This is a genomic window from Afipia sp. OHSU_II-C1 (assembly GCF_000497575.1).
Lineage (GTDB): Bacteria > Pseudomonadota > Alphaproteobacteria > Rhizobiales > Xanthobacteraceae > Afipia.
This window is the reverse complement of sequence record NZ_APJI01000016.1, coordinates 1-57,671: the sequence shown is the minus strand read 5'-3', so window position 1 is coordinate 57,671 and position 57,671 is coordinate 1. Positions and strand designations below refer to the sequence as shown.

Sequence of the window (57,671 nt, the reverse complement as noted above, 5' to 3'; positions counted from 1 at the left end):
GAGCCTGCTGACGCTGGCATCGGCGGCCCGCCTGCTGATTACCTGACGCAAACACCGTCTGCATCAGACGCAAACGCCGGTCCGCAGCCTTGCGAACCGGCGTTTTTATTGCGCACGTGACGATCAGCCCTGACATCCCCGGTCTTGCAGAGACCAGCCCCGGAAGGCACATTGCCGCCCAACGGCGCGCAGGCGCTGATCCTCAGACATCCTTCAAGGGGCGATACATGTCAGCATTCGAACACATCATCGTTGAGACCAGGGGCGCGGTCGGCGTCGTGCAGATCAACCGGCCCAAGATGCTCAATGCTCTCTCCTTTGGTGTCTTCAAGGAAATCGCGGTCGCGATCGATCAGCTCGAGACCAATAATGCTGTCGGCTGCATTGTCGTCACGGGTAACGAAAAGGCATTCGCCGCCGGCGCCGACATCAAGGAAATGCAGCCGAAGAAATTCATCGACATGTTCAGCGAAGACTTCATGGATATCGGCGGCGATCGCGTCGCAACCTGCAAGAAGCCGACCATCGCCGCCGTCAGCGGCTATGCGCTCGGCGGCGGCTGCGAACTCGCGATGATGTGCGACATCATCATCGCGTCCGACACCGCAAAATTCGGCCAACCAGAGATCACGCTCGGCACCATTCCGGGACTCGGCGGTACCCAGCGCCTCACCCGCGCGGTCGGCAAATCCAAGGCGATGGACCTGTGTCTGACCGGCCGGATGATGGACGCCGCCGAAGCCGAACGCTCAGGCCTCGTCAGCCGTATTTTCCCGGCCGACAAGCTGATGGAAGAAGTTCTCGCGATCGCGGAGAAGATCGCATCGATGTCGCAGCCTGCGGTCGCGATGGCCAAGAGCGCCGTCAACCGCGCACTGGAGACACCGCTCGCCGAAGGCATGAATGTCGAAGGCGATCTGTTCCACGCGACGTTTGCGCTTGAGGATCGTTCAGAAGGCATGGCCGCTTTCATCGAGAAGCGGAAGCCGAACTTCAAGCACCGCTAAGTCTGCCTGCTCCGCGCCAGCGCGGCGATCAGCAAGGCGCGATAGAGCCGGTCGGCAAAGGATGCCGGCCGGTCGAGTTGCATCCGCGCGAGACATGCCGCCAGTTCGGCGGAATGGTTGGCGCGGCGCCCTTCCCATGCCAGTCCGAGCAAAGCCAGCGGACTGGCGGTCGCCTCCTTCAGAACCTGAAGGGCCGGGATCAGTTTCTGCTCAATCTCCGTGAAGTCGCTGCCGAACGGGAATGCCGGCAGCAATCCGGCATCACGTGACGGCTTCAGGGCTGCGGCGACGCGGTCCGGGAAATTCTCGCGGTGGACGGCCGGAATCTCATATCCCTTCGGCAGTTTGCCCGCCTCTTTCGCCTGCCGCATCAGTTCGCCTTGAAACCGCGTATCCGTCACATTCAGCATCGCCGCGATCACATCGGCATCCGACTGGCCGCGAAGATCGGCAACGCCGTATTCGGTGACGATGACATCGCGCAGATGACGCGGGATCGTGGTGTGCCCGTAGGACCATCGAACATTGGACGCGGCCTTCTTGCCGGAGCCGCGTGTGGATTCCAGCGTCAATATCGAGCGCGCGCCTTCAAGGGCAAATGCCTGCGCCACGAAATTATACTGTCCGCCGACACCGCTCACGACCTGGCCATTGTCGAGACCGTCGGAGACCACCGCCCCCATCAGCGTCGCCATCATCGCGTTATTGACGAATCGCGCATCGACGCGCGCCCGCCGCTTGGCATCCTCGCCGCCATAAACCTGATTGGTGAACGAGACCGGCACCATCTGGATGCGCTCGATCTGGTCGAGCTTCATCTCGCGCAGGGCGCGGTAAAAGGATTTCGGCCCGAGGAAGAATGCGGCGTGCAGCAGCGCCCCATCGACCTCACGCTTCAGCACGCCGGCATCGATCAGTGCGAGAAACGCCTCAAAAAACATTTCACTGACGCCGTAAAGACCCGCCGTGAACGGCTTTGTCTCGCGCGGTGCCTGTCCCGGGGCCAGCCGCGCCATGATTTCGCGATAGGCCGTATTGTCGCTGTGGCGGACGATCAGGCTCTGCGCGAGCGCATCGCCCACCTGCCCGATCCCGATCTGCAAGGTCCCGCCATCGCGCACCAGTCCGGCTGAGTGCAGCCCGATGGCATACTTCGTATCCGAGACCGGCTCAGACGGCGGCGCGAACAGCGGGAAATCCGTTTCCGGGCTGTCCAGCACAGCGTGAAATTCATCGCCAGCCAGATCGCCCTGCCCCGGCATGAATGGCAGTTCGGAGTTCACCTGCCCCACAATCCTGAACGCGATCCCGCCCTCAGTGCGGGCCCGCATCAAATCGAGCGTGGTGTCGGTGTTGCCGCTAAGACTGTATCGGGTCTCGCCATCGACAACGCGCTTGGCCACCAGTTGCGCGATGACGTTGACGCCGCGCGTCAGCAGATAGGACGAGGCGTGGGTGTAGTTCGCCGAAATATAGTGCTGCTGCGCATAGGCATTGCCAAGCCATTTGCCCGCCAGAAAGAAGAATTCGACGACCTCAATGTTCGGCGGCAGCGTTTTGGCATGCAGGGCCTTGGTGTATTCCAGATCGGGGTACCCGCCGAACAAGCGGTCTATGACAGGTCCGATAAACCGCCGTTCGAGATCGGCTGATGGCCTCGGCTTTTCAAGTGTCAGCGCCGTGAAGATGGTCAGTTGGATCGACCGGTCGTTGAGCGCACGCCGGAACAGCGCATTGACGATGTGATTGGCCTTGCCGAGTCCCAGCGGCAGACCGACCAGGAGCTTCGTCCCAACCTCGCGGATGATATCGTCCGCGATCGCATCGGGGTCGGAGAAGATTCTTGGCATCGGATGTCTGCTGATCCACTGCGCCGGACGGGCTGTCCTGCTCGCACGAGGGGCGCGCGGTTGCTCGCACCCGATTGAAGCCATTCACCTGCAAATTTCGCCGTATGGCATTGATCGGTCAAGATAATACCGCCCGGACCGATAACAAACCGGTGTACATTGTCACAGTCGGCGATTTTCTGTGTCCAGAGGTTTGCCCGAGCCAACATCGGCCTCTAAACAGTGTACGAATGAAGCGTGCCGGATGGTGCAATCCCACCGCTACAATGAATCTCGGATTGTTACGGAAAACGATGGCTCGGCGTGCTTCAGGGTTTGGTGGCGTAGGCTGGCGCCTTGGTGTGTCGGGCGTCGCCATCGGTCTCGCGCTGTCCGCGGGGCTCGGAGCACAGGCGCGGGCCGAGACGCTCAACGAAGCGCTGGTCAAAGCCTATCAATCCAATCCGCAACTCAATGCCAGCCGCGCCCAGCAGCGCGCCACCGACGAAGGCGTGCCGCAGGCGCTGGCGGGCTATCGCCCGCAAATCGTCGCGAGTCTCAGCGCCGGGTTGCAGCCGGTTCGCAACCTGCTTCTGGACAACACCATCCAGACCGCAACGCTGAAGCCATGGACCATCGGCGTCACCGTCACGCAGAATCTATTTAACGGCTTCAAGACCGCAAACAGTGTCCGTGTCGCGGAGTTCCAGGTGCTGTCCGGCCGCGAGGCCTTGCGCAACACCGGTCAAGGCGTCCTGCTCGATGCCGTCACCGCCTACATGAACGTGATCTCCAACCAGGCGCTGGTCGAAACCCAGCGCGGCAACGTGGCATTCCTGCGCGAAACGCTCGGCATCACCAAGAAGCGCCTCGATGCCGGTGATGTCACGCCGACGGACACCGCCCAGGCGGAAGCGCGGCTGAGCCGTGGCCTCGCCGATCTCAACGCCGCCGAGGTCGCGCTGGAAACCAGCCGCGCCATTTACGCGCAGGTGATCGGAAACATGCCGGGCTTGCTCGCGCCCGCGCAGACGGTCGACAGGTTTGTTCCACAGAGCCGGCAGGATGCGATCGACAGCTCGATTCGCGAAAATCCCGCGGTCATCGCAGCGACCTACGACGTCGACGTTGCCACCACCACCATCAGCGTTGCCGAGAGCAGCCTGCTGCCGCAGGTTAACGTGCAGGGTAATGTCAACCGCAGCGCCGACAGCGACCCCAACCTTGGCACCAAGCGCGCGGATCAGGCGTCCGTGGTCGGCGCCCTCACCTTGCCGATTTATGACGGCGGCACCGCCGCCTCGCAAACCCGCCAGGCCAAGGAAACAGCGGTGCAAAGCCGGCTTGTGCTGGAACAGGTGCGAAATCAGGCCCGCACTGCGGCGATCAGCGCCTGGATCAGCAGCGAGGGCACCAAGGTCGCGCTCGCCGCTGCCGAAGCCGAGGTGAAGTCGGCGAACATCGCCTTGCAGGGCGTGCGGCGCGAGGCGCAGGCCGGTCAGCGCACCACCATCGATGTGCTCAACTCACAGCAGGACCTCACAGCGGCGCGGTCCCGCCAGATTTTGGCGCAACGCGACCGGGTGATTGCCTCCTATACGCTACTGAGTGCAATCGGCCGCCTCGATGTCAGAACGCTCGGCCTCAATACGCCGGACTACCTGCCCGAGGTTCACTATCATCAGGTCCGCGACGCCTGGCACGGCCTGCGCATTCCTTCGGGCCGCTAAAATCTCTTAGCGCACCCGGCGCGAGAACATCAAAATCAGAACCGGCAGCGTGATCAGGATGACCAGCGGAGCCACCGCCATGCCGGTCACGACCACCACCGCAAGCGGCTTCTGCACCTGAGAACCGATCCCCTCCGATATGGCGGCCGGCAGAAGACCTATACCGGCGACAACGCAGGTCATCAGCACCGGCCGCAACTGAAGCTCGCCGGTCCTGATAACGGCCCTGACGCGATTATATCCCTCGTCGATAAGCTGGTTGAACTGCGACAGGATGATGATGCCGTCCATCACCGCAATGCCCATCAACGCGATGAAGCCGATTGCCGCTGACACGCTGAACGGAATGCCGCTGAACAGCAGCCCGAGGACGCCACCGAAGATGGCCATCGGGATCACGCTCATGGCCAGCAGGGTGTCGGTCATCGATCCGAAATTGAACCACAGCAGAACGGCGATCAGCGCAAGACTGATTGGAACCACAATAGACAGACGCCGGATCGCGTCCTGAAGATTTCCGAACTCTCCGACCCATTCCATGTGCGAACCGGAAGGAAGCTGGACCTGCTCCGCAACCTTGTCCTGCGCTTCCTTGATGGCGCTGCCGAGATCGCGCTCGCGCACCGAGAACTTGATCGGCAGATAGCGTTCCTGCTGCTCGCGATAGATATATGCCGCGCCGGACACCAGTCTGATTGATGCCACTTCCGACAGGGGAACCTGCTGGATTCCATTCGGTCCCTGCGCGCCGATGCGCAGGTTATGGATCGCTTCGGCGCTCTTGCGGTACTCCGGCGCAAGGCGGACCACAATCGGGAAATGACGGTCGCTGCCGGGTTCGTACAGATCGCCCGCACTGTCACCGCCAATCGCGACACGGATGGTCGCGTTGATATCACCCGGCGAGAGGCCATAGCGGGCGGCCCGCGCGCGGTCGATGTCGATCTGGATGGTGGGCTGTCCCAGCGACGTAAAGACTGACAAGTCAGTGATGCCCTTGACCGTCGAAAGCACCGACTTGATCTTGTTGGCGGTCTTGGTCAATTCCTCAAGATCGCTGCCGTATAGCTTGATCGAGTTCTCTCCCTTCACGCCGGACACCGCCTCGGCGACGTTGTCCTGCAGATACTGCGAGAAGTTGAACTCGACGCCGGGAAATCTCTTCTGGAGTTGCGCCAGAAGCTCGCTGGTCAAATCATCCTTGTCGCGCGAGCCCGGCCATTCGCTGACCGGCTTCAGTGGCGCGAAAAATTCCGCATTGAACAGACCCGCCGCATCGGTGCCGTCGTCGGGCCGACCGTGTTGCGATACGACCGATTCCACCTCCGGCCGCGAGCGGATGAGCTTTCGCATCTCGTTGACGTAGGAGTTGCCCTCCTCGAGCGAAATGGTCGGCGGCAGCGTGGCGCGAATCCAGAGATTGCCCTCTTCCAGCTTCGGAAGAAATTCAAGTCCGAGCATCCGCACTGCAACGAATGTGAAGACAACGAGCACTCCCGCAGCCGCTATCATAATCCGCCGGCTGCTGATGGCCCAGTGCAGCATCGGCATGTACACGCGATGCAGCCACCGCATAATCCGCGTTTCGGTTTCCTGGATGTGTGCAGGAAGAATGATCGCGCTCAGCGCCGGTGTAATTGTGAAAGTTGCGAGCAATCCACCGGCCAGCGCGTACGCATAAGTCTTCGCCATCGGTCCGAAGATATGGCCTTCGACGCCGCTCAGCGTGAACAGCGGAATGAACGCTGCGATGATGATCGCGGCCGCAAAAAAGATCGACCGGGAGACGTCAGCCGCCGCGCTGAGAATGGCATGGGTTTTCATGCCCATAATGGTATCGGGCGAAATCGCCTGCTCTTCGGAGGCAGAAAGCTCGGTGGTTTGCGACAATCTCCGGAAAATCGCCTCGACCATAATGACCGTGCCGTCCACGATCAGACCGAAATCGATGGCGCCCACTGACAGGAGGTTGGCGGATTCACCGCGCAGCACCATGATGATGACTGCGAAAAACAGCGCGAACGGAATCGTGGCGCCCACGATCACCGCGCTGCGCAGATTGCCCAGGAACATCCACTGCAACAGCACGATCAGAATGATGCCGACCACCATGTTGTGGAGCACGGTGTGGGTCGTGGTGTCGATCAGATCCTTGCGATCGTAGATGCGTTCAATCCGCACCCCGGGCGGCAGGATATTCGAGTTGTTGATCGATTTGACGAGCTTTTCAACGCGCGCGATGGTCGGAGAGCTCTGCTCGCCCCGGCGCATCAGCACAATGCCCTGAACGATATCGTCGTCGGCGTTCATGCCGGCGACGCCAAGACGCGGCTTCTCGCCCACCGTAACGGTCGCAATGTCACGCACCAGCACGGGATTGCCACCGCTCTGCGAGATCATGGTGGTGGCCAGGTCATCGATGGAGCGGATCAGGCCCACGCCGCGAACAACGGCGGATTGCGTGCCGATGTTGACGGTGTTGCCGCCGACGTTGATGTTGGCGTTGCCAACGGCCTGCAGCACCTGCGGCAAGGTCAGGCCAAAGGCCGTCAGCTTGTTGAAATCAACCTGAAGCTCGTAGGTCTTGGTCTTGCCGCCCCAGCTTGTGACATCGATCACGCCGGGCACGCTCCGGAAGCGGCGCTGCAGCACCCAGTCCTGCAGTGTCTTGAGATCCAGAACGCTGTAGTTCGGCGGCCCGACCAGCCGGTAACGGAAGATTTCGCCGATGGGACTCAGCGGAGAAATCTGTGGCTGCACATTTCCCGGCAACGGACTGAGCTGCGACAGGCGATTGAGCACCTGCTGCAAGGCTTCGTCGTAAGTGTAATCGAACGAGAACTGCAGTTTGACGTCCGACAGACCGTAGAGCGAGATGGTGCGAAGCGTCCGCAGGTTCTTCAGGCCCGCGACCTGCGTCTCGATCGGGATGGTGATGTAACGCTCGATTTCCTCGGCCGACAGGCCGGGACTTTGCGTTACGATGTCGACCATCGGCGGCGTGGGATCGGGATAGGCTTCGATGTTCAGCTGCTGGAAGGCAATGACACCGCCGATCATCGTCATGATGAACAACGCCACCATGAGGTAGCGGCGGTTGACGGCGAGAGCGACAAGGCGATCCATCGAGACCGGTCTTTCAGCGGGAGCGTATGACGTCGGGGAAAGACACGGAGGGACTAGCTGCCTGATGCAGCGCGATCAATGAACAGACTGCCTCGGGTGACGATGTTCTCGCCCGGAGACAGATTGCTCTTCACCTCGACCAGATCGCCGTTGGTCATGCCGATCTTGATCTGGCGGAGCTCAATGGACCTGTCGTCGCGCACAACCCAGACCCTGACCTGATCGCCTTCGTAGATCAGCGCCTGCTTGGGCACGCCAACAGCCGGACGGTCGCCTGCGGAATAGATGGTCACGTTCGCGAACATCTCTGGCTTCAAGGCTTCGCCGGGATTGTCGATGGTGGCGCGGACCATCAGACGGCGGGACGTCGGATCGATGGCCGCCGAAACATAATTAATGCGCGCGCTGAAGCTGCGCCCCGGAAACGCGAGAACGCTGAACATGATTTCCTGGCCAACCTCGATGGCAGGCGCTTCGGTCTCGCGCACGAACGCGGTCAGCCAGACGGTCGACAGATCGCCGACGACGAACACCGGATCGCTCGCACCGGCGTTGACGTATTGTCCGGGGCCGACCTTGCGCTGCACGACCGTGCCGGCGATCGGCGAGAAGATTGTCGTTTCGCGATTGATGCGCCCCTTGTCCTGGAATGCAGCAATAGCCTCGTCGGTCAGGCCGAGCATGCGCAGCCGGCTGCGCGCGGCTTCCAGCGCCGTCTCGCTGGAACGCATGTCGTTCTGTGCGGATATCAGCGCCGCCTGCGATTGCTGATAGTCCTTCAGCGGCGCGGCCTTGCCTTCATAAAGATCGCGGGCGCGCTTGTCCTGGATTTGCGCCAGTTCGAGTTGCGACTTCGCCTTGTTGAACGCGGTCGCCGCCGTGATGAAATCGTTCTGCGCCTGAACGTTGTCGGCAGCCTCGATCACAAACAGCGACTGCCCCTGCGTAACCCTGTCGCCGGGGCGGGACAGAAGTTTGGTGACGCGGCCGGCGTAGGGCGAGAACACTGGGGTCGAACGATCTTCGTCGACCGCGATCTTGCCTTCTGTGACATGCTCCGCGCGGAATGCGCGTTCAACTACCGGCTGAACGGTCAGGCTGGCCCATTCTGCCGCTGTCGGCGTGTAGCGCAGCAGACCCTTTCGAGACTGGCTCGATACGTCGGAATGATTCTTGGGCGAAGCGCCAACAAACGTCAGGCCAAACGCTGCCAGACCAGCGATCGCAACGACGCCCGCGCCCACGGTCAGCCGCTGCCGGGGCATAGCCTGAATCCGGGCAATCAGCGCACTCAGTCTGGTTGTCTTTTCGACCATTCGAAATCCGTGGTTCTGCGGCGAGCCGACGCAGCCTGTCAGGCTAATAGTTCCACTTTCCTGCTCAGGACAATCAAAAATCGACAGGATGGACATTATTTTCGGTTAACGTCAGCCGCGTGATGGCCACACCGCTTCGTGGGAACCGAGCGGCATTGCAGGACGCTGCCAAAAGGCCGGAGTCGCGGACATGACGGCAGCGTGACGAACACCCCGCAGTGCACCAAATCCCGACGCGCCTTGCTCGATAAACGGCAGAATCGCATCTGCCGTCAGGTCTGCCGCCGTAAGACCATCATCCAGCCGGCCAAGGTTCCATAGCCAGCGCCCGGTTTGCGCCAGTGAAACCTTCACATGCCAGCTTCCGCCCTCCCGCGCCTGCCGCAGGCGCGCCATCATCGCACCGAACGCCATCAGGTACCCCGTCGTGTGGTCGAGGATCTGCATCGGCAGTTCCTTCGGCCCATCGGCACCGGCGGCCTTGCCTTCAGCATGGTTAAACCCGGTCGCGGTCTGGACCAGCGAGTCGAACCCGCGGCGGCTGGCCCAGGGGCCGGCGTGGCCATAGGCGCATAGCGACACGTAAACGATGCCCGGACTGATCTGCGCGGCATCTTCCGGGGAAAAGCCGAGCGCCGCGATCGATTGCGGCCGGTAACCCTGAGAGAAAATATCGGCCGACGCCAGCAGGCCGCGCAGAACGTCCTGCCCCTGGTGCGTCTTGAGGTCGGCAAAAGCCGATAATTTGCCACGTCCGGTATCGATGACCAGCCACGGGATGAATGGCAGGTTCGGCGAGGAAATCAGCATGACATCCGCCCCATGAGCAGCCCATGTGCGGCCCGCAACTGGACCCCGATGACGCGCGACAGATCGAGCACGCGCAGCCCTGCCAGCGGACGCTTGCCGGCAGGCCATGGACGCGGCGCGGCCTCGCCGATCTTCTCGATCTGAATTAGCGGCTGTTGCGCGATCGCCTGCGTCTGCGGATGCGCGGACCATTCATCGTGGGAGCGCATCATCGAGACGACGCAGCCGCCAGCATAGGCAGCGGTCTCAAACTCCTCACCCTTCCATTGCATCAAGGCGCGCTGCACATCGTCGCGCTCCGGCTTGCAGGCCAGCACCTCGCAGACGTTGTCACGGTGATGCGGAAAATTGGTGTGAAGACGAACGGTGCGTCCATCGCCTGTTTTGTAGACGCCTGCGATAGCGTCCCATGCAGGCGGCGGCGGCTTGTCGTCGACGCGCAGATAACGCTCGCTGCGGCACTCCACAGCTGCATGCATCATGTCGACTGAAATCCCTTGTGCCTCGCCACTGCGCGCTTTCCATATTTCCGCAGCGGCAAGCCCGGCAGCGGCAATCGTCACCTGCGATGCCGCGCCGACGCGGAATGACGACGGCAAGATGGGTTCGTTTCCCGTCAGGGTGACGGCGTCAAGCGCGGAGGGGTCGCCGCCCCCGAGAGCCCAGAGATCAGACAGGATATCATGGGGAGATTGCATCATCGCCTCCATCAGACCGGCACAGAGCATTGCGCCGAAAGCGCTGCGCATTCAAGAGTCTCACCACGGTCATTGCGAGGAGCGCAAGCGACGAACCAATCAATGAAAATCCCGCGAGCGCGGAAGAATGCGGACATTGCGCGGATGGCGCATTTTGTGAGCCGGGCTCCCCGAATGCGCCTTCTGTTCTTCTTCCAGCGGCTCGATAACATCCGCACCGGGAGGGATCGGATGCTTTCCGCCAAGCGCGTCGTTGGCGAGATTCATCAACTCATGAGAGCGATCGAACAGGCGTTCCGCCACCAGATGAACGACCTTGTCGGGGCTGCTCTGAATGGTCCCCTGTACTTCGATCAGCCGCGCACCCATCACTTCCTTGCGAAATAGCTCCATCACCTTCGGCCACACGACGATGTTGGCAATGCCTGTCTCGTCCTCCAGCGTCATGAACACCACACCCTTGGAGCTGCCGGGCCGCTGCCGGACCAGCACCACCCCAGCACAGCGCACCCGCTGCCTGTCATGGGCATGAGCGACCGTTTTGCACGCCACCACGCCCTCATCGGCAAACTTCGGCCGCAGGAATTCCATCGGATGCCCTTTCAGCGACAACCGGATGGTCTGATAGTCGGCCACCACCTGCTCGGGCAGCGGCATCTCGGGCAAAGGCTGCGCAGCTTCATCCGGCTGCTCGCGTGTTGCCGTACTCTCGAACAACGGCAGCGGGACATCGTCCGGCAATCGCCGCACTGTCCACAGTGCTTCACGGCGATCGAGACCGAGCGAGCGGAATGCGTCGGCGTCCGCCAGCAGGATCAGTGCACGCTTGGGCAATCGCGTCTCGCGGGCGAAATCTTCCAGTGAGGCAAACGGTTTGCGCATCCGCGCGGCGACGATGCGGTGATCCCAGTAATCCTGACGCGGCTTCCTGAGCGGCTTGCCGAACTTTTCCGCAAGCCTGTCATCGACATCGAAAATTTCGAAACCATCGATCTGGCGGAATCCGAGCCGCATCGCGTGATACTGACCGCTCCGTTCTTCCAGGGTGTTTTGGCCAAAGCTGAACGAGACGTCGATCTCGCGCACATCGACCCCATTTTTGCGAGCATCGCCGACGATCTGCGCCGGGGCATAAAACCCCATCGGCTGCGAATTCAGCAAACCGCAACAGAATGCATCCGGGTGATAGTGCTTGAGCCACGAGGAGACATAGACAAGCTGTGCAAAGCTGGCCGCATGGCTCTCGGGGAATCCGTAGCTGCCAAAACCCTTGATCTGCTCAAAACAATTTTCCGCGAACTGCCGGGGGTAGCCGCGGCTGATCAGGTTATTCACCATCTTGTCTTCGAACTTGTGAATGGTGCCGACATTCCGAAACGTCGCCATGGCGCGGCGTAATCCGTTGGCCTCGTCTGCCGTGAATTTCGCAGCTTCGATGGCGATCCGCATCGCCTGCTCCTGAAACAGCGGCACGCCAAGGGTCTTATGCAGGACGTTTTTCAATTCGTCCTTGTCGCCATGCTCAGGAGCAGGCGACGGATAGTTGACTTTTTCCTGCCCGTTTCTTCGCCGCAGATAAGGATGAACCATGTCGCCTTGGATCGGCCCTGGGCGTACAATGGCGACTTCGATCACGAGATCGTAGAAATTGCGCGGTTTCAGGCGCGGCAGCATGTTCATCTGCGCCCGGCTTTCGACCTGAAACACGCCGAGGGATTCGCCCCTGCACAACATGTCGAAGACTTCACTACTGTCCTTGTCTCCCGGTTTGACGTCGGCAAGTTCGTATCGCGTCCCCTTATGATCCGCGATCAGATCGAAACATTTACGGATGCAGGTGAGCATGCCGAGCGCCAGCACATCGACCTTCATCATTTTCAACGTGTCGATGTCGTCCTTGTCCCATTCGATGAAGGTCCGATCATCCATCGCAGCGTTGCCGATGGGCACATAGGTGTCGAGCCGATCCTGTGTCAGCACATAGCCGCCGACATGCTGCGAGAGATGGCGCGGAAACTCGATCAGTTCGGTGGCCAGTTCAACGGCACGCCGGATCATCGAATTGCCCGGATCGAACCCCGCCTGCCGGATCTGCATATCGCTGACGCCGTCGCCCCAGCTTCCCCACACCGTATCGGCCAGTGCAGCCGTGACGTCTTCCGTCAATCCCAGCGCCTTACCGACATCACGGATGGCGCTGCGCGGGCGATAGTGAATGACGGTGGCGACAATCGCCGCGCGATGACGGCCATAACGCCGATAAACATACTGCATCACCTCTTCACGCCGTGAATGTTCGAAATCGACGTCAATGTCCGGAGGCTCACGGCGTTCCTGAGAAAGAAACCGCTCGAACAACAGGTCGACATCGACCGGATTGACGGACGTGACGCCGAGCACAAAGCAGACCGCGGAATTGGCGGCAGAGCCCCTGCCCTGACACAAAATGTTTTGCGAGCGCGCATAGTGCACGATGTCGTGCACTGTCAGAAAATAATGCGCGTAGTCGAGCTTTTCGATCAGCCTGAGTTCTTTGTTCAGCGTGGCGCGCAACTTGTCATCGATCCCCTTTGGGAAATATTTTTCGACGCCTGCCCATGTCAGATCTTCGAGATGCTGCTGTGCGGTCTTACCCGGCGGGACAGGTTCATCCGGATACTGATATTTGAGCTCGTCGAGCGTGAATGTGATGCGGTCGGCGAAACGCATGGTTTCTGCAATCGCCTCCGGCAGATCGCGAAACATCCGCGCCATCTCGAAGCCCGGCTTCAGATGCCGCTCGGCATTGGCCTGAAGTTTTTTCCCGGCGGCATGGATCGTGGTTTTTTCCAGAATGCAGGTCAGAACGTCCTGCAGCGAACGTCGCGTGGGATGGTGGTAAAGTACCTCATTGGTCGCCAGCAGCGGCACGCGGGCGGTGAAAGCAACACGTTTCAGTTTCGCCAGACGCCGTGTGTCGTCGCCGCGATACAGCAGGCTTGCCGCGAGCCAGATGCCGTCGGCGCGGCTGTGTTTCAATTGATCGAGAATCTTCAGAGCCGTCGCAGCTTCAAAACGATGCGGCAGCGACAGAACGAGTAACTGCCCTTCTGCAAAATCCAGCAGATCATCGAAGGTGAGATGACACTCGCCCTTCTCTGCTCTGAGCTTGCCGCGCGTCAGCAACTGGCACAGCCGGCCGTAGGCGGCGCGGTCGCGCGGATAGACCAGAATATCCGGCGTCCCATCCGTGAAGACGAGGCGCGATCCGATCAGCAGCCTGGGCTTGAATTTGACATCGGGATTCTCGAGTTCCTTGTAAGCGCGCACCACGCCGGCCAATGTGTTGCGGTCAGCAATTCCAATGACCGGCAGAAGAAAACCGCTGGCCTGATGCACATATTCCTGCGGCTGCGAACCGCCGCGCAGGAACGAGAAATTCGTCGTGATTCCGATTTCCGCATAGTCGGTGGCTTTCATGCGAATAGCCCGTGCACGAACCATTTGGGAGGAACCGGTTCACCTTCTTCGGTGACAAGTTCGCTGCCGTACAGACCGTCGCGATAGATCCAGAAGCGCATTCCCTCCGCATCCTCGACGCGGAAGTAGTCGCGGGTCAGCGCCTCTTCCTCGTGCTTCCACCATTCCATTGCGATGCGCTCGGGTCCCTCTGCCCGCACCACGGCATGGGTCGCGCGCCGCCATGTAAACCGGGGCGGAGGTCCGTCAGGAATTGCGGCAGCAGTCACCTTGATTTCTTCCGGCCTCTCGAACAGCCGCAGCGGGCGCAGCGGCGGCTCGGCTTCGACACGCGCGGGCCAGTCTGCAATCGCAGCAGCCGCAAGATATTGCTGCGCAGGCGCGGCGATTGCTGCGCGCTCGGGAATGTGCGTGTCCTGCGGCAGATGCACCACGACACGCTTGCCGCCGATGCGTGCGGCAATGCGGTCGACCAGCGCCACCACCTCGTCATTGTCACGGGTTCGGGTATCGAAATCGCGCTGCTCCTGCACCACGATCTCGACGCGGCTGGCTGATAACCGGATCAGATCGAACCCGAAGCCGGGATCCAGCGGATCGGCCAGCGCATCGAGCCGCTCGCGAAACAGGCGATCGACCACGCTGACTTTGGTGACGGGCTGCCCGGTCTCCACCGTGATCGTGCGCACCGCGCCGTCGGTGCGAAAGAAACTCGCCTCCAGCCGCCGCGCACCCTTGCCCTGCTTGTCCATTGCGGCGACCAGCATTTGCGCCAGACCCGAAAGGATTGCCGCGATCACGTTTCCGGTCGCGACCGGTTCGGCGAAGCGCTTCTCCACCATGAAATCCGGCAGCGGCTTGCGGGGCGAAATCGGTGCATCGGCCTGCCCCAACGCCTGCTGCAACAAATTCACGAATGCCGCGCCGAAGCGTGCGGCAAGTTCATGCGGCGCGCGCGCCGCCACATCGCCGATCGTTTTCAGGCCGGCGCGGCGCAAGCCTCGCGTGATCGCATCGTCAGCGCCGAGCGCGAACACCGGGAGTGGATTGACAGCACGCGCCTCCTCTCCATCGGGAACGATACAGCTTCGCGCCGCCCGCGCCACGGTACGTGCACAAACGGGCGTGCCGGCAATCGCCGCGTTCACGATAAAGCCTTGCCGGGCCAGCGATGCGCAAACGCTGCGCAACATCGCGGCCTCGCCCCCGAACAGATGCGCGCAACCGCTGATATCGAGCAGCAACCCATGAGGCGGATCGAGCGCGACCAGCGGCGTGAAGCGGTCACACCAGTCGGCGATGGCTTCCAGCAGATTTGCATCCGCGGCCTCATCCGCGTCGAACACCTGCACATCGGGACAAACCGCGCGCGCATTCGCCAGCGGCAGTCCGGCTTCAAGGCCGGATGTCACGGCTGCGTCGTTCAGCGCCGTGATTTGCAGCGCGTTGTTCAGCCTGGAGACGACGACACACGGGCGCGCATCATCCGGCGCGGCGTCTTGCCCCGAAAGCTGGCGCTTCAATCGATCGGTCGGCAGGCGCGGCAGCCACAGGCTGAGAATGCGCCGCCGATTCACGGAAGAGGCCTTCATCGCATTTCCACTCCATGATCCATTGTCCGGTCTCGCCGTGACGATTGCGAACAAGCCGTGCATCCAGCGTCGGCGCGCCCCACGCTTCCGTCGCAGGTGATGACGGTGCAGCACGTACCACCCATCGCGTTTCCGCCGTGCTGGGGGACGGTGTGGCGGCCGTGCGCAGCACAAGGCACGTGACATTCGAGGCACGCGCGGCCAGCGTGAGCCTGCGGCTCGCGACCAGATCGAGCGCACGCACCTCGCCCCAGACATCCAGCACCACCGCGCCGAGCGCATCGCAGGCGAGCGCATCGCTCGCCGCGCGCAGTGCCGTCTCGGCATCTGCGGCCCGCACTGTCACCAGCAGACGCGGATCGAGCCCGAGTTCATTGAGGCCGCTCAGCGACAGCGCGCCGGATTCACGTTCCATGAAGTCCTGCCGGACCCACACCAGCGGCCGCCGCCCGGCCAGACGATGCGCAAGACCTGCGATAAAACCCGCCGCCGCCGCGCCATGGCGCCCACCCTCGGCGAACACCTCATGCAATGCGCCGCGCACCAGCCCGCCCTGCAACACGGCATCGGCGCCCGTATGGCCCATCGCCACGCGCACAAGCCCACCGGCCTCGCCCTCAAAGCGGCCGATGGTCCCCCGCAGGGACGCAAGCGTGTTCATGCGTGCGCCGGTCATGCGCCGCTCCTGGAATTTCTGGTCCGCAGTGACTGAACGAATGACGGACTTACTTGTTCATGATATGTTCTAATATAAAGCTAAGAGCGCATAGGGAGTCAACCGGACTTTGCAGACCATTTTTCCCAAGCAGAAACAATAAAGTACGGGAACATCCGAAAAGCCCGGTCATTGACCAGCCGAACAAGGGAGAAAATCATGTCTTCTGCGGCCGCACATTCAACCCAGCTTGCCGCCCTCCGTGCCGAAGCCGCCAGTTGCCGTGCCTGTCATCTCTGGAAGGATGCGACCCAGACCGTGTTCGGCGAAGGCCCGGCACATGCGCCAATCATGCTGGTCGGCGAGCAACCCGGCGACAAAGAAGACCTCGCTGGCAAGCCGTTCGTCGGCCCCGCCGGGCAGGTCCTCAACCGCGCACTGGAGGAAGCCGGACTCGACAGGGACAAGGTGTATGTCACCAACGCGGTGAAGCATTTCAAATTCGTACCGCGCGGAAAAATCCGCCTGCATCAGAAACCGAATACACCTGAAATCAAAGCCTGCCGGCCATGGTACGAGCGCGAACTCGCGTCGATTAAACCTGCCCTGGTGGTCGCGATGGGCGCAACGGCCGCGCAAAGCGTGTTCGGCAAAATGACGCCGATCGGCAAGAATCGCGGACGCCTGATTGATCTCAATGAAGCCGGAGCCGAGAGGAAGGTGCTGGTCACAGTTCACCCGTCCTATCTGCTGCGGCTGCCGGACGAAGACGCCAAAGCGCGCGAGTATGCCAACTTCGTGAAAGACCTGAAGCTTGCAGCCTCGTTCCTGCACAAGCTGAAGGCGGCGTAAACCCCTCTCCCCGCAAGCGGAGAGAGGGAAAAATAGATCACGCAGCAAGCGCTTCGGAATTCACAGCACCTTCAGCAAGTGCCGTGAGATCTTTGTCAGTCTTGCGTTCCTGCTGAAGCGTTTCATCGAGCAATTTTACAGCTTCGTTCATGCCAAGCTGGGCAGCCCAGGCTTTGAGCGTGCCGTAACGCGACATTTCATAATGTTCCACTGCCTGCGCGGCTGCCAGCAATCCGGCATCGAGCGCTTCGGTGCCTTTGTATTCGTCCATGATCTCCTTGCCCTCGTCGAGGATTCCCATGATCGCATCACAGGTTTTGGCCTTCGCGGGCTTGTCGATCAGCTTGAACACCTGCTCGAGGCGATCGACCTGGCCTTCGGTTTCCCCATGATGTTTCTTGAATGCGGCGCTCAGGTCTGCCGACTGAGCTGCTTTGGCCATCTTCGGCAATGCCTTTAAAATCTGCTTCTCCGCGAAGTAGATGTCCTTGAGCGTGTCATGAAACAGATCGTTGAGATCCTTATCGTTCGGCACGGCTCGCTTTGCGGCCATCCGCTTCGATGCGGATTGCTTCGCTGATTTCCTGACCGACTTTTTGGCTGACTTCTTCGCCGATTTCCTCGCTGCCATTGTCCCACTCCGCATGTTTGACGGGATCGTTCCCGCCTCTCAACGCGATGTGATGATCATGGTTCCGAACAGGATGCACCGTCCGGTAGCGACTCGTCGTCAGCCTGCGAGCTGGCTTTCGACCAGTTTGATCCAGTAGGACGAGCCATAGACGATGGCGTCGTCGTTAAAATTGTAGGCCGGATGATGCAGCCCCGCGCTGTCGCCGTTACCGATAAAGATAAAGGCGCCCGGACGCGCTTCCAGCATGTAGGCGAAGTCTTCCGCGCCCATCACCGGCGGTATCTCGGAACTGACATTGCCCTCGCCTGCGACGTCGGCCGCAACGCGGGCGGCAATACCCGTTTCGGCCGGATGATTGACCAGCACCGGATAACTGCGCTCGTAATCAAGCGTGATCTTCGCGCCCGAGAGCTGCGCAACCCCGTTCACGACCTCACGCACCCGCTGCTCGATCAGATCCCGCACCTCGGGCGTCAGCGTTCGTGCCGTGCCGAACAGTTCCGCGGTCTGCGGAATCACGTTGCGGGCGTTGCCCGCGTGGAACTCGCAAATCGAAATCACCGCAGCATCCAGCGGATCGACGCTCCGGGACACGATCGACTGCAAGGCGGTAATGAGCTGCGCGCCGACCAGCACCGAGTCGATGCTCTTGTGCGGGCGCGCGGCATGGCCGCCAAGGCCCTCGATATGAATGTTGATGTGATCGGTCGCCGCCATCGCAGGTCCAACGCGCGTGGCAAACGTGCCGATCGGCATGCCCGGCGAGTTATGCATGCCGTAGACCTGCTCGATCTTGAAACGGTCCATCAGGCCGTCCTTGATCATCGCCTCGGCGCCCGCCCCGCCTTCTTCGGCCGGCTGGAAAATCATCACGGCATCGCCGGCGAAATTCCGTGTCTCCGCAAGATAGCGCGCCGCGCCGAGCAGCATCGCGGTGTGACCGTCGTGACCGCAGGCGTGCATCTTCCCCGGCACGGTCGAGCGATAAGCCACGCCGGTTTCTTCCTCGATCGGCAGTGCATCCATGTCGGCCCGCAATCCGATCGCTTTCAGATCGCCGCCATTGACCGGCTTTCGCCCCTTGATGACGCCCACCACGCCGGTACGTCCAAGGCCGGTCGCGACCTCATCGCAACCAAATTCCCGCAACCGGTCGGCGACGAATGCCGCGGTGCGGTGCACATCGTACATCAATTCCGGATGTGCATGCAGATCGCGGCGCCATCCCATGATTTCGGGTTGCAGATCGGCGACGCGGTTCAGAATGGGCACGGCATAACCTCACAGGCTCAGGACAGAAAAAACTAGCATGAGCCCGCGGGGGACCCAACATCCGCGCAAACGGGGCTTGCGCGGAACCATACTGTACAGCGAACCCTGCCCGGGGCCATAAGAAGAAAAGCGTTCAATTTGACCAGAGAAAATGCAGGACAGGGAATGGCGAAACGTCTCGAGGGGGATTTCGACTATATCGTCGTCGGCGCCGGTACCGCCGGCTGCATCGTCGCCAACCGCCTCTCCGCCGATCCGCGCAAGCGCGTCCTGATTCTGGAGGCCGGCGGCAAGGACAACTGGATCTGGTTTCACATTCCGGTCGGCTACCTCTTTGCCATCGGCAATCCCCGCTCCGACTGGATGTTCAAGACCGAGCCGGAAGCCGGTCTCAATGGGCGTGCGCTGGCCTATCCGCGCGGCAAGGTGATCGGCGGATCGTCGGCCATCAACGCCATGATCTCCATGCGGGGACAAGCGGCGGATTACGATCACTGGCGGCAACTCGGACTGACCGGCTGGGGCTGGGACGATGTGCTTCCTGCGTTCAGGAAACTCGAAGATCATTTCCTCGGCGAAAGCGAACACCACGGCGTCGGCGGCGGCTGGCGAATCGAAGCGCCCCGGCTGTCATGGGCCGTGCTCGATGCGGTTGCTGAAGCCGCGCATGAGATGGGAATTCGCAAGACTCCGGATTTCAACACCGGCGACAACGAGGGCGTCGGATACTTCCACGTCAATCAGAAACGCGGCCGGCGCTGGTCCTCCGCGCGCGGGTTTCTGAAGCCCGCACTGTCGCGGCCAAACCTGCGGCTGGAGACCAATGTGCTGGTCGACAGGGTGATCGTCGAGAGCGGCCGCGCGGTCGGCGTGCGCTTCCGTCAGAACGGCGAAACCATCGAGGCCCGCACGCAGGGCGAAGTCATCCTGTGCTCGGGGTCCGTTGGATCGACTCAGGTCTTGCATCGCTCCGGCATCGGCCCGCAGGAATGGCTGTCGCCGCTCGGCATCGAGCCCGTGCTCGACCGGCAGGGCGTCGGCCGCAACCTGCAAGATCATTTGCAGCAGCGCGCGATCTACAAGGTCGAGGGCGTGCGTACACTGAACGAGACCTATTACAATCTGTTTCGGCGCGGCTGGATGGGCGTCGATTATCTGCTGCGGCGGCGCGGACCTTTGACCATGGCGCCGTCGCAACTCGGCATCTTCACGCGCTCGGACCCGCGGCAGGAACGCGCCAACATCCAGTTTCACGTCCAGCCGCTGTCGCTGGATAAATTCGGCGAACCGCTGCACCGCTTCCCGGCCATCACCATCGCCGCCTGCAATCTGCGCCCGACCTCACGCGGCACCATCCGCATCAAATCCGATGTTCCGGATCAGGCTCCGGCGATCGCGCCGAATTATCTGTCCACACCTGAAGACCGTCAGGTCGCCGCCGACGCCATCCGCGTCACGCGCAAGCTGATGAAGCAGCATGCGCTGAGCAACTATCATCCAAGCGAGTATCTGCCCGGCCCGTCAGTAGGCGATGACGATGCGTCACTGGCGAAAGCTGCGGGCGATATCGGCACCACGATCTTTCATCCTGTCGGCACCGCGAAGATGGGAAGCGCCAGCGATCCCCTCGCCGTGGTCGACGAACGCCTTCGCCTTCACGGCCTCAAGGGATTGCGTGTCGTCGATGCGTCGGTGATGCCGACGATCACATCGGGCAACACCAACACGCCGACTGCGATGATCGCGGAAAAGGGCGCGGCGATGATCGTCGCCGACGCCAAATAATCACGGCCTGATCGCCATCTTCGCGACGCCGGGCGTGCGCAGCGGCTCTGCCAGCCTTGCGAACTCGCAGAGCAGCGAGCGGGTCTTGCGCGGGTCGATGATCTCCTCGACCCAGAATTTTTCCGCTGATCGGAACGGTGACCGCAGCTTGTTCAGCCGGTCCTCGATCTCGGCCAGCTTTGCCTTGGGGTCTTCGGCGGCGTCGATGTCGGCCCGGTAAGCCGCCTCAATGCCACCCTCCAGCGGCAGCGAGCCCCAATAGGCCGACGGCCACGCATACCGCAACGAGAACCGGCCCGCCGGCTGATGAACGACACCCGCCACGCCGAACGAGTTGCGGACGATGATCGTGCACCACGGCACCGTGGTCTGATTGACGGCTGTCATCGCACGCACGCCGTGGCGGATTGTTGCGGCCTTCTCGGCTTCAAGTCCGATCATGAAGCCGGGGCAATCCATCAGATAAACCACCGGCAGGTGGAAGGTTTCCGCCAGATCGACGAAGCGCACCACCTTCTGGCACGCATCGGCGGTCCACGACCCGCCGTAAATATAAGGATCGCTCGCCAGCAGCAGCACGGCTCGGCCATCAAGGCGCGCGAAACCGGTGATCACCGAGCGTCCGAAATTCTGGCCCATCTCAAAGAACGATCCCTTGTCGACCACGGACTCGATGATCGGCCGCATCTTGTAGATCTGCTTGCGGCTGCGCGGCACCACGTTGAGCAGCGCCTCGTCACTACGCTCGGGATCGTCATCGCAGGGCGTCGTGGGCGGCAGATCGAATACCGATGACGGGAGGTATGACAGAAATTTCCGCGCGCACTCGAATGCCTCTTCTTCGGTATCGACCGCATGATCGACCGCGCCGGCCTTGGTCTGAATCTGCCAGCCGCCGAGCTCCTGCTTGTCGAGCGATTGTCCGAGACGCGCCACCACCGGCGGGCCGGCGACGAACATCGCAGATGATTTGGTCATGACGGAATAATGACTGGCTGCGAGACGCGCCGCGCCGAGCCCTGCGACCGAGCCGAGACCGAGACCGACCACAGGCACCCGCGCCATGTTCGCGGTCGTGTACCAGTACCAGGTCGTTCCGCCCACGCCGCCCGGCAGGTTCGCAGCGCCCTTGGTTTCAATCGTCTTGACCGAGCCGCCGCCGCCGGAGCCTTCGATGACGCGGATGATCGGCAAGCGAAAATCGTGCGCCATCTGCTCCGCCATGGTCGGCTTGGCAGAAATCGATGCGTCCGCGGAGCCGCCACGGACGGTGAAATCATCGCCTACGACGACGACAGGGCGATTCTCGATCTTGCCGCGGCCGAACACACAGTTGGCGGGAGTGAGCGTCTTCAGCTCATTCTTCTCGTCATACTCCGCGATGCCTGAAATCGCGCCCATCTCGTGAAAGCTCTTCGAATCGACAAGCTTGTCGATGCGCTCGCGCACGGTGAGTCGACCCTGATCGTGCTGCCTCTTGACCTTGTCGGCGCCGCCCATTTCTTTTGCAAAAGCTTCACGCCGCGCGAGTTCGTCAAGTTCAGGCTTCCAGTTCATCATCACTCCTTGCCGTACGCGGCGCGAACGCGCTCATTCTGTTATGCGGAATAAAGTTTCCTCTTGCGGAACACGCTACCTCGGGCAATCTTTCGTCACAATAAAGAAGCCGCGCTTGTAGAGCTTGCTTGCTCTGCTCAAAGCGGATGGGGGAGAAATCAGTGGCGCAGATCAAGATCATCACCGATGTTGCGGGACGCGTTTGCGCGGTTGCGGCCAGTGCCGGTGGCAGCATCGAAAACGGTGGCGATGTCGTGTTCGTCGAAGCAATGAAGATGGAAATTCCCGTCCCCTCCCCTGCCGCGGGGAAAATCACATCGATTCTCGTCGGTATCGACGACGTCGTGGCAGAGGGACAGACGATCGCTCTTCTTGAGACGTGAATCTCGCGAAGCGATCCGTTTCCGCGACAAACTGTCCAGTACACCTTAGTAGGCTTGCAGGCGTTGCACAGGCTCCTGCACGATGACATGATCCGGCAAAATCAAAAACGCGTTTCGCACAGCGAAAGCAATTGGGGAGGGTTATTCATGAAGCAGCATATCACTGCGGTTGCAGCGACGATTCTTGCGGGCTCGGCGATGTCGCCGGCGCTCGCGCAGGACATCAAGCTGCCGACTTCGATGGCGTTCACCGCCTATGACACCGGCACGTCCGGCTTCAACATCGCCGTCGGCGTCGGCAAGATGATGAAGGACAAGTACGGCTCCGACGTTCGCGTGCTTCCGGCCGGCAACGACGTGGCGCGGCTGGCCCCACTGCGCGCAAATCGCGCGGTTCTCGCCTGGATGGGCACGGGCAGCTATTTCGCCCAGGAAGGCGTGTTCGAGTTCGGCGTCAAGGAATGGGGGCCCCAGGCGCTGCAGATGACCCTCTCGACCGTCGACTGCAACGGGCTGTCGGTCGGCGTGGCGAAAGACGCCGGCGTCAAGGAGTGGAAGGATTTTCGCGGCAAGCGGCTCGGCTTCGTCGTGGGTTCACCTGCATTGAACCAGAATGCGCTGGCGATCATCGCTTACGCCGGCCTCACCCAGAAAGACGTCAAGATCGTCGAGTTCGCGAGCTACGGCGCGATGTGGAAGGGCGTTATCAATAACGACGCCGACGGCGCGTTCGGTTCGACGGTAACGGGCCCCGCCAAGGAGCTGGAAAGCTCGCCGCGCGGCATTGTCTGGCCGGAATTGCCGGCGGATGACAAAGCCGCCTGGGACCGCGTCAAGAAGGTTGGCGCATTCTTCAATCCCCACAACACGACCTGCGGCGCGGCGATCGACGCTTCCAAACCTCTGAAGCTCGCAACCTACCCCTACCCGATCGCAACGGCTTACGCGACGCAGCCTGCGGACCAGATCTACGGCCTCACCAAGGCAATGATCGTCAACTACGACATGTACAAGGACGCCGCCCCGGGCTCGTCCGGCCTTGACGTCAAGAAGCAGACCAAGCAGTGGGTCATCCCATATCATCCCGGCGCCGCGAAGGCACTGAAGGAAGCCGGGCAATGGACCGATGCCGACGAAAAATACAACAACGACCTGATCAAGCGGCAAGGCGTTCTGGAGGATGCATGGAAGGCGTACAACACCGCGAGCGCGCCAGCTGAACCGGCAGCCTTCCTCACCGGATGGATGGCAGCGCGCAAGGCAGCCCTTGCAAAGGCAAACATGCCAAACGGTTTCGAGGAATAGCCGTTTCGATTCCGCGGACGTCGTCAACATCCCACCTCGGTATCGCAAATGTCAGCTTCGTCCGATAACACCCAAGGCACGGCAGCCGCTTCCGGCGCGGCTGCCGCCGCCAGTACGGCCCCGAAGAAGGTTGTGTTCGACGACCCTCACGCCGGCGTAGGCGGCCTGCAGGAAGCCGAAGTCACGCGCGTGCGAACCCTTCGCGGTGGATGGCGCTGGACGCTGGTCATCGCAACCGCCGCGACCATCCTCCTTTGCATCAACCAGCAATTCACGTTGCGCTTCTTTATCGGCTACACCCAACTCAACACCGAATACTTCTACCTGCTGATAGCGCTGATGCTGCCGTTCACGTTCCTGATTTTCCCGGGAAGCGAGAAGGCTCCGCTCGATCGGATTCCCTGGTACGATGTTGCCCTGTTCATTGCGACGTTCGCTTCTGCGATCTGGCTGATGATGAACATCCGCAAGGCCGCGGCCCTCGGATGGGAGTTCGCAGGAGCACCGACACCGGTGATAGCGGGTGGCCTGGTCATGTGGGCGGTGCTGATGGAAGCGCTGCGCCGCACCGGCGGCTGGAGCTTGCTGCTCTGCGTCTTCCCCTTCACCGTTTATCCGCTGTTTGCGGAATGGTCATGGCTCGGTCCGTTTCGCGGCACCCAGTCCAACATCGAGCAGGCAACGGCCTATCACGTCCTCTCCGGCGAGAGTCTGCTGGGCATTCCGATTCAGGCCTTTGCCGACACGGTGATCGGCTTCCTGGTGTTCGGCACGGCGCTGATGATGACCGGCGCCGGCAAGTTCTTCATCAACATCGCTTTCGCGCTTTGCGGAACATTCCGCGGCGGTGCCGCCAAGGTCTGCATCTTCGCCAGCGGCCTGCTCGGCATGATGTCGGGCTCGATCATTTCAAACGTGCTCACAGCCGGCACCATGACCATTCCGGTCATGAAGAAGAGCGGCTTCCGCGCCTCATATGCCGCCGCCATTGAGGCCTGCGCTTCGACCGGTGCAGTGCTCGCGCCGCCGGTCATGGGGGCGACCGCGTTCGTCATCGCGCAATTCCTGAACGTCAGCTACGCGGAAGTCGCGCTCGCAGCGATTATCCCGGCGGCTCTCTATTATCTCGGACTTTTCATGCAGGTGGATTCCTACGCTGCGCGGCACAACCTCGCGGGCATTCCGCGCTCCGAGTTGCCGCGTGTGTGGGATACCGTGAAGGAAGGCTGGTACTATATTTTCGTCATCGCGCTGCTGATCGTGATGCTCCTGCATTTCAAGCGCGAGAGCCACGCACCCTTTTACGCGACTGCGCTGCTGCTGGTGCTGAATCAGCTGTTCTCCAAGGACACCCGCTGGACGCTTGCCACCATCAGCAAGTTCCTGGAAGTGAACGGGCGCACCTTCGTCGAACTGGTCGGCATCCTCGCGGGCTGCGGACTGTTGATCGGCGCGTTCTCCATGACGGGCGTTATCTCCAGTCTCGCCAACGATCTGCTCACCATCGCCGGAGACAACGCATTCCTGCTGCTGGTGATGTGCGCCTTTACCAGCCTGGTGCTGGGCCTCGGCCTGACCACAACGGCCTGCTACATCTTCCTCGCCATCCTCGTCGCGCCGGCACTGGAGAAAGTCGGCCTCAACAAGATGGCCGTTCATATGTTCATCTTCTATTGGGGCATGCTGTCATCCATCACGCCCCCGGTCGCGATCGCGTCCTTCGCAGCAGCCGGTATCGCCGGTTCGCCTGCGATGAAGACGGGCTGGGAATCGATGTGGGTCGGCAGCATCATCTACTTCATCCCGTTCTTCTTTGTACTCAACCCCGCGCTCGTGCTGCAGGGCGATGCGCCCTACCTCACAGCGCTTGGCCTGATGGCGCTTGCCGGAATCGGCACCCTGTTCATCTGCGGCGGCATCCAGGGCTACCAGGCTTTCGTCGGCGACTTGCGGCGAACGGGAGCATTGGAGTGGCCGCTTCGGGTGCTGCTGGTTCTCGGAGGATTTGTTCTCGCCACGCCGGGCGGCGGCATCATGCCGATCTCGCAATGGCAGATCACTACGATCGGACTTGTTATTCTGGTTCCAACGCTGATCATCGCCTCCACCCTGGTGCAACGGAACCCCGTTACACCGTCGCAATTGTCAGCGCGCTAGTTGTGAACCGCGATCAATTGTGGCGATAGTTGGCGTTTTATAGCTCGCACGATGCTGTGGCGCGAAAAAGCCGTGCATCCACGCCACACCCGGCGAAATACGATGCGTATGCCGCGGCTTGAAGGCTTGTATCTCGCATTCTGATGTGTTCGACCTATAGCCTGGTCAATCGAACGCTAGGGATAACGATGTTCAAAGTACTTTTCGCGACCACCCTGCTTGTCTCGGCAACCGTAGGCGCTTTTGCGCAGTCACCTGCTCCGCAGCGCAGCGGCACGCCGGAAGAACAGAAGTCGTGCGCTCCTGACGTGTCGCGTCACTGCCGTACGGTGATGAACGATGGCGATCTCGTGATCCTGGGCTGCCTTCAGGCGAACCGCGCGAAGATCAGCAAGAAGTGCGATGCCGTTCTGCGCAGTCACGGTCAGTAAACGACCGCACTTCCCGACATGATGAACAGACCCCGATCAGCCTGACGTTGTCAGGCTGATTTTCTTGCGGCGTTGTCCACCAGCGTCTTGCCGAGCGACCAGATCGCGCCCGGGACGCGGTGGCTGCTCTCGATCACAGTATCGAATGCGCCAGTGATCCAGTTGCAATCTTCCTGCGTGATCGTAAGGGCCGGCAGCAGCTTGATAGTATGGCTGGCGTGGCCGGACACCTGGCTGAGGATCTTGTGATCCTTGAACAGCGGGATCGTGATCAGTTGGCAGAACAAGCCCTTGCTCGCCGCTTCCAGCATGGTCCACGAAGCCTTGAGCGCCAGAGATTTCGGCGGGCCGAACTCGACACCGATCATCAGTCCCTTGCCGCGTACGTTCTTCAACAGCTCGTAGCGCGGGATCATCGCCGACAGGGTCGCGAGCAGCTCGGCGCCGCGCGCTGCTGCGTTCTCGATCACCTTTTCCTGCTTGAGCACTTCCAGCGTCGCGATACCCGCAGCCATGGCAAGATCGTTCTTGGAGAACGTCGATCCGTGCACGACGGCGCGGTCCATACGATCGAAGATCTTGTCGAAGATCGCCTTGCGCGTGAGCACGGCTCCGACCGGAACGTGACCGCCGGAGAGTGACTTCGACAGCAGTACCATGTCGGGTTCGACATTCCAGTGCTCGACCGCAAGAAAACGCCCGGTGCGGCCCATGCCGGTCTGGATCTCGTCGGCAACAAAAATCGTGCCGTAGCGTTTGCAGAGCGCCGCCGCGCCGGCGAGATAACCGTCGTCAGGCATGTTGACGCCCTTGCCCTGGATCGGCTCGACGATAAAGGCCGCGATCTGGCGGGACACCAGCGCCTTTTCAAGCGCGGCAAGATCGTTGAACGGAATCGAGAAGCAGTCCGGCAGCAACGGCCCGAACCCGTCACGGAAATTCTTGTCGCCGGTCAGCGACAGCGAGCCGTAGGACAGTCCATGATAGCCATGGTCGCAATAGACGATGCCGGTGCGACCGGTCGCGCCGCGCGCGAACTTGATCGCAGCTTCGACACATTCCGTCCCTGAATTCGCAAAAAACACCTTGTCCAGATATGGCACATGCGCGATCAGGCGCTCGGCCAGAATACCGGCGAGCGTGGACAGGTCGAGCTGCACGAGATTTGGAAGATCGCTGTCCAGGACGCTCTTGAGAGCTTCCTTGACGGTGGGATGATTGCGGCCAAGTGCGAAGACGCCAAACCCGCTCAACAGATCGAGATAGCGATCGCCGTCGCGGTCGAACAGATACTGGCCCTGCCCGCGCTGAAAACCGACGTCATAGCCAATCGTCTTGAGAACCCGGACGAGCTGCTCATTGAGATATCGCGTATGCAGAGCATTGCGCTGGAATTGGCGGTCCGCGAACATCTCTGAAATGTCTAGATTTGGCTGCATGATGTCATACATACTTCGTTTGTCAGGCTTCTAGTCAACTGAAATTAGTATGTGCGTCGTTTTGTCAATCTCTGGAACAATGAACGACGTTTGTGTTTAAATTGGTTGCAATGCACGCGAGGATTCATGAAGAAACTGGCCTTTAGTGGAATGTTCTTGCTCGCTGCCGCCGGCGCGGCTTCTGCCGCCGAACCGTTGGGCGAATGGCGAGACGAGGACGGCAAGGCGACGATCCGAATCGTCGATTGCAATTCGAGGCTGTGGGGCGTTGTCGCCTCCGAATCCATCCCTGGCGGCCTGGACAAGAATAATCCCGACAAGGCGAAACGGACGCGTCCCCTGCTGGGCATGCCGATTCTCCTGAACATGAAGAAAGTCGAAGACGAGAAGGATAAATGGGAAGGCAAGGTCTACGACGCCACCAGCGGCAAGACCTATGATTCCTCGATCCAGCTCAAATCTGCCAACGCACTGCGCATCGAAGGCTGCGTCGCCATGATCCTTTGCGGCGGGCAGACCTGGACCCGCGTCGCTGAAACCACGCCGGCAGCTCCCGGCGGCGCCAAGACCGGCGCGCCCGGCACCAGTGCCGCTGCGCCGAAGACCCCTCAGCCGTTCCCGACCCCGATCGGGACACCGAAACCGGCCGCTCCGAAGGGCGGCGCGGCAAAGGCGGGATCGGCCGAAACCGCAACCTCCGAGGTATGCCTCCTCCCCGAGATCGCGAACGCGCCTCGCTGACGAACCGGGCTGAGCCGCGCTATTTATCGCGCGGCTTGCCCATGAGCGCCGGCTGAAACAGCACAGCCGCCGCCAGCGTCGTTACCAATGACAGCGCCAGCAACTTGCCCATGCTCGACGTGCCGGGATGGCTCGACAGCCACAGGCTGCCGAACGCCGTCGCAGTCGTCATGGCGCTGAAGAAGATCGCCCGCGTCAGGCTCGACTGCAGCAGGTCGGTCTGCCCCGCCCGCCACGCTGTCACATAGTAGATCTTGAACGCCACGCCGATGCCAAGCAGCAGCGGCAGCGCAATGATGTTGGCGAAGTTCATCGGCAGTCCGATCAGCACGCAGATCTCGAGCGTCACCACACCTGCCAGAACCAGCGGCACCAGCGTCAACAGCACGTCACCGATCCGCTTGAGCACGATCCAGAGCAGGATTGCGATCGATAGCAATGCCCAAAAACCGGCGTGGATGAATGCCCGGACAATGGTGTCGCCGGACTTCAAAATCGAAATCGGGCCACCGATCGCGTCGGGCTGAACCTTCAGGACGGCACCCGCAAACGCGCGCAGCGTGTCGTTGTCGTTGGGGTCACCCTTGGGCTGTGCTTCGACGCGCGTCCGGCCATCAGCAGACGTCCAGTCTTCCAGGATGTCCGGCGGAAGGGTCTTCACGCTCACAGGCTGCGCCTTGAGCAGACCGCGCACCTGATCCAGCGCCACGTTCAACGGTGAGATAAAGGTCGCGGTCGCCTTCTCGCGCGTGGCTCTCTCAGCCTGCGCAAGCTTGTCCAGTGCATTTGCGAGCCGGCGTGCGGCCACCGCGCCCGGCCCCTTGTCGTCGCTCGCAGTCTTGCGCAGACTTTCCACCGAGCCCTTCAGAGCGGCGATGTTTTCTTCGTCGGACGGTGCCGTGCCGCGCGATGTCTCGTTCAGAATCGGGTTGAGCGATGCCGCGGCCTTGCGGATGATCGCGAGCTTGGCCGGCTGATCGTCCGGAATGAAGGTATCCAGCGAGACGGTCCGGGAGACTTCCGGAAGCTTGCTAAGCCGCTCCTGAATTTGCTTCGCCGCAGCCGTAGACGGAGCCATGACCTCGACGGCATTGGTGCCGGTATTGGGATCGCGGCGAAGATCCAGATACGTCGCAACCGACTCAACCTTCGCGCTGCGCAGGTTCATCGGATTGAAGTCGAATTGCAGGAAGTACAGCAACGGCAGACCCAGAACGGCGACGCCGAGCGTCGCTGCGACCACGCCGACGCGATGCTCCTCGAGGAAACGATCGACCGGCGCCAGAAACTTGAAGCCGAGCGGCTCAGCCTCGCCCGGAGGATTCAGAATCTTGAGCAACGCGGGCAGCACGGTGATGGCGGCGATGAACGCGATGATCATGCCAGCGCCGGCAATCTTCCCGAGCTCCGACACGCCTTTGTAGTCGGTCGGCAAGAACGAGAGAAACCCGGCTGCCGTCGCCACCGCCGCGAGCGTGAGCGGAACGGCGGAATACTCGGCGGCTTTCTCGAGCGCCGGATCGAGCTGATCGATTTCATGGCGTTCGGCGCGATAGCGCACGCTGTACTGAATGCCGAAGTCGACCCCCAGACCGACGAACAGCACGAAGAACGCGATCGAAATCAGGTTGAACGCACCGACCAGCATCAGCCCGACGGCTGTGGTGATCGACAGACCGATCACGAGCGTGATGAAAACCGCACCAATGATCTTGGATGACTTCAGCGCACACCAGAGGATGAAGAGCACGATCAGGACCGTACCCGTGTGGGTGACAAGCGCCCCCTCCTGCACCGTCGCGAACTCATCGTTTGCGATCGGAACCGGCCCCGTGAGACGGACCTTGGCGCTGTAATCCCCCGCGAGTTTGGCGTCTTCGGCCGCCTTGCGAATGGCATCGACCGCGGCGCCGCCCGGCTCCAGCGCCTTGAAGTCAAGCACAGGCCGTATCTGAAGCAGCGCACGGGTGTCGGCGGGCGTCAGCGGCTCGTTGCTGGAGAGTTCCTTCCAGGAGAAGGTCGCCGGCTTGTTCGCCACCACTTTCTCGACGGTATCGGCCACCAGGTTCAGCGGCCGGGCCATGGAATCGCGCGAATACTGTCCCCGCTGGGAACCGGCCAGACCGAACTCCAGAACGCCGGTCAACCCCCGCAGGCTTGGGTCATCCACCAGAATGTCGAAAAGCGGGGCTGCCGAGGCCAGCTGGCCGGTCTGCTTGGCCACCTCGGGGGTCGGCAGGAACAAAAGGCCGTTATTGTCGAAAAAGGCCCCGCCGCCCGGCCGCCTGATCGAAATGAACCTTTCGGTCTGTGGCCGCAACTTCTTCTCAAGGGCGTCGCCAGCCTGCCGGGCGAGTTCCGGCGTCGGCGCCTCCACAACGGCCAGAATCGAGTCGTTTCGGCCCGGAAAGGCCTTTTCGAAGTCGATTTCGCGCTTCCGCCAGTCCAGATTAGGGGAGATGAGCGTTGCAACATCGGTATTGATAGCGAAGTTCCGGTGGGAATAGACGCCTGCCGCGGCAGCCAGAGCCAAGCCAGCCACGAGGACCAGCCATGCATGGCGCGTGCAAAAACGAACAAGCGATACAATAGTCCTTGTCAGCACAGGTTTTCTTTCTATTTCTGGCGGCCAGCTTGGGGTAAAGGCAACTGCCGGGGAGGCAAGCCGTTAACTTACTGATGCCTCAAACGATGCCCTTAAGTCACACAATAGTGGCTTTTAACCAGCAGTTCCTCAGAAGTACTGCTGCATAGCTGCAATAATGCTACACTGCAAAATGTTCTTGTCTTGTTCCACAGTCGCATCGGAAGCCTTGGTATGACCTCTTCAACCCCATTGCTCGACGCAATCAAGTCGCCCGCTGACCTTCGGAAGATGAAGGAAAGCGACCTGCCTCAAGTTGCGGCAGAACTGCGCGCCGAAACGATCAGCGCGGTTGCGGTAACTGGTGGTCATCTCGGCTCCGGTCTTGGTGTCGTTGAACTGACGGTTGCAATACATCATGTTTTTAATACGCCCGCCGACCGCGTCATTTGGGACGTCGGTCATCAGGCGTACCCGCACAAGATTCTGACCGAGCGCCGCGACCGAATTCGCACCCTGCGTCAGGGTGGCGGTTTGTCCGGTTTCACCAAGCGCGCAGAGAGCGAGTACGACTGTTTCGGCGCTGCGCACTCGTCGACCTCCATTTCCGCAGGCCTCGGCATGGCCGTCGCGCGCGACCTCGCCGGCGGCAACAACAACGTCATCGCGGTCATCGGTGACGGCGCCATGTCGGCCGGTATGGCCTATGAAGCGATGAACAATGCAGGTGCGATGGACTCGCGCCTGATCGTCATTCTCAATGACAACGAAATGTCGATCGCGCCGCCAGTCGGCGCGATGTCGTCCTATCTGTCGCGCCTGACGTCCAGCAACACCTACCGCTCGCTGCGCGAAATCGGCAAGCAGGTCGCCAAGCGTCTTCCGAAGTTCATCGAAAAGGGCGCACAGCGCGCCGAGGAATACGCCCGCGGCATGCTGTCGGGTGGCACGCTGTTCGAGGAACTCGGCTTCTTCTATGTCGGCCCGATCGACGGCCACAACCTCGACCATCTCCTGCCCGTTCTCAAGAACGTACGGGATTCGAAGGTCGGCCCCACCCTGATCCATGTGGTGACCGAAAAGGGCAAGGGCTATGTCCCGGCCGAGTCCTCGGCCGACAAGTATCACGGCGTGGTCAAGTTCGATGTCGCCACCGGCAAGCAGGCGAAAGCCCAGGCCAACGCGCCCGCCTACACCAAGGTGTTCGGCCAGAGCCTGGTCCAGGAAGCCGAGAAAGACGACAAGATCGTTGCAATCACTGCCGCGATGCCGTCCGGCACCGGCGTCGATATTTTCGGCAAGGCGTTCCCCGAGCGGACGTTCGACGTGGGCATCGCCGAGCAGCATGGCGTGACCTTCGCCGCCGGACTTGCCTCCGAAGGCCTCAAGCCATTCGTCGCGATCTATTCCACGTTCCTGCAACGCGCCTACGACCAGGTGGTGCACGACGTAGCCATCCAGGGTCTGCCGGTCCGCTTCATCATCGATCGCGCCGGTCTGGTTGGCGCAGACGGACCGACCCATGCGGGTTCGTTCGACATCGCCTATCTCGGCTGTCTGCCCGGCATGGTGCTCATGGCCGCTGCCGACGAGGCTGAACTGGTTCACATGGTCGCGACGGCTGCCGCCATCGACGATCGTCCGTCCGCCATCCGCTTCCCGCGCGGCGACGGTGTCGGCGTCGACTTGCCGTCGGTTGGCGTTCCGCTTGAAATCGGCAAGGGCCGCATTGTTCGCGAAGGCTCGTCGGTCGCCCTGCTCTCGCTCGGCACCCGGCTTCAGGAATGCCTGAAGGCTGCAGACATTCTAAAATCCCACGGCTTGACTGCCACTGTGGCTGATGCACGCTTCGCCAAGCCGATCGATACGGACTTGGTCCTGCGTCTGGCGCGCGATCACGACGTGCTCGTCACCATCGAGGAAGGTTCGATCGGGGGCTTCGGGGCGCAGGTCTTGCATACCCTTGCAGAGAATGGCGCGCTCGATAAGGGACTGAAGGTTCGCTCCATGGTTCTGCCAGATACGTTTATCGATCAGGACAGCCCGGCCGCGATGTACGCAAAGGCCGGCCTCGACGCCAAGGGCATCGTGACGCGTGTCTTCGAGGCACTGGGCCGCGAAGGCGAGATCAGCGCGGTGCAGCTTGCTTAATCCCGTGCCCCCAAAAGCCGAGATGAAAATCCTGCTGGCTCAGCCACGCGGGTTTTGCGCTGGCGTTGTGCGCGCGATCGAGATCGTCGAACGCGCGCTCGAGAAGTATGGGCCGCCGGTCTATGTCCGTCACGAGATCGTGCACAACAAGTACGTTGTCGAAAGCCTGAAGGCGAAAGGCGCGGTTTTCGTCGAGGATCTGCACGAAGTGCCGGCCAATGCCATCACCGTGTTCAGCGCCCATGGCGTCGCCAAGAGCGTCGAGGAAGAGGCTGCGGCCCGCAGCCTCCCCGTCCTGAACGCGACCTGCCCTCTCGTGACCAAGGTCCACAATCAGGGCAAGCGCTACGTCTCCAAGGGACGCAAGCTGGTCCTGATCGGCCATGAAGGTCATCCCGAAGTCGTCGGCACCATGGGACAGGTCCCCGGCCCCGTCATCCTCGTGCAGAGCGTCGAGGACGTCGCCGCGCTCGATCTGCCGAGCGACGAGCCGATGGCCTACATCACCCAGACCACGCTGAGCGTGGACGACACCCGCGACATCATCGCCGCGCTTGAAGACCGTTTCAGCGACCTCGAAGGCCCCGACACCCGCGACATCTGTTACGCGACACAAAACCGCCAGTCTTCGGTGCGAGACCTCAGCAAGCTCGTCGACGTCATTCTGGTTGTCGGCGCTACCAACAGCTCCAACTCCAACCGCCTCCGCGAGATCGGGACCGAAGTCGGCGTCCCGAGCTACCTCATCGCCGACGGCAGCCAGCTCAATCCTGAATGGTTGAAGGACGCGAAGACCGTCGGCATCACCGCAGGCGCCTCGGCGCCGGAGGTGCTGGTGGACGATGTGATTGACGCCCTGCGGAGAATCGGACCGGTGACAGTGTCCGTGCTGCCGGGCCGGGAGGAAAATATCGAGTTCAGACTGCCGGCCGAGCTGACCCAACGTCAGCCGCGCCTCTCTCCCGTGATGCAAGAAAGATAAACATTCATGGCGATACCGTTTTTCAAAGAGATCAAGATCGGCTCGTATCTCGTCAAGCAGAAGCTGCTCGGCCGGAAGCGTTATCCTCTGGTGCTGATGCTGGAGCCGCTCTTCCGCTGCAACCTCGCCTGTGTCGGTTGCGGCAAGATCGACTATCCCGATGCGATCCTGAACCGCCGCATGTCGGCGCAAGAATGCTGGGACGCCGCCGACGAGTGCGGCGCGCCGATGGTCGCAATCCCGGGCGGCGAGCCGCTGATCCACAAAGAGATCGGCGAAATCGTGCGCGGCCTGGTCGCGCGCAAGAAGTTCGTCTCTCTCTGCACCAACGCGCTGCTGCTCGAGAAGAAGCTCGATCTGTTCGAGCCCTCGCCTTATCTGTTCTTCTCGGTCCATCTGGATGGCCTGAAGGATCACCACGACAAGGCTGTGTCGCAGAAGGGCGTGTTCGACCGCGCCGTGTCCGCGATCAAGGCTGCCAAGGCACGCGGTTTCACCGTCAACGTCAACGCGACCATCTTCGACGGCCATCCGGCCGAGGAGATCGCCAAGTTCCTCGACTTCACGACTGAACTTGGGGTCGGTGTTTCGATGTCGCCCGGCTACGCCTACGAGCGCGCGCCGGATCAGGAGCACTTCCTGAACCGCACCAAGACCAAGAAGCTGTTCCGCGACGTGTTCGCGCTCGGCAAGGGCAAGAAGTGGAATTTCATGCACTCCGGCCTGTTCCTCGACTTCCTCGCCGGCAACCAGAACTTCGAGTGCGAGCCGTGGGGCATGCCTGCCCGCAACATCTTCGGCTGGCAGAAGCCCTGCTACCTGCTCGGTGAAGGCTATACCAAGACCTTCAAGGAGCTGATGGAAACCACCGATTGGGACACCTACGGCACCGGCAAGTACGAGAAGTGCGCGGACTGCATGGCCCATTGCGGCTACGAGCCGACCGCTGCCAACGCCGCAGTCAGCAACCCGTTCAAGGCATTGAAGGTCTCGCTGTTCGGCATCAAGACCGAGGGCCCGATGGCTCCGGAGATCGATCTCTCCAAGCAGCGGCCGGCGCAGTACGTGTTCTCTTCGGAAGTGCAGAAGCGCCTGTCGGAGATCCGTGCCGACGAGGCGAAGGCAGCGGAAGCCAAGGCCGCGAAGCTCGCGGCACAGACCGCAGCTCCGGCCACCAACGCATCGACCGCGGCCTGATTTTCAGACCGCACGCATTCAAAAGGCGCGAGCGTTGCTCGCGCCTTTTTTGTTGCGCAACCAGCTCAATGGAAGCGCCTGCGATGCAGGCATGATCGAACTCCCTCCGCCCAACGGGAGGTGAAGCGAACGTGACTTAGACCGTAGTTCGGGAAATCAGCCCAATGCCTCGCGGCAGCCCTTCAGTGAGCGCAGCGCACGGCTGAAGTCGCGCCCCGTCGAAATCAGATGCGGAATCGTCTTCGGGTTGCGCGCGATGCCGCGCATCACCTTCCACATGTCGACATTACCGTTCGGCTTGATGGCATTCATCGTCAGTTCCGGCAACGCACGATGCGCCGGGTCGCTGATCACGCGTACCGCCGCAAACGGCAGGCCATTGTATTCGGCATATCTCGCAGCGATATGGCTCTCCATATCGACCGCATCGGCGCCGGTGGTGGCGCGCAGCGCAGCCTTGGCCACCTGACCTGTCACGACCTCTTCGACACCTGCAAGGACGCCAGAGACGATCGAGCGGCGGCGTTTCGCTGGCAATGCGACGAGATTCTCCGTCAGCGACGCCTCGGTCGACCAGCGCCGTTTCGCGGTGACGATATGAGAGGCGACAACGACGTCACCTGACTTGAGCGAGGGATTGAGACCGCCGGCGACGCCGAAGCTCACGATGCCGCGAATGCTCGCCGGATCGAACGACGTCATCATTTCGCGCAACTGAACTGGATTGCTTGAACTGCAGATGACGGTGAGACCGGGGCCGGCAGCGATGCGGGCCTCCTGTTTCAAGCCAGTAACGATCAGGACTGGCAGCCCGTCGTGTGCGGCGTCCCCGCCCGCGCCTATAATCACATTCCGATCCCCACGAAGCGGCTGTTAGTATTACGCAAATTCCGGTACCGCGCCAGCGCCCACAAGGGGAAGAACTTAGAATATCCGTGGTATCGCAAATAGAACACACGTGGGAACCCGCCCCCGGTGTACTGCGGCTCGCTCCAAAGCCCGTCTTTGCCCTGGAATTGAATCAAATAGGCGATGCCGCGCTGAGTCGCGGGATGGTCCACCTTCCCAGCCGCCATCAGGGCCAGCGTGGCCCAGGCCGTCTGGGAGGCGGTCGAATCAGACTTCTCATAGCCTCGGTAATCGAGCCGGTAGCTGTTGCCATCCTCGCCCCAGCCGCCGTCGCTGTTCTGGATCGAGATCAGCCAGTCGGCAGCCTTCGCGATCACCGGGTCCGCATGATCGACACCGGCGGCGTTCAGCGCACAGAGCACCGACCATGTGCCGTAGATGTAGTTGACGCCCCAGCGCCCGAACCATGAGCCGTCGGGCAATTGTGTCCGGCGCAGATACTCCACGCCCCGCGCCAGCGGCTCGCTGGTCTTCACCGTCTCGCCAAGCTGCGCCAGCATCGAGACACAGCGCGCGGTGACATCCTCGGTCGGCGGATCGAGCAGCGCGCCATGGTCCGAAAACGGAATGTTGTTGAGATAGTATTCGAGGTTGTCGGCGTCGAACGCCGCCCAGCCGCCGTCCTTGCTTTGCAGGCCGTCGATCCACTCGCGGCCGCGCGCGATCGACTCGTCGAATTTGGTGCCGGCGTTCAGCGTGCCGCGCGCCCGGTCCATCGCCATGACGACGACAGCGGTGTCGTCGAGATCGGGATAATGCGCGTTGTTGTACTGGAAGGCCCAGCCGCCGGGACGCACGCCCGGCCGCTTCTCGATCCAGTCGCCCTCGACGTCGAGCACCTGTTTCGGCTTGAGCCATTCCAGCGCGGCTTTCGCAGAAGCGACCTCCTTCTCACCGCCAACCTCGATCATGGCGTGCGCGGTCAGCGCGGTGTCCCAGATCGGCGAGACGCACGGCTGGCAGTAAGCTTCGTCATCCTTGATGACGAGCAGGTTCTCAATCGACTGCCGCGCCAGCACATAATGCGGATGATCCTTCGGATAACCGAGCAGATCGTACATCATCACGGTGTTGGCCATCGCCGGGAAAATCGCGCCGAGACCGTCAACGCCGTTGAGGCGCTCGGTGACAAACGCCACAGCCTTGTCGATGGCGCGCTGGCGCGGGGCTTTCGGGAACAGCGGATCGACAACGCGCAAGATCTTGTCGAGAAGATTGAAGCCCGTAAACCAGAGCTGACTCTGATGCGGCGCCTTCGCCGACATGCCGATCGTCTTCGGGTCTTCCAGGAACAGTTCATCGATACCGACGCCGAGCGGATTGCGCGCGCGCGGCTTCTTATTCATCAGCACCAGCAGCGGCACAATCACGGTGCGCGCCCAGTACGAAATCTTGGTCAGGTGAATCGGGAACCAGCGCGGCAGCAGCATGATCTCCACGGGCATCATCGGCGCCGCGCGCCATGTCACGACGCCGAACAGCGCCAGCATGATGCGGGTGAACACGTTGCTCTTGATCGCGCCGCCGCGGCGAAGCATTTCCTCGCGCGCCTTCTTCATATGCGGCGCATCGGGCGAATCACCGATCATCTTCAGCGCGAAGTAAGCCTTCACGCTGGCGCTCATATCGAACTCGTGGCCGTAGAACAGCGACCAGCCGCCATTCTCGTTCTGGATACGGCGGAGATAGTTCGCGATCTTGGCTTCCAACGCAGTGTCGATCGGCTCGGCAAGATAGTGCCGCAGCAGGACATACTCCGCCGGAATCGTGGCGTCGGCTTCAAGCTCGAACACCCAGTGGCCGTCGGGCTTGCGATGGTTCAGCAGAGCGCGGCTCGCAGCCGCGATGCTGTTTTCGAGGGCCGGCGCGCTCGGCGCAGCATCGGCCCTATGGTCTTCGAGGAGAGTCATGGAACTCCGTAAAATGCTGATTTTACTGCATTCTCAGGGCCATATCGGCAGCCCTATCGCCAGAGCGGATCGACCCTTCAATGGTCGCTGGCAGTCCCGTATCAGTCCAGTCGCCCGCGAGGAATAGGTTTTTCCACTCGGTGACCGTCCCTGGACGCATGGCATTTTGTTCCGGAGTTGCCTCAAATGTGGCACGGCGCTCGCGCACGATCTGCCACGGCGGCAACGGGCCTTCCGCCACTTCGTCACTGATGGCCGCGGCCTTGCAGATGTCGCGCCAGATATCGCGGGCAAGCTGCTCGCGGGGCACATTCACCAGCCGATCGGCATCGCTGATGGTGATGGACAGCCGCTGCGGAAATGCGAACAGCCATTCGATCAGCCCGCCGATCACACCCATCATCGGCGGCATGTTGTCCGGCGGATCGTAGCGGAAATGCGCGTTGACGATGGCGCGGAACTTGGTCGGCGTCTTGAGCCCCGGCAGGATCGATGCCGCCGAGCGCGGCGGAACCGCGAGCACGACAACGTCGCCGGGCGCGACAGTAATCGTGTCATCGACGAATTCCAGCATCGAGATGGATTCGCCGGCCATCAGCACCTGACGCAGTTCGTGGCCAAGGTTGACCGTTCCGCCCTTCTCGCGGATCAGCTTGATTGCAGGATCGACCAGCACCGTGCTCAAGCCTTCGCGGGCGATCAGTGGGCGGCATGACTTGCCACCAGCCAGCAGCGTCTCACGCACGATGGCACCAGCGAGGCCTGCGGAGCCATCCGGCGGATCGACGTTCAGCGCCGCGAGCATCAAGGGCTGTACAAGCCTCTCATAAAGCTTGCCCTCGCATTTGATCGTGTTGCCAATCAGTGCATCGTTGCCGGCCCAGGCGAGCGGAGCCAACGCGAGATAATCGCCCACACCCGTGTCAGGCACGCGGCGCGACTTGTCGAACAGCCACGTCGGAATGCGTCCGTTGCCAAGATCGAGCATCCAGCGTTTGCCCGCTTTCAGATCGATAAAATCGAATTGCGCGCGCTCAGGCCCGACGAGACCGTCCTCGCTTCCGATCGCCAGCGCATAGGAGCGCGCGTGAAGATTGCCCGACAGCAGCAGGTGATTGCCGTTATCAATGACCATGTCGGTCGCGCCATCATAATAAGAGCGGCAGCGGCCACCGGCTTGCTGCGTCGCCTCGTGGACGTGAACCTCGAATCCTGCATTCGCGAGCCGAACGCCCGCGGACAGGCCGGAAACCCCGGCACCAATGATATGTGCTTTTGCCATCAGATGAATGCGTACCGAATGAGAATGAAAATCTTGGCGGCCTTGCTGAGCTTGACCGGCTTGCGCGGCAGCGCGAAGCCTCGCTCCACGAGCTTTTCGAGGATCGCGTGATAATATTCCGACATGATTTTCGGCGCGCGAACAACACGGCGCGAGTTGCGCGCCATAATGTCGTTCGACTTGGCGAAATGGTCTCGCGCCTGCTTCAGAATGCCTTCACACGCACGCGGCAGCCGCGGATCGGAGGCAACCACCAATGGATCGTTGGACATGATCCCGGCGGCGTTGAGACTTTCGCGCGGCAGATAAAGCCGGCCGATCCCGGCATCTTCGTCAATGTCGCGCAGGATGTTGGTCAACTGGAGCGCGCGGCCGAGATGATGCGCAAGCAAAATTCCATCTTCCTCGCCGAGGCCGAACACCCGCACGGACAGCCGCCCCACTGCGCTCGCGACGCGATCGCAATAGAGATCGAGCGTCCGCGCGTCGGGCGCGCGAATGTCGGCGGGGACGTCCATCTCCATGCCATCGATGATGGCGATGAAATCTTCGCGCCGCAGGCCGAACCGTTTCACCGACGACACATAGTCGCGCAGATGTTGAGGTGGTTTCCCGGCATAAAGCGCATCGATGTCGCGCCGCCATTGATCCAGCGCCTTGAGGCGTTCAGGGCGCGGACCATCGGAGTCGGCGATGTCGTCCACCTGACGGCAGAAGCTGTAGATGTAGAACATCGCCTCGCGCTGTTCGCGCGGCAGGATACGCATCGCCGCGTAGAATGAACTACCCGAGGCGACGCCCCGTACATTCGCTTCCGGCGCGGCGGCGTGCGGCGCTGTGCTGCTCGTTGAGGTCATGTCAGATCACGCGCCCGGTGCTGGCGGGACGTGGGGCCTGCCCCGTCACGCGCCGGAACAGCCCGTTCGCCATGGCGGACAGCGCGACGCCCGCCATCTGCCCCTTTGAGAGATGGACGTTCTCGCTGAGCGGATCGCGCACTTTCAGCAGGTTGACGATCCTATCGGCGAAGGCATCGATCACGCAAACCTCCAGCGCGAACCGGGTGTCCTTGATCTCGCCTGGAAGCGACCGGCCCTCATGCAGCAGGGTCTCAGTGCGCCGCGCCAGCGCATGCAGGCATTTCAGCAGCGCGGGGGTGGAGCGCGCTTCGCCAAGCATTTCGACGGTGGCGCCCGAGGCCGCCAGCGCATCGCGCGGAATGTAGACACGATTGAGATTGCGATAATCCTTGCCGCAATCCTGCAGATGATTGTTGATCTGCAAAGCGGCGCAGATTGCGTCGGACGCTGCCCAGGTCGAACGGTCTTCGCCATGGACGTCGAGCATGAAGCGGCCGACCGGCATCGCCGACAGCGAGCAGTAATGGATCACTTCATCCCAGTTCTCATAGCGCAGCTTGGTGACATCGAGACGAAATGCGTTCAGCAGATCCTGTGCGTGCTTCGGCGACATGCCACGCTCGGCGAACGCACGGCGCAGCGTCACTGCCTCCGGCTGGGTATCGCCCCTGCCGAGCAGTTCGGCTTCCAGCAGGTCGAGCTTGTCAAGCTTCTCCTGCGCGGGCAGCGTCGCGTGATCGGCGACATCGTCGCCGGTGCGCACGAAATTATAGAACGCAAGGATCAGCGCCCGGTGGCGCGGATGGATGATCCACGACGCGACCGGAAAGTTCTCGTCCTTGTGGCCTTTGCCTGAACGCAATTCGCCTGCTGTTGTCATTACGAACTGGACACCTGTGCCTGAGCGCGGCCTTTCCACATTCCGCCACGCCCCTGAAAATGCTGGATCGCGGAGTTGACCGTGAACACCATGTAAGCGACTGCGATTGCGGGAAGCGCCGGTCCCCAAAGAGCCGACTGCCCATAGTACCGCAGCGTGGGCTGGAACGCGAGCGCCATCAGCAGCCACGCGGCCGCCGCAAATACCGCCGCAAGACCGTGACCGAACAACGCGATAAGGACCGGCGCAAGGAACACGACACTCATCGCGATGATCGTGCCGATCAGAAGCACCAGCGAATAGCGCAATTGCGCATAGGCCGAGCGCGAAATCATCCGCCCGACATCAGCGACGGTATCCGACGCCCGAACGCTTTTGACGTGCTGCGAGAAACCGAGCCACACCGGTCCCTGCGTCTTCAGCCGCGCCCCGAGCGCGCAGTCGTCAATCAGCGATCCGCGAATGGCGTCGATGCCGCCAGCGTTCTTCAGCGCGTCCCATCGCGCAAGAATGCAGCCGCCTGCCGCCGCGCCAGTCGAACGCGTGCGGCTGCGCACCCAGCCGAACGGATAAAGCATTCCGAAGAAGAAGATGAAGGCCGGGATCAGATACTTTTCGGCGAAGCTCTCACAGCGGAGCGTCGCCATGATCGACGTCATCGCGAGTTTTTCGTTCTGTGCGCGGGCCACCAGCCGCATCAGCACGTCACCGGAGTAGACGATGTCGGCATCCGTCAGAAGAACATATTCAGGCTGCGCCGTGCTGCTTTCGACCAGCGTGAGCCCCTGCTTGACCGCCCAGAGCTTGCCGGTCCAGCCGGGCGCCAGCGGGCGGCCTTGCAGCACCGTGAGGCGATCCGATGCGCCGATCGCTGCCGCAGCATTGATTGCGATCTGCGAGGTGCCGTCCTGGCTTTGATCGTCGACCAGGATCATCGACAACGTGCCGGGATAGGACTGGCTCAGGATCGAGGTCACGCAGGCGCCGACGCCCGCAGCCTCATCGCGTGCCGGCACGACGACAACGATCGACGGCCAGGTCATGAAGCCGGGCGCAGGCGCAAGGTCATCGAACTTCTGCGTTCGCCAGAAGTCGCCCCGGGCCACAATCAGATAGACCCAGATCGCCAAGGCTACGGCAGCGGTGACCAATGGTATTTCAGCGGACAATTCGGGCTCGCGAGCAGGTTTGGGACGGCGGCAACGGTGGGCCTCCGCCGCAGTCGATTAGCAGGTTCGCGGCCCTTAAGACAATCCTCCATTGGGATGAAATATTCGTGTGATTTCAGTTGTTTATTGGGGTGTTTGGCGCCAAAACGCGCCCCGACGATTTCGGGGAACCCGTCACACATTCTGACCAGCGGCAAACCCCGATGACCAGGCCCACTGGAAATTGAAACCGCCAAGATGGCCGGTGACGTCGATCACCTCGCCGATAAAAAACAGTCCCGGAACGGATCTCGTTTCAAAAGTCTTTGACGACAGTTCTGCCGTGTCGACCCCGCCCAGCGTTACCTCCGCTGTCCGGTAGCCTTCGGTCCCGCGCGGCGTCACCTGCCACCGGTTCACGAGCGCAGCCACCGCCTGCAATTGGCGGTCGGACATGTCCGCCATTCGCGACACTCCACCGCCTGCCTCTGCGATCCTCTGCGCAAGCCGCGACGGCAATAGCCGCGCAAGCCCGGTCGCCAGCTCCTGGCGAGGATGATCGCGCCGCAACTCTTTCAGCGCCGCGAACACATCAACGCCCGGCACCATATCGATCTGAATGTCATCGCCGTCGCGCCAGTACGACGAAATTTGCAGGATCGCCGGACCGCTCAATCCGCGATGGGTAAACAGCATCGCCTCGTCAAACTGCACCCCGTCGCAACTCACCACGGCATCGACCGCGACACCTGCGAGATCCTTTGACCGCGCCAGCAGCGCTTCGTCGAACGTCAGCGGCACCAGTCCTGCGCGCGGCGGGATGATCTTGAGGCCGAACTGCTCGGCGATTTTGTAGCCGATACCGCTCGATCCCATTTTCGGAATCGAAGGACCGCCTGTGGCGATCACCAGCGATTGCCCGCGAATCTCGCCGCGATCGGTGACGATGGAGAATCCGCCCTCACCCTTTGCGACTGTTGAAATCCTTGTGCCCGGATACAGCGTCACACCTGCGGCGGCGCACTCATCGAGCAGCATGTCGATGATCCGCTGCGAGGAGTCGTCGCAGAACAATTGCCCGCGCGTCTTCTCATGATAGGCGATGCGGTGCTTCTCAACCAGCGCGATGAAATCGTGCTGGGTGTATCCGCTCAGCGCGGATTTGCAGAAATGCGGATTGCGGGACAGGAAGTTCGCGGGCGTGGTGTGCAGGTTGGTGAAATTGCAGCGGCCGCCGCCGGAAATGCGAATTTTCTCGGCGGGCCGCTTCGCCTGCTCGATCACAGCCACGCGCCGGCCGCGGCCACCGGCAATGCCGGCGCACATCAAACCCGCCGCGCCTCCACCGAGGACAACGACGTCGTAAACCGATGGCTGTTTCATGAATGTTCTGACGGCAGGACGGCCGGCGCAGCCGTCATGCGCACATCATTCAGCGGCGACAGGCATGTCCCGCAATCTGGTCGAATAATACGATGCATTCTGCTGCCCGCTTGAGGCGTCCCGGGCGAACACTATCAGATGGTGCGCGACCAGACCAACGCTGATGACGCGCTCGATATCGCCGGTTTTCAGGCGCGGCCATGCGAACTTCCAGAACTCGCGGCGATAGTCGCTCTTCATCCCGACATGCCAGATGATGTTGGAGAGCATCGTCATGCCGCGCTTGATGTTGCGCCAGGACAGACGCTGCTTGCTGTTCGGCGGCTGGAAGCGGTTCGGATAGGTCTCGCGCACCTGATGCTCGAACCGCGCGAACAGCCTCTCTGGCGTGTAGGCCCGGCCCATACATTCCCGCCATGTCGAGACGACGTGTTCGTAGGGGAGGAAGAAATCGACGTTGGAATCGCGATCGCTGTCCTCGATCAGACGGCCCTCGCGCTTCAGCCGGTCATACAGCGGTGTGCGCGGCAGGGCCTGCAGCAGATTGATGGTCAGCAGCGGAATCTGGGACTGGTCGATGAATTCGAGAATGCCCTCGCCCGCGTCGACCTTGTCGGTATCGAGGCCGAGAATAATGCCGGACACGACTTCCAGTCCGTAGCTGTTCAGCGTCTGCACACCCTCCAGGATCGGCACCATCATATTGTGCTGCTTCGACATCGCTTTCAGCGCATCGGGGTCCGGAGTTTCGATTCCCGCGAACAATGTCGTGAAGTAAGCGTCGCGCATCAGCGACAGGATTTCTGGACGCTTGGCGATGTTCAGTGTCGCCTCACAGGCGAACTGAATCGAATATCCGTTGCGCTTCTGCCATTCGACCAGATGCGGCAGCAGATCCAGCGTTGCTTTCCGGTTGCCGATGAAATTGTCGTCGACGAAGTAAACCGCACCGGCGAGACCGCACTCCAGCATTTTATCCAGTTCAGCAATCACCTGCTCCGGCGACTTGAGGCGCGGGTTGCGGCCGTAAAGCGCCGGGATGTCGCAGAATTCGCACTGATAGGGACAGCCCGACGAGAACTGGATGCTGCCGATGAAGTATTTATTGAGCGGGAGCAGCTCATAGGCGGGAAGCGGAAACTCCGACATCTCGCGGCGCTCTTTCGTGGTCAGCACCACCTGCCGGTCAGGCCGCGCGGAATCCCGCCCAAGACGCCGGAACAACTCATAGGTTGCGTCGCCGAGTTCGCCCACATGCAGGTAGTCGAAGTCCGGATAATATTCCGGGCACGCGCTGACCGAGGGACCGCCGAGCGCCACCGCAAGATCATGTTCGTGCGCCCGCCGGCAAATGTCGTTGATCTGCGGCCGCTGGATATGCATGCCGCTGACGAACACCGCATCGGCCCAGATGAAGTCCTCATCGGTCGCCGCCCGGATGTTCTCATCAAGAAAACGGACCTCCCAGCCCGCCGGAAGCGAGGCCGCGATCAGCAGCAGGCCCTGCGGGGGCATGAAAGCCTGAACGCCGTCGGTCAGGGGGTATGCGTATTCGAAAGTGCCAAATGAGGGGGAATATCTGGGAAAAACACAAAGGATACGGCGAAGGGAAGGACTTACCACGTCTCTCATCAGGCCCCCTGCTCTCGAGATGTGCAGTTGCGCTAAGAACGGGCCACAATTCCGGTGAGATTAGGGCGCTTCCGAGTAAGCAGACCCGCGCTCAGCGCAGCCATACTCAGATAAGCAAGCTGCGGACCATTCCAAGAACAACCTTCGTTCAACGGTTTGGTTCCGCCGGTTCCAATCCCTTATCAAAGGCTGCTATCGTCGCGGGACAAAAAGACACGAGCCCTGCGGAGGAGCCCCATGACACAGACCAATCGCCAGATCCTGCTGGTCGAAAAGCCCACCGGCAAGCTGTTGCCGCAGAATTTCAAAATGGCGGAAGCCGCCATTCCCGAGCCGAAGGACGGCGAGGTCCTGTTGCGGGTGCTTTACATCTCGCTCGACGCCGCCAACCGGGCCTGGATGCAGGGTGCGACCTATCGCGCCGCCGTCGAGGCTAATACCGTGATGGCGGGCGGTGCGATTGCTGAAGTGGTGAAATCCAGTGCATCCGGCTTCGCCCCCGGCGATCTGGTGTTCGGCGATACCGGCTGGCAGGACTATGCCGTGGTGCGCGCCAAGAATCTGGTCAAAGTACCGCGCATCGATCCGATCACAAATCTGTTGAGCGTCTACGGCGTCGCGGGTCTCACCGCCTATTTCGGCCTGCTCAATGTCGGCAAGCCGAAGGCCGGGGAAACCGTTGTGGTATCCGCAGCTGCCGGATCGGTCGGCTCGTTCGTCGGCCAGATTGCCAAGATCAAGGGCTGCCGCGTCGTCGGCATCGCGGGCGGCAAGGAGAAGTGCGACTGGCTGGTCTCTGAACTCGGCTTCGATGCAGCCGTCGATTACAAGGCCGAGCCGGTGTTCAAGGCGCTGAAGGCCGCCGCGCCGAACGGCATTGATGTCTACTTCGACAATGTCGGCGGCGATATCTTCGAGGCCTGCCTGCCTCAGATGAACCAGCACGGCCGCATCTCCTGCTGCGGCGCGGTTTCTGCCTATGACGGCACACCGCCTGCCCACGGCCCGCGCGGCGTGCCGGGACTGATCGTGGTTAAACGCCTCACTGTGCAGGGCTTCATCTTCACCGACTTCAACGACCAGCGCGAGGCCGCGCTCGCCGATCTCCAGTCTTGGGTGAAGGCCGGCAAGATCAAGGTGCAGGAAGATATCATCAAGGGCCTGGAAAACACGCCAAAGGCGCTGATCGGACTTCTGGCCGGCGAGAACCGCGGCAAGCGGATGGTCAAGGTGTAACGAACACTAGTTCCATTCCATTCAAAAATGCATGTGTCACCACCGCACAAACGCATAACGCCGATGAGGTGAGTGGCACGTACATTGCTGTGTTTTCTCCATCCATGGAGAAAACTGGCATGAGTCTCACCACCGATCTCAAGACAAGCAACGCGCGCTGGATTCAACTGTTGCTGGGCGTCATCGCGATGATGGCGATCTCCAGCCCGCAATATGTCTGGACGCTGTTCGTCAAATCCTTCCAGACCACAACAGGCGCAACGCTTCCCGCGATCCAGATCACCTTCTCGTTGCTGATCGTCCTGCAAACATGGCTGTCGCCGGCACAAGGCTGGCTGATCGACCGTTTCGGACCAAAGCTCCTGATCGCCGCAGGCACCGTTCTGAGCGGACTGGGATGGGTACTTTCGGCCTATGCAACATCGCTGACCGCGCTTTATGCAACCTATGGCTTGTTTTGCGGCATCGGCACCGGCATCGTTTATGTCGGCATCGTCGGCCTGATGGTGCGCTGGTTCCCGGACCGGCGCGGTTTCGCCACGGGGATGGTTGCCGCCGGATATGGCTTCGGCGCGATCCTGACCACGTTCCCGATCGACGCCATGCTGAAGAGTTCGACGTATCAGTCGACGCTTATCACCTTCGGCATCATTCTCGGCGCCGTTGGCCTTCTGGCCGCGCTCGGTTTGCGCAATCCCAAAGCCGGAGAGACCGCGGCAGCGGCGACCTCGATCAAGGTCGCAACCTCGGCCGTCGATTACGAACCGAAGCAGATGCTAAAGACACCGATCTTCTGGCTGATGTTCATCATGATGACGATGATGTCCACCGGCGGGCTGATGGTGATTTCGCAGTTCGCAAATTTCACCAAGGATTTTGGGGTCGCCAATGTGATGGTCTGGGGTCTGGCGGCACTGCCGCTCGCACTCACCATCGATCGCATCACCAATGGACTGACCCGGCCATTCTTCGGCTGGGTGTCGGATCGCATCGGACGTGAGAATACGATGGGCCTCGCGTTTATCTTCGAAGGCATCGCCATCGCATTGATGGTCGCCTTCCGCGACAACGCGCTTGCGTTCGTGCTGCTGTCGGGCATCGTCTTCTTTGGCTGGGGCGAGATCTTCTCGCTGTTCCCCTCCACCCTGACCGACACCTTCGGCACCAAGAACGCGACCACGAATTACGGGTTTCTCTACATGGCCCAGGGCATCGGTTCTGTGCTCGGCGGCCCGGTTGCAGCAATGATCCGTGAATCCACCGGGAGCTGGATGCCGGTCTTCGGCCTGATCATCGTCATGGATGTGCTGACCGGCCTGCTCGCCCTGTTCGTCTTGAAACCATGGCGAATGGCGTGGTTCGGGCACGCCGCACCCGGCATACCTCTGGCTGCCCCCGCCGAATAGGTTTCTTAGCAAATCCACGCCAAAATGCCCGGCGAAAGCCGGGCATTTTGCGGTTTGCCAAAAGTGAAGTATTCACTTACATAGAGCGTCGCGTCCATTGCCGGCGCATCAACGCTGGACCATGGATACGACCAATGCTGAATACGCCTCGCTCCCTCCGCGGCATGGTAACCTCGCCGCACCATCTCGCCTCTGAGGCCGGACTGCGCGTGCTGCGCGAAGGCGGCAATGCCATTGAGGCAACGCTGGCCATGGCAACGAGCCTGCCGGTGGTCTATCCGCACATGAACTCGATCGGCGGTGATGGCTTCTGGCTGATTTCCGCCGGCGGCAAGCCACCGATCGCAGTGGACGGCTGCGGCGCGGCGGCACAAGCCGCAACGGTCGAATTCTATAAGGGCAAGGGCCTGTCCGCTATTCCCCCGCGCGGTCCGCTTGCCGCCAACACCGTTGCAGGCACGCTGTCCGGCTGGGCCGAAGTGATCGCGATCAACAAGGAAATGGGCGGCAAACTCCCCCTCTCCCGGCTGGTTGAAGACGCAGTGTGGTCTGCCGAGAACGGTTTTGCCGTCACCGCGACACAGCAGGAACTGACCGAGACCAAGCTGGCTGAGCTGAAAGACTCGCCGGGCTTTGTCGACACGTTCCTGTTCGATGGCAAGCTTCCGAAGGAAGGCGAGCTTATGAAGCTGCCTGCGCTGGGCGCGACGCTGAAGCGGCTCGGCAAGAACGGCCCGATGGATTTCTACACCGGCGCGCTGGCGAAGGAGATCGCAGCCGATCTGGCGCGCTGCGGCTCGCCGGTCACCCTCGCCGATCTCGCCGCCCACAAGGCGCAGCGCCGCCACGCGCTGTCAGTCGCGATCAAGGGCGCGACGCTCTATAATTTCCCGCCGCCGACACAGGGCCTCGCCTCGCTGATGATCCTTGCGATCTTCGAGCGGCTCGGCGTGCAGGAGGCTGAGACCTTCGAATATCTTCACGGCATTGTCGAAGCCACCAAGCAGGCGTTCCTGGTGCGCGATCGCGTTGTCGGCGATCCGGCACTGATGACGGAAAAGGCCGAGCATTATCTGACATCGGAAATTCTGGATGGGCTTGCCGCCAACATCAACCGCAAGCGCGCATTGCCCTGGCCGGTGCCGGTCAATCCGGGCGATACTGTCTGGCTGGGCGCGATCGACAAGGACGGCATCGCCGTCAGTTTCATCCAGAGCATTTACTTCGAGTTCGGCTCCGGTTGCGTGCTCGAGAACTCGGGCATCGTCTGGCAGAACCGCGGCTCGAGCTTCCTGCTCGACGGCGACGGCCCCCGTGCGCTGCGCCCCGGCCGCAAACCCTTCCACACCCTCAATCCGGCGATGGCGCTGTTCAACGACGGCCGCCGTATGGTCTACGGCAACATGGGCGGCGAAGGTCAGCCGCAAAGCCAGTCCGCAGTGTTCAGCCGTTACGCCATGTACGGTCAGGGCTTGCAGGCCGCGATCACTGCGCCGCGCTGGCTGCTCGGCAAGACATGGGGCGATGCCACGGTGACGCTGAAGCTGGAAGACCGCTTCGATCCGGCGGTGGTTCAGGCCATGCGAGATGCCGGTCACGATATCGAGATCCTGCCGGCTTTCACGTCGACTATGGGTCATGCGGGCGCTGTCCTGCGCCACGCCGACGGAATGTTCGAGGGCGCCACCGATCCCCGCAGCGATGGCGCAGCGATGGGATTTTAAGAGTCGGATGAGTCGCTTAAGCGTGGCACCTCATCCTCACGCAAAACATCATCCCGAGATTCAGTCCCGGCGTGAGATTTGAATCGTAACCCGCTCATCGGACTCAGTTTTCGCAACTCCCTCGCCGCGCTCTTGCGGGGAGAGGGTTGGGGTGAGGGCAATCTTTCACAAGCAAAATCTAGAGGTGAAGACAGGCTACCTTCGCCGCAGCGATTTCATCGCGTCGATACAGCGCCCGGTGATAACTTCCCAGTTCCCCGCCTTGACGTCCGATGCCGGGCATAGCCACGACCCGCCGACTGCGATCACATTCGGCTCGGCCAGCCATGTCGCGGCGTTGGCGGCGCTGACCCCGCCAGTCGGGCAGAAGCGTGTGCTGGGAAACGGTCCGGCCAGAGCGCGCAGCATCGGGATGCCGCCGGATTGCTCGGCGGGAAAGAACTTCAGCAGATCGAATCCGCGTGCCCGCGCCTGCATCAGCTCGGATGCGGTGGCGACACCCGGCAACAGCGGAAGGTCGCTCGCCGCCGCGGCGTCGAGCAACTCGGGCGTCGCACCGGGGCTGACGGCGAACCGCGCACCGATTATCTGCGCGCGCCGCAGGTCGTCCGCGCTCAGCACGGTGCCGATCCCGACCACCGCTTCCGGGACCTCGGCAATGATTGCCCTGGCCGCATCGGCCGCCGCGTCGGTGCGGAATGTGATTTCGAGAGTCTTCACGCCGCCCGCCACCAGTGCGCGGGCGAGCGGCACGCCGTCCTCGACACGGGCGATGGTCAGCACCGGAATAATGCGCGCCGGGATCAGGATCTTCTCCAGCGCGGCCTGTCTCTCAGAGCCTGACATGCCGGTCATGACGATCGCTCCATCCCGGCCGTACTGGCCCTTCCCTCAGGCGGCATTGCGGTCCGTGGGATGATCGCGCCGCGATGGCCGATCACCACACCCGCCAGCCGATGCCCGGCCCGCGCCGCCTCGACCGGCGTTGCTCCATTCAGCCGCGCAGCAAGATACGCGGCGGCGAAACTGTCACCCGCCGCCGTGGTGTCCACCACCTTGCCGACCAGCTCCGCCTTCACGCTATGCTCCACGCCATCATGCCTGACAACACTGCCCGGCGTTGCAAGTTTCAGCACAACCTCACGCGCCGCCATCCGGTCGATCAGTTCGCCATGCATCCGCGCTCCGAACAACGGCGTGAGATCATCGACCGACGCAAGCACGATATCGGCGACCGCAAGGACGTCGCGATAGACCTGACGCGCGGTATCCAGCACCGGCCACCCTTGCACGCGGAAATTGGTGTCGAACGCCACGCGCGTCGAGCCCTCGCGAGCTTTCGTGAGCGCATCGATCAACCGCTGACGGCCATCGGGGCTATAGAGCGACAGCGTGACACCTGAGAGGTAAATCAGGTCATAACTCGCCAGCGCCGCCAGGATCGCATCGGTCTGCGGCAGATCGAGCAGCATCCGCGCCGCAGCGTTCTCCCGCCAGTAATAGAACGATCGCTCGCCGGTCTCGCTGGTCCTGATCACATAAAGACCCGGCAGCTTGCTATCGACGCGCGCGACATACGCGGTGCCAACGCCCTCGCCCTTCCAGGCCTCGACCATTTCGTCGCTGAACGGGTCGGTCCCCAGCGCGGTGATGTAGTCCACACTCATGCCAAGACGCGCGAGATACACCGCCGTGTTCAGGGTATCGCCGCCATAACTACGCGTCAGTTGACCACCGGCGCCCTGCGAAAGTTCGATCATGCATTCGCCAATGCAGGCGACAGTTGTCATCGCTGCACCGGCGTTTTGTCAGGACACGAATGAACCGTCGAGTTCGTCTTCAATATGAATGCGAATGATGTCATCGAAGGTCTTTTCGGCCGTGGTGAAACCGAGTTTGAGCGCGCGATCGGTGACGAAATCGCGCGGCCAGCCGGCCACGATGCCGACAATGGTCGGATCCGGCTCGCGCTTGATCCGTGCCGTCACATTCGGCCCTGCCACGCGCGTCAGCGCGGCGATCTGCTCGCCAACCGTCACCGAAAGTCCCGGCATGCTGAGCGCCCGGCGCGGACCGATGGTGCCGGTGTCCATGGTCGCGGCATGCAGCAGGAAGCCGACTGCGGAGCGCGGCGATGCGTGCCAGTGGCGCACATCTTCGGACACCGGCAGAACCGCTTCCTTGCCGGCCAGCGGCTCGCGGATGATGTTGGAGAAAAAGCCGGATGCCGCCTTGTTCGGCAGCCCGGGCCGCACACAAATGGTCGGCAGACGGATACTGACGCCGTCGAGCAGGCCCTTGCGGGAGTAGTCGGAAACCAGAAGCTCGCCGATCGCCTTCTGGGTGCCATAGCTCGTCAGCGGTGTGGTGAAGAACTCGTCACCGATCTTTTCTGGGAATGGCGCACCGAACACCGCAATCGACGACGTAAACACCACGCGCGGTTTGTAGCCGCCGCCAATGGCGCGGATGGCGTCGATCAGATAACGCGTGCCATCGAGATTGATGCGATAGCCCTTGTCGAAGTCCGCTTCAGCCTCACCCGAGACAATGGCCGCGAGATGGAAAATCACATCCGGTTTTGCCGCCACCAGTTTGGTCACCGCAGCCTGATCCGCGACGTCGCAGGTCACCGTCTCGACGGGAATGGAGGTATTCGGCTCTGCCGGAGCGACGACATCCTGCAACGTCATACGGGTGATGTCGGACTTTCCGAGCCTGCCGTCGCGGAGCAACCGATCGACAAGTTTGCGCCCGACCATGCCGGCCGCGCCGAGAACCAGAATATGCAACGTGCCTTCTCCACTTTCCGTCAGGGCCGGGCTCGTCCCGGCCATCCACGTCTTTCTTATTACATCTCAAGACGTGGATGCCCGCGACAAGTGGAGGCATGACGATCTCAAGATCGAAGTCTATTCCTTGACCGCGCCGGTCATGGCGGACACGTAGTGCTCCACGAAGAACGCGTAAAGAATGACCAGCGGCAGTGAGCCGACCAGCGCGCCTGCCATCAACGATCCCCATTTATAAATATCGCCGTCGACGAATTCGTTGACGATGGCAACGGGGACCGTCTTGTTCTGCGTCGAGGACAGGAAAGTCAGCGCGTAGATGAACTCGTTCCAGCAGAGCGTGAACGAGAAGATGAAAGCCGAGATCAGCCCGGGCACCGCAAGCGGCAGCACGATCTTGGTCAGGATCTGCCAGCGGCTGGCGCCGTCGATCAACGCGCATTCTTCAAGTTCGTACGGAATGGTCTTGAAGTAACCCATCAGGAGCCAGGTTGAGAACGGAATCAGCAGCGTCGGATACACCAGGATCAGCGACAGCGGGGAATCGAACAGCCCGTAGGAGTGGATCACCGACGCCAGCGGAATGAACAGGATCGACGGCGGGATGAGATACGCCAGGAAGATCGAGGCGCTGACGACATTGGCGCCCTTGAAGCGGAGGCGAACGATGGCATAGGCCGCCAGCACGCTGGCGACAATCGAGATGAACGTCGCAGCAGCAGCGACATACATCGTGTTCCACAGCCAGCGCGGATACTGCGTCTCGAACAGCAGCTTCTGGATATGCTTCAAGGTCGGCTTCACAACCCAGAACGGGTTGTAAGTCTCCATATCGATCAACTGTTCATCGGGTTTGATCGACGTCAACGCCATCCAGTAAAACGGAAACAGCAAGATGACGACCATGATGAACAGCGGAATGTAGAGCGTCACGATCTTGCTGGGCAACGTCTCGAGATAGCTCATGCCCTCGCTGTTGTCGGTCGACGACTGCGCTGTCGCGGCTGGCGGATGTGCTGCGTGATCGGTCATTGTCAGATCCTTGCTGCCATTTGCGCCATGCGCGCGCGGGGCTTGCCCCGACCGCGCAAAACCAAAAACTTCAGCGGCGCGACGTCATCAGTCATTGTCAGACCCCTGCTGCCATTTGCGCCGCTGCATGCCGAACCACGAGATGGCGATGGCCGCCAGCAGGAATGGAATCATCGCCGTCGCGATCGCCGCGCCCTCGCCGAGCCGGCCGCTGAGAATACCGCGCTGATAACTCAACGTCGCCATCAGATGCGTCGCGTTGACCGGGCCGCCGCGGGTCAGCGCCCAGATCAACTGGAAATCGGTGAAGGTGAACAGCACCGAGAATGTCATGACAACTGCGATGATCGGCGTCAGCAGCGGATAGGTGATATAGCGGAAACGCTGCCAGTTGGTCGCGCCGTCGAGAGTCGCGGCCTCATAGAGCGATGGCGACACCGTCTGCAAACCTGCGAGCAGCGTAATGGCGACGAACGGCACGCCACGCCAGATATTGGCGATGATGACGCTGACCCGCGCCCAGGTGGAGTCGCCCAGAAAATTGATGTTTTGATGGATCAAGCCCATCTTGGTGAGCGACCAGGAAATAATCGAGAATTGCGAGTCGTAGATCCACCAGAATGCGATCGCCGACAGAACCGTGGGCACGATGAACGGGATCAAGACGGCGGCGCGGATCAGCGCTTTGAAGGGCATGCTGCGATTAAGGAGCAATGCGAGATAAAGCCCGAGTGCGAATTTGATGGCGCTGGCCACGATGGTGTAAACGAGAGTGTTGAACACCGACAACCAGAAGACGCCGTCCTCCCACAACCATTCATAGTTCTCGATACCGATGAACTGTCCGGCGCGGCCGATGCGAACATCGGTAAAACTCATCCAGATACCGAGACCGAGCGGATAAGCCAGAAACAGGATCAGGAAGCCCGCCGCAGGCAACATGAACCACAGTGCGATCCAGTTGCGGTTCGTCACAAGACGCTGCCAAGCGGATTGCGAGCTGACATATGGCTTGGCGGAGACGGTTGCTGGAATCGTGGTCATGGTTCCAAACCCTTGTCGCGCATTCCGCAAAAGTGGAAACCAGTTTTGCGGACAGACTACGCGCAGATGGCCGATCGATAAAGCGCCGGCGCGAAGGTTCCGCGCCGGCGATGTTCCATTTATCAGCGGTAGAGCCGCTTGGCCTGACGCTCGGCGAAGGCGATCGAGCCCTTCGCGTCTTCACGGCCGGTGCAGTAGTTCGCGAACATGTCGACGACCAGGAAGTCCGCGATCGCCGCTGCGGCGTTCTCTCCGAGCGTACCGAGACCACCCGGCGTCAGGGTGCGCTTGGCGACGTCACGGTACACCGTGTTCTTCGGATCCGACGTCCAGACAGGATTGTTGTCGTAGCCATTGAGGAATGGCGACAGATAGCCGGACGCAGACGTCAGCCACGGATTGAACTGGTCAGCCTCCATCATGAACGCGGTCAGCGCCTTGCATGCCTGCGGGAACTTCGTGAAGTTGAAGGTCAGCATCGTGAACGGCAGATGCAGTTCGGTCGGCTTGCCGGCCGGGCCGATCGGCATGTAAGCATGATTCATGTCTTCGGCGATGTTCTTCGCCTCGCGCTTGGCGGTGACATAAACCGAGATGCCGTTGCAGGTCGCGTGCAACTGGCCGGCAAGGAACGCCTTGTTGTTCGACGAGTCGTTCCACGAGGCCGTGCCGGGAATGAATTCGCCGTAGAGCGCCTTGACGTATTCCAACGCCTTCATCGTCTCGGGCGAGTTGATGATGACCTTGTCGTTCTTGTCGACGAGATAGCCGCCATGGGTCCACAGCGCCCAGTGCAGCCAGGTGTTGGCGTCGCCCGAAGCGTGGCCGAGCGCCATGCCTGCCGGTGTGCCGTTCTTGTTGAGCGCCTTGCACAGTTCGAGGAAACCCGCCGTGTCCTTCGGGAATTCCTTGAAGCCGGCCTTCTCCATCGAGCTGATACGATAGTTCATCAGCGCGCCGGTGCAGGCGACCGGGATGCCGATCCACTTGCCGTTCTTGTCCTTCCCGTAGGCATTGGCCGAGTCGGCCCAGCCGCCGTACTTCTTGCCGAGATAGTCGGCAACGTCGCTCACGTCGACGCACTTCGTCGGCAACAGATGCGGCAGCGAATACAGGCCCCAGACCATGTCGAGGCCCTGCCCGGTGTTGGCCGCGACCGAAGCCTTCGGCTGAATGTCGTCGTAGGATTCGTTGGAAACGTTGACTTCGACGCCCGTGGCCTTGGTGAAGGCTGCGATGATGTCCATAAAGGCCTTGTCCTCGGCCTCAACGAACCGCTTCCAGCGCAGCAGGTTGATCTTGGCGCCGGCTTCGGGCTTCCACTGCGTGGTCTGCGCCCAGGCCTTGGCAAATCCGAGCAGTTGATCCGCCGAAACCGTCGCCGCGCCGGCGAGCACCGATGCGCCACCTTTGAGCAGCGAACGGCGATTTGGCATAAATTTATCCATAAGCTTCGTCTCCCTGTTGTACCGGCTCTTGGTTGTGACGGCCGGCTGTTGGCTATGATTTTAGTGAAACGCGATTGCTAGTTGATCAGACGCTTTCCGGTCTCCTTGTCGAAGACATGCGCTGCAGCCGGATTCGGCCGCAGCCTGACCTTGTCGCCCGGCTTCACCGGACGGCGGTCGCGAATGACGGCGATCAGATCCTGCTGGCCGATGCGTGCAACGATCTGGGTTTCCGACCCGGTCGGCTCGACCACAATCACATCGGCCTCGATCCCGTCATCCGCGAATTCAAGATGCTCGGGGCGGATGCCGTAGGTCACCGGCTTGCCATCGAGACCGGTGCGCGACGCCGCCAGCGGCAGCTTCGCGCCGTTCGCCGTCTCGACATGCGGCGTGTTGCTGCCGACCAGCTTGCCGTCGAGGAAATTCATCGCGGGCGAGCCGATGAAACCCGCGACGAACTTGTTGTCCGGATGATCGTAGAGTTCGAGCGGCGATCCCATCTGCTCGACAATGCCGTCGTGCATGACAACGATCTTGTCCGCCATGGTCATGGCTTCGATCTGATCGTGGGTGACATAGACCGTCGTCGTCTTCAGCCGCTGATGCAGTTCCTTGATCTCGGTGCGCATGGCGACGCGCAGCTTGGCGTCGAGATTGGACAACGGCTCGTCGAACAGAAATACCTGGGGATCGCGCACAATGGCCCGGCCCATGGCGACGCGCTGGCGCTGACCGCCGGATAACTGCCTCGGATAGCGGTCGAGCAGCGGCGTCAGCGCGAGAATATCGGCCGCGCGGCGCACCAGCTTGTCGATCTCGTCCTGCGGCGCGTCGCGCAGCTTGAGCGAAAAGCCCATGTTCTTGGCGACGGTCATGTGCGGATAGAGCGCATAGTTCTGGAACACCATGGCGATGTCCCGTTCTTTCGGCTGCACGTCGTTGACCACGCGGTCGCCGATCGAGATCGTTCCGGAGGTGATGTTCTCCAGACCCGCCAGCATTCGCAGCAAGGTCGACTTGCCGCAGCCGGAGGGACCGACCAGAACGACAAACTGTCCGTCCTCGATCGGAACCGTCACGCCGTGCAGGACTTCAAATCCGCCAAACGATTTCCGCACGTCGTGAATGTGCACTGACGCCATAAACTCTCCTCCCTGTCGTCCCGGCGTCGTCCGGCGAAAGCCGTCGCTGCTCTGTTTTTCTGAACTTCGATGCTTGGAAGTTGCCGAACGTATTCTCTGCGGTTTGCCCGTTCTTGCTATTAGCATACATTCCCCAAGTGGCATGCCG

Annotated in this window: 41 protein-coding genes and 2 pseudogenes (1 of these 43 running past the window's edge); 16 read left to right on the top strand and 27 right to left on the bottom strand. The window is 61.4% G+C overall.

Annotated features, from left to right (window positions below; translation table 11 throughout):
* Window positions 1-46, top strand: the final stretch of a protein-coding gene (locus I554_RS0118130; RefSeq protein WP_024573936.1) for a hypothetical protein. 686 nt of this gene lie to the left of the window's left edge; the window shows 46 of its 732 coding nt (coding positions 687-732); its start codon lies off the left edge, out of view; its stop codon occupies window positions 44-46.
* A 181-nt stretch (window positions 47-227) separates the two neighbouring features.
* Window positions 228-1,007, top strand: coding sequence for an enoyl-CoA hydratase (locus I554_RS0118125; protein WP_024573935.1), 780 nt, complete (start codon window positions 228-230; stop codon window positions 1,005-1,007).
* On the opposite strand, the gene I554_RS0118120 is transcribed toward I554_RS0118125, so the two are convergent.
* On the bottom strand, window positions 1,004-2,857 hold the full coding sequence (locus tag I554_RS0118120) for an acetyl-CoA hydrolase/transferase C-terminal domain-containing protein (protein ID WP_024573934.1): 1,854 nt from the start codon (window positions 2,855-2,857) through the stop codon (window positions 1,004-1,006). The genes I554_RS0118125 and I554_RS0118120 overlap by 4 nt on opposite strands.
* Before the next feature lie 293 nt (window positions 2,858-3,150).
* Here I554_RS0118120 and I554_RS0118115 point away from each other — a divergent pair, with 293 nt between their 5' ends.
* Entirely contained in the window at window positions 3,151-4,566 is a 1,416-nt protein-coding gene (locus tag I554_RS0118115) for a TolC family outer membrane protein (protein ID WP_024573933.1), read from the top strand.
* 6 nt (window positions 4,567-4,572) lie between these two features.
* Here I554_RS0118115 and I554_RS0118110 read toward each other — a convergent pair whose 3' ends face one another.
* The 6 genes and pseudogenes from I554_RS0118110 to I554_RS0118085 form a co-directional block, all read right to left on the bottom strand.
* Entirely contained in the window at window positions 4,573-7,692 is a 3,120-nt protein-coding gene (locus I554_RS0118110; RefSeq protein WP_024573932.1) for a CusA/CzcA family heavy metal efflux RND transporter, read from the bottom strand.
* Between the two features lie 53 nt (window positions 7,693-7,745).
* Window positions 7,746-9,008 carry an efflux RND transporter periplasmic adaptor subunit gene (locus tag I554_RS0118105; RefSeq protein ID WP_024573931.1) on the bottom strand — a complete coding sequence of 421 codons (1,263 nt, stop codon included), beginning with the start codon at window positions 9,006-9,008 and terminating at the stop codon, window positions 7,746-7,748.
* Between the two features lie 111 nt (window positions 9,009-9,119).
* Window positions 9,120-10,516, bottom strand: a pseudogene (locus tag I554_RS25695) (CoA transferase).
* A 99-nt stretch (window positions 10,517-10,615) separates the two neighbouring features.
* A complete protein-coding gene (locus I554_RS0118095) occupies window positions 10,616-13,975 on the bottom strand; it encodes an error-prone DNA polymerase (protein ID WP_024573930.1) in 3,360 nt (1,119 codons plus the stop codon).
* Window positions 13,972-15,567: a DNA polymerase Y family protein gene (locus I554_RS0118090; RefSeq protein WP_034461843.1), complete on the bottom strand. Its 1,596-nt coding sequence runs from the start codon at window positions 15,565-15,567 to the stop codon at window positions 13,972-13,974. Before I554_RS0118090 ends, I554_RS0118095 begins: the two co-directional genes overlap by 4 nt.
* Window positions 15,458-16,243, bottom strand: coding sequence for a DNA repair protein (locus I554_RS0118085; RefSeq protein ID WP_024573928.1), 786 nt, complete (start codon window positions 16,241-16,243; stop codon window positions 15,458-15,460). Before I554_RS0118085 ends, I554_RS0118090 begins: the two co-directional genes overlap by 110 nt.
* Window positions 16,244-16,423: 180 nt before the next feature.
* On the opposite strand from I554_RS0118085, the pseudogene I554_RS0118080 reads away from it, so the two are divergent.
* Window positions 16,424-17,074 (top strand): annotated as a pseudogene (locus I554_RS0118080) (UdgX family uracil-DNA binding protein); the annotation flags it as partial.
* A gap of 37 nt (window positions 17,075-17,111) precedes the next feature.
* Here the strand turns inward: I554_RS0118080 and I554_RS0118075 are convergent.
* Window positions 17,112-17,627 (bottom strand): DUF892 family protein, encoded by a 516-nt coding sequence (locus tag I554_RS0118075; protein ID WP_029659334.1) that lies wholly within the window; start codon window positions 17,625-17,627, stop codon window positions 17,112-17,114.
* A gap of 177 nt (window positions 17,628-17,804) precedes the next feature.
* Window positions 17,805-18,980, bottom strand: coding sequence for a M20 aminoacylase family protein (locus tag I554_RS0118065; protein ID WP_024573925.1), 1,176 nt, complete (start codon window positions 18,978-18,980; stop codon window positions 17,805-17,807).
* A gap of 165 nt (window positions 18,981-19,145) precedes the next feature.
* Between I554_RS0118065 and I554_RS0118060 the strand changes: the two genes are divergently transcribed.
* On the top strand, window positions 19,146-20,765 hold the full coding sequence (locus I554_RS0118060; RefSeq protein WP_024573924.1) for a GMC family oxidoreductase N-terminal domain-containing protein: 1,620 nt from the start codon (window positions 19,146-19,148) through the stop codon (window positions 20,763-20,765).
* Here I554_RS0118060 and I554_RS0118055 read toward each other — a convergent pair whose 3' ends face one another.
* The gene (locus tag I554_RS0118055; protein WP_024573923.1) at window positions 20,766-22,322 is read right to left on the bottom strand and encodes a carboxyl transferase domain-containing protein; all 1,557 of its coding nucleotides are present in this window, start codon (window positions 22,320-22,322) and stop codon (window positions 20,766-20,768) included.
* A 161-nt stretch (window positions 22,323-22,483) separates the two neighbouring features.
* Here I554_RS0118055 and I554_RS0118050 point away from each other — a divergent pair, with 161 nt between their 5' ends.
* The 4 genes from I554_RS0118050 to I554_RS0118035 all read left to right on the top strand — a co-directional run bounded on the left by I554_RS0118050 (window position 22,484) and on the right by I554_RS0118035 (window position 26,598).
* On the top strand, window positions 22,484-22,705 hold the full coding sequence (locus I554_RS0118050; protein ID WP_024573922.1) for an acetyl-CoA carboxylase biotin carboxyl carrier protein subunit: 222 nt from the start codon (window positions 22,484-22,486) through the stop codon (window positions 22,703-22,705).
* 147 nt (window positions 22,706-22,852) lie between these two features.
* Window positions 22,853-24,010 carry a TAXI family TRAP transporter solute-binding subunit gene (locus tag I554_RS0118045; RefSeq protein ID WP_024573921.1) on the top strand — a complete coding sequence of 386 codons (1,158 nt, stop codon included), beginning with the start codon at window positions 22,853-22,855 and terminating at the stop codon, window positions 24,008-24,010.
* Between the two features lie 48 nt (window positions 24,011-24,058).
* Entirely contained in the window at window positions 24,059-26,167 is a 2,109-nt protein-coding gene (locus I554_RS0118040; protein WP_024573920.1) for a TRAP transporter permease, read from the top strand.
* A 188-nt stretch (window positions 26,168-26,355) separates the two neighbouring features.
* Window positions 26,356-26,598 (top strand): hypothetical protein, encoded by a 243-nt coding sequence (locus I554_RS0118035; RefSeq protein WP_024573919.1) that lies wholly within the window; start codon window positions 26,356-26,358, stop codon window positions 26,596-26,598.
* Between the two features lie 50 nt (window positions 26,599-26,648).
* Here the strand turns inward: I554_RS0118035 and hpnO are convergent, their stop codons facing one another.
* Window positions 26,649-28,040 carry an aminobacteriohopanetriol synthase HpnO gene (hpnO, locus tag I554_RS0118030; RefSeq protein ID WP_024573918.1) on the bottom strand — a complete coding sequence of 464 codons (1,392 nt, stop codon included), beginning with the start codon at window positions 28,038-28,040 and terminating at the stop codon, window positions 26,649-26,651.
* A 123-nt stretch (window positions 28,041-28,163) separates the two neighbouring features.
* Between hpnO and I554_RS0118025 the strand changes: the two genes are divergently transcribed.
* Complete coding sequence (locus I554_RS0118025) at window positions 28,164-28,778, top strand: DUF2147 domain-containing protein (RefSeq protein ID WP_024573917.1); 615 nt, start codon at window positions 28,164-28,166, stop codon at window positions 28,776-28,778.
* Between the two features lie 19 nt (window positions 28,779-28,797).
* Here the strand turns inward: I554_RS0118025 and I554_RS0118020 are convergent, their stop codons facing one another.
* Window positions 28,798-31,383 carry an MMPL family transporter gene (locus I554_RS0118020; RefSeq protein WP_024573916.1) on the bottom strand — a complete coding sequence of 862 codons (2,586 nt, stop codon included), beginning with the start codon at window positions 31,381-31,383 and terminating at the stop codon, window positions 28,798-28,800.
* A 213-nt stretch (window positions 31,384-31,596) separates the two neighbouring features.
* Between I554_RS0118020 and dxs the strand changes: the two genes are divergently transcribed.
* The 3 genes from dxs to hpnH are packed head-to-tail and all read left to right on the top strand — an operon-like array spanning window position 31,597 to window position 35,692.
* On the top strand, window positions 31,597-33,513 hold the full coding sequence (dxs, locus tag I554_RS0118015) for a 1-deoxy-D-xylulose-5-phosphate synthase (protein ID WP_024573915.1): 1,917 nt from the start codon (window positions 31,597-31,599) through the stop codon (window positions 33,511-33,513).
* Between the two features lie 22 nt (window positions 33,514-33,535).
* Complete coding sequence (ispH, locus tag I554_RS0118010) at window positions 33,536-34,495, top strand: 4-hydroxy-3-methylbut-2-enyl diphosphate reductase (RefSeq protein ID WP_034461841.1); 960 nt, start codon at window positions 33,536-33,538, stop codon at window positions 34,493-34,495.
* Window positions 34,496-34,501: 6 nt separating this feature from the next.
* The gene (gene hpnH / locus I554_RS0118005; protein WP_024573913.1) at window positions 34,502-35,692 is read left to right on the top strand and encodes an adenosyl-hopene transferase HpnH; all 1,191 of its coding nucleotides are present in this window, start codon (window positions 34,502-34,504) and stop codon (window positions 35,690-35,692) included.
* A gap of 156 nt (window positions 35,693-35,848) precedes the next feature.
* Here hpnH and I554_RS0118000 read toward each other — a convergent pair whose 3' ends face one another.
* The 8 genes from I554_RS0118000 to I554_RS0117965 form a co-directional block, all read right to left on the bottom strand.
* On the bottom strand, window positions 35,849-36,541 hold the full coding sequence (locus I554_RS0118000) for a phosphorylase (RefSeq protein ID WP_024573912.1): 693 nt from the start codon (window positions 36,539-36,541) through the stop codon (window positions 35,849-35,851).
* Window positions 36,538-38,511 (bottom strand): squalene--hopene cyclase, encoded by a 1,974-nt coding sequence (gene shc, locus I554_RS0117995; protein WP_024573911.1) that lies wholly within the window; start codon window positions 38,509-38,511, stop codon window positions 36,538-36,540. The genes I554_RS0118000 and shc overlap by 4 nt, the downstream gene beginning before the upstream one ends.
* Before the next feature lie 22 nt (window positions 38,512-38,533).
* Window positions 38,534-39,793, bottom strand: a complete 1,260-nt coding sequence (gene hpnE, locus I554_RS0117990; RefSeq protein ID WP_024573910.1) for a hydroxysqualene dehydroxylase HpnE — start codon at window positions 39,791-39,793, stop codon at window positions 38,534-38,536.
* A complete protein-coding gene (hpnD, locus tag I554_RS0117985) occupies window positions 39,793-40,650 on the bottom strand; it encodes a presqualene diphosphate synthase HpnD (protein WP_024573909.1) in 858 nt (285 codons plus the stop codon). The genes hpnE and hpnD overlap by 1 nt, the downstream gene beginning before the upstream one ends.
* 1 nt (window position 40,651) lies before the next feature.
* A complete protein-coding gene (hpnC, locus tag I554_RS0117980; RefSeq protein ID WP_024573908.1) occupies window positions 40,652-41,533 on the bottom strand; it encodes a squalene synthase HpnC in 882 nt (293 codons plus the stop codon).
* Entirely contained in the window at window positions 41,533-42,702 is a 1,170-nt protein-coding gene (locus I554_RS0117975; RefSeq protein ID WP_024573907.1) for a glycosyltransferase, read from the bottom strand. The genes hpnC and I554_RS0117975 overlap by 1 nt, the downstream gene beginning before the upstream one ends.
* A gap of 174 nt (window positions 42,703-42,876) precedes the next feature.
* Window positions 42,877-44,064, bottom strand: coding sequence for an NAD(P)/FAD-dependent oxidoreductase (locus I554_RS0117970; protein ID WP_024573906.1), 1,188 nt, complete (start codon window positions 44,062-44,064; stop codon window positions 42,877-42,879).
* A gap of 45 nt (window positions 44,065-44,109) precedes the next feature.
* Window positions 44,110-45,579: a B12-binding domain-containing radical SAM protein gene (locus I554_RS0117965; RefSeq protein ID WP_081710807.1), complete on the bottom strand. Its 1,470-nt coding sequence runs from the start codon at window positions 45,577-45,579 to the stop codon at window positions 44,110-44,112.
* Between the two features lie 354 nt (window positions 45,580-45,933).
* Between I554_RS0117965 and I554_RS0117960 the strand changes: the two genes are divergently transcribed.
* The 3 genes from I554_RS0117960 (at window position 45,934) to I554_RS0117950 (ending at window position 50,062) form a co-directional block, all read left to right on the top strand.
* Window positions 45,934-46,932, top strand: a complete 999-nt coding sequence (locus tag I554_RS0117960; RefSeq protein WP_024573904.1) for an NADP-dependent oxidoreductase — start codon at window positions 45,934-45,936, stop codon at window positions 46,930-46,932.
* Between the two features lie 119 nt (window positions 46,933-47,051).
* On the top strand, window positions 47,052-48,338 hold the full coding sequence (oxlT, locus tag I554_RS0117955; RefSeq protein ID WP_024573903.1) for an oxalate/formate MFS antiporter: 1,287 nt from the start codon (window positions 47,052-47,054) through the stop codon (window positions 48,336-48,338).
* A 134-nt stretch (window positions 48,339-48,472) separates the two neighbouring features.
* Window positions 48,473-50,062, top strand: coding sequence for a gamma-glutamyltransferase family protein (locus I554_RS0117950; protein ID WP_024573902.1), 1,590 nt, complete (start codon window positions 48,473-48,475; stop codon window positions 50,060-50,062).
* Window positions 50,063-50,257: 195 nt separating this feature from the next.
* Here the strand turns inward: I554_RS0117950 and eda are convergent, their stop codons facing one another.
* The 7 genes from eda to ugpC all read right to left on the bottom strand — a co-directional run bounded on the left by eda (window position 50,258) and on the right by ugpC (window position 57,523).
* Complete coding sequence (gene eda, locus I554_RS0117945; protein WP_034461840.1) at window positions 50,258-50,917, bottom strand: bifunctional 4-hydroxy-2-oxoglutarate aldolase/2-dehydro-3-deoxy-phosphogluconate aldolase; 660 nt, start codon at window positions 50,915-50,917, stop codon at window positions 50,258-50,260.
* Window positions 50,914-51,852: a sugar kinase gene (locus I554_RS0117940; protein ID WP_024573900.1), complete on the bottom strand. Its 939-nt coding sequence runs from the start codon at window positions 51,850-51,852 to the stop codon at window positions 50,914-50,916. Before I554_RS0117940 ends, eda begins: the two co-directional genes overlap by 4 nt.
* Window positions 51,853-51,870: 18 nt before the next feature.
* Window positions 51,871-52,854 (bottom strand): D-erythronate dehydrogenase, encoded by a 984-nt coding sequence (gene denD / locus I554_RS0117935; RefSeq protein ID WP_024573899.1) that lies wholly within the window; start codon window positions 52,852-52,854, stop codon window positions 51,871-51,873.
* A gap of 120 nt (window positions 52,855-52,974) precedes the next feature.
* On the bottom strand, window positions 52,975-53,886 hold the full coding sequence (locus I554_RS0117930) for a carbohydrate ABC transporter permease (protein WP_024573898.1): 912 nt from the start codon (window positions 53,884-53,886) through the stop codon (window positions 52,975-52,977).
* Between the two features lie 87 nt (window positions 53,887-53,973).
* A complete protein-coding gene (locus I554_RS0117925; protein WP_024573897.1) occupies window positions 53,974-54,930 on the bottom strand; it encodes a sugar ABC transporter permease in 957 nt (318 codons plus the stop codon).
* Between the two features lie 122 nt (window positions 54,931-55,052).
* Complete coding sequence (locus I554_RS0117920; protein ID WP_024573896.1) at window positions 55,053-56,378, bottom strand: ABC transporter substrate-binding protein; 1,326 nt, start codon at window positions 56,376-56,378, stop codon at window positions 55,053-55,055.
* 77 nt (window positions 56,379-56,455) lie between these two features.
* A complete protein-coding gene (gene ugpC / locus I554_RS0117915; protein WP_024573895.1) occupies window positions 56,456-57,523 on the bottom strand; it encodes a sn-glycerol-3-phosphate ABC transporter ATP-binding protein UgpC in 1,068 nt (355 codons plus the stop codon).
* Between the last annotated feature and the right edge of the window lie 148 nt (window positions 57,524-57,671).

What these genes read in the sequence shown, in the direction of transcription:
- I554_RS0118125 (WP_024573935.1), top strand. Translation starts at nt 228, where the DNA reads ATGTCAGCATTCGAACACATCATCGTTGAGACCAGGGGCGCGGTCGGC.
- I554_RS0118120 (WP_024573934.1), bottom strand. Translation starts at nt 2,857, where the DNA reads ATGCCAAGAATCTTCTCCGACCCCGATGCGATCGCGGACGATATCATC.
- I554_RS0118115 (WP_024573933.1), top strand. Translation starts at nt 3,151, where the DNA reads ATGGCTCGGCGTGCTTCAGGGTTTGGTGGCGTAGGCTGGCGCCTTGGT.
- I554_RS0118110 (WP_024573932.1), bottom strand. Translation starts at nt 7,692, where the DNA reads ATGGATCGCCTTGTCGCTCTCGCCGTCAACCGCCGCTACCTCATGGTG.
- I554_RS0118105 (WP_024573931.1), bottom strand. Translation starts at nt 9,008, where the DNA reads ATGGTCGAAAAGACAACCAGACTGAGTGCGCTGATTGCCCGGATTCAG.
- I554_RS0118095 (WP_024573930.1), bottom strand. Translation starts at nt 13,975, where the DNA reads ATGAAAGCCACCGACTATGCGGAAATCGGAATCACGACGAATTTCTCG.
- I554_RS0118090 (WP_034461843.1), bottom strand. Translation starts at nt 15,567, where the DNA reads ATGAAGGCCTCTTCCGTGAATCGGCGGCGCATTCTCAGCCTGTGGCTG.
- I554_RS0118085 (WP_024573928.1), bottom strand. Translation starts at nt 16,243, where the DNA reads ATGACCGGCGCACGCATGAACACGCTTGCGTCCCTGCGGGGGACCATC.
- I554_RS0118075 (WP_029659334.1), bottom strand. Translation starts at nt 17,627, where the DNA reads ATGGCCGCAAAGCGAGCCGTGCCGAACGATAAGGATCTCAACGATCTG.
- I554_RS0118060 (WP_024573924.1), top strand. Translation starts at nt 19,146, where the DNA reads ATGGCGAAACGTCTCGAGGGGGATTTCGACTATATCGTCGTCGGCGCC.
- I554_RS0118055 (WP_024573923.1), bottom strand. Translation starts at nt 22,322, where the DNA reads ATGAACTGGAAGCCTGAACTTGACGAACTCGCGCGGCGTGAAGCTTTT.
- I554_RS0118045 (WP_024573921.1), top strand. Translation starts at nt 22,853, where the DNA reads ATGAAGCAGCATATCACTGCGGTTGCAGCGACGATTCTTGCGGGCTCG.
- I554_RS0118040 (WP_024573920.1), top strand. Translation starts at nt 24,059, where the DNA reads ATGTCAGCTTCGTCCGATAACACCCAAGGCACGGCAGCCGCTTCCGGC.
- I554_RS0118035 (WP_024573919.1), top strand. Translation starts at nt 26,356, where the DNA reads ATGTTCAAAGTACTTTTCGCGACCACCCTGCTTGTCTCGGCAACCGTA.
- I554_RS0118025 (WP_024573917.1), top strand. Translation starts at nt 28,164, where the DNA reads ATGAAGAAACTGGCCTTTAGTGGAATGTTCTTGCTCGCTGCCGCCGGC.
- dxs (WP_024573915.1), top strand. Translation starts at nt 31,597, where the DNA reads ATGACCTCTTCAACCCCATTGCTCGACGCAATCAAGTCGCCCGCTGAC.
- ispH (WP_034461841.1), top strand. Translation starts at nt 33,536, where the DNA reads ATGAAAATCCTGCTGGCTCAGCCACGCGGGTTTTGCGCTGGCGTTGTG.
- hpnH (WP_024573913.1), top strand. Translation starts at nt 34,502, where the DNA reads ATGGCGATACCGTTTTTCAAAGAGATCAAGATCGGCTCGTATCTCGTC.
- shc (WP_024573911.1), bottom strand. Translation starts at nt 38,511, where the DNA reads ATGACTCTCCTCGAAGACCATAGGGCCGATGCTGCGCCGAGCGCGCCG.
- hpnE (WP_024573910.1), bottom strand. Translation starts at nt 39,793, where the DNA reads ATGGCAAAAGCACATATCATTGGTGCCGGGGTTTCCGGCCTGTCCGCG.
- hpnD (WP_024573909.1), bottom strand. Translation starts at nt 40,650, where the DNA reads ATGACCTCAACGAGCAGCACAGCGCCGCACGCCGCCGCGCCGGAAGCG.
- hpnC (WP_024573908.1), bottom strand. Translation starts at nt 41,533, where the DNA reads ATGACAACAGCAGGCGAATTGCGTTCAGGCAAAGGCCACAAGGACGAG.
- I554_RS0117970 (WP_024573906.1), bottom strand. Translation starts at nt 44,064, where the DNA reads ATGAAACAGCCATCGGTTTACGACGTCGTTGTCCTCGGTGGAGGCGCG.
- I554_RS0117965 (WP_081710807.1), bottom strand. Translation starts at nt 45,579, where the DNA reads ATGCCCCCGCAGGGCCTGCTGCTGATCGCGGCCTCGCTTCCGGCGGGC.
- I554_RS0117960 (WP_024573904.1), top strand. Translation starts at nt 45,934, where the DNA reads ATGACACAGACCAATCGCCAGATCCTGCTGGTCGAAAAGCCCACCGGC.
- oxlT (WP_024573903.1), top strand. Translation starts at nt 47,052, where the DNA reads ATGAGTCTCACCACCGATCTCAAGACAAGCAACGCGCGCTGGATTCAA.
- I554_RS0117950 (WP_024573902.1), top strand. Translation starts at nt 48,473, where the DNA reads ATGCTGAATACGCCTCGCTCCCTCCGCGGCATGGTAACCTCGCCGCAC.
- eda (WP_034461840.1), bottom strand. Translation starts at nt 50,917, where the DNA reads ATGACCGGCATGTCAGGCTCTGAGAGACAGGCCGCGCTGGAGAAGATC.
- I554_RS0117940 (WP_024573900.1), bottom strand. Translation starts at nt 51,852, where the DNA reads ATGACAACTGTCGCCTGCATTGGCGAATGCATGATCGAACTTTCGCAG.
- I554_RS0117930 (WP_024573898.1), bottom strand. Translation starts at nt 53,886, where the DNA reads ATGACCGATCACGCAGCACATCCGCCAGCCGCGACAGCGCAGTCGTCG.
- I554_RS0117925 (WP_024573897.1), bottom strand. Translation starts at nt 54,930, where the DNA reads ATGACCACGATTCCAGCAACCGTCTCCGCCAAGCCATATGTCAGCTCG.
- I554_RS0117920 (WP_024573896.1), bottom strand. Translation starts at nt 56,378, where the DNA reads ATGGATAAATTTATGCCAAATCGCCGTTCGCTGCTCAAAGGTGGCGCA.
- ugpC (WP_024573895.1), bottom strand. Translation starts at nt 57,523, where the DNA reads ATGGCGTCAGTGCACATTCACGACGTGCGGAAATCGTTTGGCGGATTT.